The following is a 56,680-nucleotide window of genomic DNA, read 5'->3' as shown; positions in this document are numbered from 1 at the left end:
ATCGCCGCGACCGCGCTGATCTGCATGATCTTCTCCTGGAACGAGTTCTTCTTCGCCGTCAACCTGACCGCGTCGCAGGCCGCCACGGTGCCGGTGTTCATGACCGGGTTCATCACCAGCGAAGGCCTGTACTGGGCCCAACTGTCGGCGGCGGCCACCATGGTGTCCCTGCCGATCGTCATCGTCGGCTGGATCGCCCAGCGCCAGCTCGTCCGCGGCCTGTCCATGGGCGCGGTCAAATAATCCGATCGGGTGTGCGCGCGGCGCGGGTCGCGCGCACACCCCTCAGCGCAACTCGGCTCCCCGCGTCTCGGGCAGGGTGAGGACGACGACGAAGGTCACCACGGCCGCGGCGGCCACGTAGGAGAAGAAGACGGGCGCGTACCCCGCCGCGGCCAGCGTGCTGATCACCAACGGCGCGGTGCCCCCGAACAGCGCCACGGTCAGGTTGTACCAGGCGCCGATCCCCAGCCCGCGCAGTTCCGTCGGGAACAGTTCGCTCATGACGGCCGGCGCGATCGACGTCATGGCGCTGTAGAGCCCCAGCCCCACGCAGAACACCACGAGCAGTCCGGCCAGACTGGTGCCCACCAGGCTCGACAGGGGCACGATCAGCAGCGCCGTCGCCGCCGACCAGACCAGGAGCTGGGGTCTGCGGCCGAGACGGTCCGACAGGGCGCCCATCGGATACTGCAGCGCGACGAACAGCGCGGTCGCCACGGACAGGGCGAGGAACACGTCCGCGTCGTCGGCGCCGCGCACGTCGACGGCGAAGGGGCCGAGCGCGCTGAAGAAGGTGTAGTAGCACAGCGTCGACAGCATCGTGAAGCCCACGACCTGGCCGACCGCCCGGGGGTGGCGCCGCAGGGTGGTCAGCAGCGGGCGGGAGGCGCGGCGCCCCTCGCCGACGCTGCGTTCGAACAGCTCGGTCTCGCCCAGGCTGCGACGCAGCCACAGACCCACCAGCCCCAGCAGACCGCCGAGCGCGAACGGGATGCGCCACCCGTAGGCCTCCAGCGCCTCCGTGTCCAGGAGGCGGGCCAGCGCGAAGCCGATCAGGGAGGCCGCGAGCACCGCCGAACCGGTGGACAGGTAGAAGAACGAGGAGTAACGGCCCCTGCGGTCGGCCGGCGCGATCTCGCCCAGATAGGCCGAGGCGTTGGACACCTCCCCGCCGATCGACACCCCCTGGGCGATCCGGGCGAGCAGGAGCAGCACCGGCGCCACCCAGCCCACCTGCTCGTAGGTCGGCAGCACCGCCAGCACCACCGAGCCGCCGGCCATCAGCACGATGGTGAGCAGCATCGCCGGCCTGCGGCCCTTGACGTCGGCCAGGCGGCCGATGAGCAGACCGCCGAGCGGGCGGAAGAAGAACGCGAGCGCGAAGGCCGCGAAGGTGTTGATGCGGGCGAGGTCCTCGTTGTCGCCGGGGAAGAACTGGGTGGCGAAGTAGATGCTGAACGTCGCGTAGATCGTCCAGTCGTACCATTCGATCGCGTTGCCGACGCTCGCCGCCACCAGCCGTCTGACCGGTAGGCGATGTTCGGGTGCACTGGCCGCAACGGCCCCGCCGGTGGTTGGGTTCATATCGCCCATCCTCTAGCGGCCGTCCGGCGGACACCGGCGTTTTCGTGATCTTCGCCCGCCGGCCGGCGCGTTCCCCCAGCACCGGGAGGGGACGGACGGGAGACGTCCGATTCCGGACACGGCCGGCGATCCAGGCCGACGCGGGGGAGCGGCCGCCACCTCGCCGGGAGAGGGAGCGTTGACGCATCGTGGGGCGACGCCTCGACGGGTCCGGGCGCCCCTCCTCCCGACGTCCACCGCGCGGCGGGCCGGGACCCGGCCGCCCGGGGCCGGGAACGGGGCACGCCGGTCCTGCGGGACAGGCCGACGGCCCCGGTTCAGTCGCCGCGCCGCCAGGGGAGAGGGGGAAGGCGCACAGCGCGGGGAAGACGGGGCAGCCGCAGTCGTGGGCGGGAGCGCTCGGCGGCGGGCCGGGTCCGCCCGGCCAGGGCCTCTTCGGGGATGTCCACCGCGATCTCCCCGCCGAGCCGGTGCCCCCCGACCAGGTCCAGGTCGTCGCCGCTCCAGAAACGTCCCGGGTCATACCAGTTGGGCCTGCGCCCGCCGGGCAGCAACCCCATGGCCTCGTAGGTGAGCGCGACGACCTCGGCGCAGTAGGCGGTCTCCAGCCTCCGCTCGCCCGCGCCGCCCCGGCCCCGTCGCGGAGGCAGGGGCACCCGGCCGCGCAGCCACCGCCCGGCGAGGCGGGCCGTCGAGGGGAAGGGGGTGCCGTCCAACCGGGCGATCGTGCGCAGGACCGCGTCCTCGGCCTCACGGGTGGCGGACGGGTCGAGCTGGCGCAGCCACGCCCGTTGGCCGTACCTCGCCCCCCAGGTGACCACGGCGTCGCGCAGGTCGTGGAGCTGGACGCCGCGCTGGTGGGTGCCCGACCACATGTCGGGCAGGGAGCGGCCCAGCTCGGCGTGCCACATCAGTGGCGGAAGGTCCTCGATCACCACGGACATGCCCACGTGGTTGACGGGGCTGTTGGTGGTGACCTGGATGGCCCGGTCGGGGACGGTGCGTCCGCGGAAGACCCAGACGTCACCGGTGCGGGTGAGGTCGACGGCCTCGTCCAGGCTGATGTGGGTCTCGGTCACGGCGAAGCCGTCCTCTCTGGCCGCGGGCCGGGGCGTTCTCGACGGGACACCGGTAGCTTAGGCGCATGCGCTGGTGGAAGATACTGGGCCTGGCGGGCTTCGCGGGCGTCGCGGCGACCGGGGTGGTCATCGCGCGTGCGGAACGCCGCCGTCGCGCCTACACCCCCGAGGAGATCCGGACGCGGCTGCGGCAACGTCTGGCCGAGGCGACACGCGAGGAGATCGAACCGCCGCAGGACTCCGGCCGGGGCTGATCCGTCCCGGCCGCGCGGCCGGGACGGATCACTCCGCCGGGAACCGGTAGGCGTCGACCTCGGCGATCAGCTCCGCGCGCCGCTCCTCGTCCAAGAAGGCGGCCCGGAAGGAGTTGCGGGCCAGCTCGCGAACGGTCTCCGGGTCGAGGTCGAGCGCCCTGCGCACGCCGTCGAGGTTGTCCTCGACGTAGCCGCCGAAGTAGGCGGGGTCGTCGGAGTTCACGGTCACCACGAGCCCCGCGCCGATCAGCTTGGGGAGCGGGTGCTCCTCCAGCCGCTCCACCACGCGCAGCCGGACGTTGGAGAAGGGGCACACGGTCAGCGGTACGGCCTCTCGGCGCAGCCGCTCCACCAGCTCGGGGTCCTCCAGGCAGCGCACCCCGTGGTCGATCCGCTCGGCGCCCAGGACGTCCAGGGCCTGGCGCACGTAGTCGGCGGGCCCCTCCTCGCCGGCGTGGGCCACCCGGCGCAGCCCTGCGGCGCGGGCCGCGGCGAAGACCTCACGGAACTTCTCCGGGGGGTTGCCGATCTCGGCGGAGTCGAGTCCGACACCGGTGATCGCGTGCAGATGGGGGCGGGCGCTCTCCAGGGTCTCCATGGCCTCCTCGGCGGGGCGGTCGCGCAGGAAGCACAGGATGAGCCGGGAGGAGATCCCCAGGCTCCGCTCGGCGTCCTCCAAGGCGCGGGCCAGCCCGGTGACCACGGTCCCGATCGCCACGCCACGGGAGGTGTGGGCCTGGGGGTCGAAGAAGATCTCGGCGTGCCGCACGCCCTGCGCGGCGGCCCGCTCCAGGTAGGCGGCGGCGAGGTCGGCGAAGTCCTGCTCGGTGCGCAGGACCGACATCAGCGCGTAGTACAGGTCGAGGAACGACTGGAGGTCGGTGAAGGAGTAGGCGCGGCGCAGCTCCTCGACGGAGTCGAACGGCAGCTCGATCCCGTTGCGCTCGGCGAGTTCGAAGGCGAGTTCGGGTTCCAGGGTGCCCTCGATGTGCAGGTGCAGTTCCGCCTTGGGGATGGCCATCGTCGTGGGGATCTCTTTCGTGCTGCTGCGTCGCCGAAGCGTCGGGGTCGGCGCAGGCGGCCCCGTCACGACGGAGGGGCGTGGACCTGCGGCGGTGCGGGCTCCCCCATGTGTACCAGCGGAACGGGGGGAGGACGAAACGGAGACGACGTGACGGGGGTGACACGGCGGCGCCCACTCGGGATACCCTAGGCTTGCCTGAGTGTTTTAGGTATGCCTAACCAAATGTGGAAGGTGGTGGACGGCCGATGACGGACCGTCGAACGCGCGAGAAGCCCCGGGTTCACCACGGCCGGGTCCGGCACGTCGAGCGCCTGACCCCGCACATGATCCGGGTGGTTCTCGGCGGTGACGGGCTCGCGGGGTTCTCCGCCGGTGACTACACCGACCACTACGTCAAGCTGCTCTTCCCGCGGCCCGGCGTCGCCTATCCCGAGCCGTTCGACATCGAGGCGATCCGCCGTGACTTCCCGCGTGAGCAGTGGCCCCTCACCCGCACCTACACCGTGCGCTCCTGGGACGCCGCCACCCGGGAGCTCGTCATCGACTTCGTCCACCACGGTGACGAGGGGCTGGCCGGCCCCTGGGCCGCCGCCGCGCGGCCGGGCGACGTCATCCGCTTTCTCGGCCCCGGGGGCGCCTACGCGCCCGCGCCCGAGTCCGGCTGGCACCTGCTCGTCGGTGACGAGAGCGCCCTTCCCGCCATCGCGGCCTCGGTCGAGCGCCTGCCCGCCGGTGCGGTCGCCCGCGTCCTGGTCGAGGTCGCCGACGAGGCGGAGGAGCAGCGGCTCGCCGTGCCCGACGGCGACGTCCAGGTCACCTGGGTGCACCGTGGGGAGCGCCGGGTCGGGGCCGCCCTGGCCGAGGCGGTGCGCGGACTGGAGTTCCCCGAGGGCGAGGTCCAGGCGTTCGTCCACGGCGAGGCGAACTTCGTCAAGGAGCTGCGCCACTTCCTGCGACTGGAGCACCAGGTGCCCCGTGAGCGCCTGTCGATCTCCGGCTACTGGCGCCTGGGCAGCGACGAGGACGGCTGGCAGTCCTCCAAGGGCGAGTGGAACCGCCGTGTCGAAGAGGAGGAGGCCGCCCGCCTCGCCGGGGTGTCCTGAGCCGGATCCTCGCCTCGCGCCCCTTCGGTGGGGCGCGATGACCACTGGACGTCCCGGGAAGGGCGGTGGTGTCCCCGGAGTCGGGGCGGCGCCGTCCACGCCACCCTCCCGGGCGCCGGTCCGGCCCCGCCGTGAGGCGCGTGACGAGGGCGGGCAGATGGCCGGGCGGCGACCGGACGTCGCGATCCAGCGCGCCCTCGGTGACAGGCGCGCCCGCCCGCCGCGAGACGGCGCGGAGCGCGGTTGGAGCGCCACGTGTCCGACGGCCGGGGCCGTCGTCGCCGCGCTCCCGTGGGAGAACGCCGTCCGGCATGGGCGCGCGCCGCGCGCGGTGATCCGGCCGAGCGCGACCTCGGATCCCCACGTCCCCGGTTCGACCGCGCACGTCGACGGGCAAAGCCGTGTCCCCGCACCGCCTGGTGGCTGTCGACCCACGGGCAACGGCAGGTGAGGAGCAGGACACCACCCGGGCACGTGAAGGTGGCACCCCGCGCGGCGGGGTGATCGTGGCGGGGTCTGTCGGGCGCCACGTGAGACGAGGCCGGGCCGGCGTGGTGCGCGCGGCGTCTCACGCGGGGACACCGGAAACGGGGGCCGGGTGTCTCGGGCGCCGGTCGCTGCTCCGTCCCCGATGGTGGGCACCCGGGGCCGCGCGTGCCCCACGGGCGCGACAGAGCCATCCGACGTGTCGGCGCTGCGCGCCATGGCGCCGGCACGGCCTCCACCGCGTGGAGGCGCCGGGGCGCGCCGTCGGCGGCCACGGCGCTGTCCCACCGGCCGGGAGGGGCGCGGTCCGGTCCCGGGGCGCCGAACCGGCGCGGGCCGTGGCGGCGCGGACGAGCGTGTTGCGCCGTGTCCGGGCGGGGTCCGGCGGGCGGCCGCGGGGATGCGCCGGCGGCGCGGGAAGGGCGCCGTCCGTCCTCGGACCTCGCGCTCGGCGTGGGGAGAGGAGGCCCTCGGAGTCGGGGCCGGCCGGAGGTCCATCCCGTAGGCCGCAGAGGGGCGGGGCGGGCACCCCTGTCGCGTGATCTCGTGTGAGGGGTGTCGGAGATGTCACACGAGGGAACATGAGGGGCCTTCGAGTCGTCGAAACAGCTTCTGAGCAGTGAAAACGTGAAGAGGGGAGGGGGAGGTAGAGGGGTCGCGCGCGGAAAGTAAACGTTTACACGGCTCGTGTAATCGATTACTTTCCTCTCATGGCCACCATCAAAGACGTGGCCCGGGCTGCCGGGGTCTCCACCGCGACGGTGTCCCGGGTGCTCAACGACCACCCCTCCGTCACCGCGGAGTCCAGGGAGCGGGTCCTCGCCGCGGTGGAACGACTCGCCTACCACCCCAACGCCGCCGCGCGCACGCTGCGCTCGGCCGACGTCACGACATTGGGCCTGGTCATCGGGGACGTCCTCAACCCCTTCTTCACCGAGCTGGCCCGAGCCGTCGAGGACGAGGCGCGCGCCCACGGCTACTACGTGATCACCGGCAACGCCGACGAGGATCCGCGCCGCCAGGACGAGTACCTGGACATCCTGCTGGAGCAGCGCGTCGCCGGGCTGCTGCTGTGCCCGACCGACCGCGTCTCGCCTCTGGTCGAGGAGGTCGTCCGGCGCGGCCGGCCGATCGTGCTGATCGACCGCTCGATCGACGGGCTGGACCTCCCGGTCGTGCGCAGCGACAACGCCACGGCGACCCGCGAGCTGGTCGACCACCTCGTGGCCCTCGGCCACCGCCGCATCGCGATCATCTCCGGCCCGACCTCCCTGGTCACCGGCCGGGAGCGGCTCGCGGCCTTCCGGGCGGCGCTCGCCGCCCACGGGCTGGAGGTCGCCGATCGCGACGTGCGCATCGGTGACTTCCAGACGGCCAGCGGCGTCGCCGCCATGGGGGAGTTGATGGAGCGGCCCGATCCCCCCACCGCGGTGTTCGCCGCCGACAACCTGATGGCGCTGGGCGCGCTGCGCTGGGTCCGCGACCGGGGCCTGCGGCCGGGCAGCGACATCGGTCTGGCCAGCTTCGACGACCTGCCCTGGTTCGAGTTCGTCGATCCACCCATCACCGCGGTCCGGCAGCAGACCGAGGAGATGGGGCGCGCGGCGGTGCGCGAGCTCATCGCCCTGCTGAACGGCCGTCCGGCCCGCTCGCGGACACTGCCCTGCCAGCTCGTCATCCGCGGATCCTGCGGAGAGAGACAAGGAGCGCAATGAACACCCGCCGATTGGAACTGATCGGGGTGACCAAGGCCTTCCCCGGCGTGCGCGCCCTGGAAGGGGTCGACTTCGACCTGCGTGGGGGAGAGGTCCACGTCCTGCTCGGAGAGAACGGGGCGGGCAAGAGCACCCTGATCAAGGTGATGGCCGGGGTACACCGCCCCGACAGCGGCGTGGTCAAGGTGGACGGGCAGGAGGTCCGCCTCACCGGCCCCGGCCACGCCGAGCAACTGGGGATCTCCACCATCCACCAGGAGATGGCGCTGGTCCCCGGGCTCAGCGTCGCCGAGAACATCCACCTGGGCCGGCCGCCGCGCAGGTTCGGGCTCGTCGACCGGCGGCGGATGCGCCGGCAGGCCGCCGAGCTCGTCGAACGGATGGGGCTGGACCTCGACGTCGACGCGACGGTCGCCGACCTCGGCGTCGCCCAGCGCCAGATGGTGGAGATCGCCAAGGCGCTGAGCCTGGAGACGCGGTTCCTCATCATGGACGAACCGACCGCCGTGCTGAGCCGTACCGAGGCCGCCCGGCTGTTCGACATCGTCCGCGACCTCACCCGTTCGGGGGTCGGGGTCGTGTTCATCTCCCACCTGCTCGACGAGATCGCCGAGATCGGCGACCGCGTCACGGTACTGCGCGACGGCGCCAAGGTCGCCGAGGTGCCCGCCTCCACCGACGCCGACGAACTCGTGCGCCTCATGGTGGGACGCTCGATCGAGCAGCAGTACCCCCACCGGCGAGGTGAGGTCGGCGAGACCCTGTTGGAGGTACGCGGCCTGGGCCGCGCCGGGGTCTTCTCGGACGTCTCCTTCACCGCCCGCGCCGGTGAGGTCGTCGGCATCGGCGGGCTGGTCGGCGCCGGCCGCACCGAACTGGTCCGGGCGATCTTCGGCGCCGACCGCCACGACACCGGCGAGGTGGTGGTGGCCGGACAGAGCGTGCCCCCGGGGGACATCACCGCGGCCCGCCGGGCCGGGCTGGCCCTCGTACCGGAGGACCGGGCCGGTCAGGGCCTGGTCCTGGGCGCCTCCATCGAGGAGAACATGGGCCTGGCCACGTTGGGCGAACGCACCCGCGCCGGCCTGGTGGACCTGCGCTCCCAGCGTGCCGCGGCGGCGCGGCAGGCCGAGCTGCTCAAGGTCCGCGCCGCGGGGCTGGACCAGGCCGCCGGCACCCTGTCCGGAGGCAACCAGCAGAAGATCGTCATCGGCAAGTGGCTGCTCGCCCGGCCACGGGTGCTGATCCTCGACGAGCCCACCCGTGGGATCGACGTCGGGGCCAAGGTCGAGATCTACGAACTCATCAACACGCTCACCGAGCAGGGCACCGCCGTGCTCATCGTCTCCAGTGACCTGACCGAACTGCTCGGCATGAGCGACCGGGTGCTGGTCATGGCGGACGGGAGGCTGCGGGGCGAGCTCGGTCGCGCCGAGGCGACCCAGGAGAAGGTCATGGCGCTCGCTGTCACAGAGGGGAACGACGGTGTCGGATAGAAAGACGCAACGGGAGCCGGGTCGAGACCGGGCACGGCGGTCGACGCGGCTGCGCGCCCTGGCGGACAACAGCGGTGCCCTGGGCGGTCTGATCGTCCTGGTCGTGCTGCTGGCGATCCTGTCGCCCGACTTCCTCACCGCGAACAACCTGCTCAACGTCGGCGTCCAGGCGTCCGTCGTGGCGATCCTGGCGTTCGGTATGACGTTCGTGATCGTCAGCGGCGGTATCGACCTGTCGGTGGGCAGTGTCGCCGGACTGGCCGGCATCGTCACCGGGTGGACCGTCGCCAGCGGCGGGCTGCCCATGTGGCTGGCGGTGCTGATCGGTCTGGCCGCCGGAGCGCTGGCGGGTCTGGCCAGTGGCCTGCTGATCACGATCGGACGGGTGCCACCGTTCATCGCGACGCTGGCGATGCTCAGCGTGGCCCGTGGACTGGCCCTGGTGATCTCCGGCGGCAAGCCGATCACGCTCGACGGCTGGCTCGGGGAGTTCGGGGCCGGCACGCTGTTCGGTTTCCTGCCCTACCCGGTCCTGGTCATGCTGCTCATCGGCCTGGTCACCGCGTTCGTGCTGCGCCGCACCTACTCCGGGCGCGCTATGTACGCCATCGGCGGCAACGCCGAGGCCGCCCGCCTGTCCGGCATCAAGGTCGGCCGTCAGCAGCTCGTCATCTACGCGCTCTCGGGTCTGTTCGCGGCGGTCGCCGGCATCCTGCTGGCCTCCCGGCTCTCCTCGGCCCAGCCCGAGGCGGGCACCGGCTACGAACTGGACGCGATCGCCGCTGTTGTCATCGGAGGCGCGAGTCTGTCGGGCGGGGTCGGCAGCGCGATGGGCACGTTCGTCGGCGCGCTCATCCTCGGCGTGCTGCGCAACGGTCTGAACCTGTTGAACGTGTCCGCTTTCTGGCAGCAGGTCATCATCGGCGTCGTCATCGCGATCGCGGTGCTCTCGGACACGCTGCGCCGGCGCCGCCGTGGCGGCGGTCCCCGTCCCACGCGCTCGCCCGCGATGCGCCGCGGAGTGGCGGCGGTCCTCGTCGTCATCCTGATCGGGGCCGGCTGGGCCGTCTACCAGCGGCAGAGCGGTGACGGGGCGGAGCGTCCCACGGTCGCCCTGTCGCTTTCGACCCTCAACAACCCCTTCTTCGTCGACGTCCGCGCCGGAGCGTTGGAGGAGGCCGAACGGTCGGGCGTGGACCTCATCGTCAGCGACGCCGGCGATGACTCCTCACGGCAGGCCAACGCGGTCCAGGACGCGATCGCCCGGGGGGTCGACGCGATCGTCGTCAACCCGGTGGACTCCGACGCGATCGTGCCCTCGGTGGAGGCCGCGAACCGGGCCGGGATCCCGGTGATCGCGGTGGACCGGGCGCCCAACGGCGGCGACGTCGTCACCACGATCGCCTCCGACAACGTCGAGGGCGGCCGGATGGCGGCGCGTGAACTCGCCGACCTGGTCGGTTCCGGCCCGATCGCGGTGTTGGAGGGGCAGCCCGGCACCTCGGCCGCCCGCGACCGGGGGCAGGGGTTCACCGAGGAGATCGCCGAGCACTCGGGGATCGACGTGGTGGCCTCCCAGCCCGCGGATTTCGACCGCACCAAGGCGTTGGACGTCATGCAGAACATGCTCCAGGCCAACCCCGATATCGAGGGCGTGTTCGCCGCCAACGACGAGATGGCGCTCGGCGCGGCCAAGGCGCTGGGGGGCCGTGCCGGTGAGGAGGTGGTGATCGTCGGTTTCGACGGCACCCCCGAGGGGCTGGCCGCGGTCGAGGCCGGGACGCTGAACGCCACGGTCGCCCAGCAGCCGAGGATGCTGGGGGAGGCGGCGGTCGGCGCGGCGCTGGACGCCGTGGAGTCGGGGGACCTGGGTCCCGGCGATCCGACCGACATCCCGGTCAAGGTCATGGGGCAGGAGGAGGCTTCCTCCCGATCCGGGAACTGACCCCACTCCCCCTGGGGGAGAAGCGAACCCGTGGGGGCGGGCGGCCGTGGCCGCCCGCCCCCACGGGTGTCGGGGGCCGGCGCATCGGTGTCGGGCCGTTCCGGGGCCGGCCGATACCGGACATCGGTTCCGGTCGGCCGGCCCTTCCCATCCGGGTGCCCGCTGTGGTGGCCCACTGCCTGGGACGGATGGTGCGGGAGACGTCTCCCCCATCTCCCAGAAGCTCTCCAATGGTTTTCCGGAACAGGACTGTGGTGTTTTCCCCGGGTTTATATATAGTGTGAAGCCCCGGTTAATTCAGGGTGCTTCGAAGCACACCTTCAACCGTCGTCTTGCCGCTACTTCGACGCTGTTATACGTTCACCGCATGATCGACAAGATGACGGTCGGAGTGGAAGAAGAATTTCATATCGTAGACCTCTCCAGTCGCCGCCTGACGCCCCGGGCCGGAGAGGTGCTCGCTCTTCTTCCTGGTGAGGGATACAGTCCTGAACTGCAAAAATCGGCAGTGGAGAGTAAGACGCGACCGTCACGGGAATTGGCTGATCTGCGCGAGGACATCTCCGGCCTGCGTCGAACTCTGATCACCGCGGCACGAAAATTAGATCTCGGTGTCGCCGCAGCTGGAACGGTCCCTCTCGTCGATTTCCACGGAGCCCAGGACGGGACCGATCCCAGGTACGGCTTTCTCTACGACCAGTTCCAGTTCCTCGCCCGTGAGCAGCTTCTGTGCAGCACCCAGGTCCACGTCAACGTCGAGGACCGGGATCTCGCCGTGATCCTGGCCCACCGCGTGGAACGCTGGATGCCGATCCTGCTCGCCATCAGCGTCAGTTCTCCCTACTGGATGGGGCAGGACCGTGGGTACGCCAGCGGACGCGCGATGAGCTGGGCGCGCTGGCCCACCTCCGGGCCGATCGGCCGGCTCTCCGGCGCCGCCGAGTACGACCGCGTGGTCGCCGATCTGCGCGCCTCCGGCGTCGTCAAGGACGCCGGGATGATCTATTTCAACGTCCGCCCCTCCTCCCATGTGCCGACACTGGAACTGCGGGTGTGCGACTCCTGCCCCGACGTGCGCGACATCCTGCTGATCGCCGGCCTGTTCCGCGCCCTGGTGGTACACGAATGGGAGGCCGAGCTGGCCGGTCGGGCCGCGCCCGAGATCGACCCGGTCCGGGCTCGCGGAGCGCTCTGGCGGGCCGCCCGGTTCGGCGTCGAAGGCGACCTCGTCACCGCGGTGACGCCCACGCCCGCGCCCGGCCGCGAGCTGGTGGCGCGCCTGGTCGACGAACTGGGACCCGTGCTCGACCGGTTGGGGGACCGCTCCCTGGTCGAGGAGGCCGCCCGGGACTTCCTGCGCAGGGGGAGCTCGGCCGCCCGGCAGCGCCGCGCCTTCGCGCGACGCGGCGACTTCGCCGACGTCGTCGACCTCCTCGTCGCGGAGACCGCCGACAGCGCCGACCGGCACTGAGAGGCGGGAGGCGGGAACCCCCGGCGGCCCACGGACCGTTGAGCGGGCGACGGCCCGTTCGCGCGGCGGACGTCCGAGGCGACGGGCCGTGACGGTCTCCCGTGAGGGATGTCCGGGCCCCGCGGCGATGCTTCCCCGGCCGCGGGACCCGGACACCGTACCCCGCCCCGCCTCTGTGACCTGGAGAGCCGTCGCCGGTGGAGTGGGTGGGAAGCCAGCGGGTAGCGAGAGGCGGACGTTCTCGTCCGAGCCCCCGACCCGTGATGAGGTGACCCATGGACGACTGGCCGATATGGGTGAGCGCGGCGGCCCTGGCGGTCGCCATGGTGCTGCTGGTGGTCGCCGGCGGCCCGTTCACCCGTCTGGTCGACCGTCTCGCCGACCGCACCGGCATCGGCGAGACGATGGCGGGGGTCCTGCTCATCGGCGCGGTGACGGCCCTGCCCGGACTCATCACCAGTATCCTCGGCGCGGCCCGGGGTGACGCGGTCTTCGCCATGAACAACGCGCTGGGCGGGATCGTGCTGCAGACGACCTTCATCGCGCTGGCCGACGTGTTCTACCGCAGGGCCAACCTCGAACACGCCGCCGCCTCGCTGCCCAACCTGCTGGCCCCGGTCGGCCTGTCCACCATGCTGGCCGCCGTGCTGGCCGCGGGGGCGGGGCCCCAGGTCACCGTGTTCGGCGTCCACCCGGTCTCCCTCCTGCTCGTCCTCGTCTACTGGTACTGGCTGCGGCTGTCCCGCGAGGTGGGGGAGTCGCCCATGTGGCGGGTGGAGCCGACCCGCCTCACCCATACCGACGAGCCCGACCCCGAACAGATGGCGAACGGCGAGCGGCTGTCGTCGATGTGGCTGCGTTTCGCCGGGCTGGCCGCGGTCGTGTCCCTGGCCGGCTATCTCATCGGCGAGGCGGGGTTGTCGCTGACCGAGCGGACCGGCATGTCCAGCGGTTTCGTGGGGGCGGTCATCACCGGCTTCGTCACCTCCGTCCCCGAACTCGTCACCGTGCTGTACGCGGTGCGCATCCGCGCGCTGCACCTGGCCATCGGCGACATCATCGGCGGTAACGGGTTCGACGTGCTGTTCCTGTCGGCCTCCGACATCGTCTACCGGGAGGGCTCGCTCTACGCCGCGGTCAACCGCGAGGTGGTCCTGCTCGTCGGGTTGGGCATCGTCCTCAACCTGCTCGTCGCCGCGGGCCTGATCCGCCGCCAGCGCGACGGTATCGGTTTCGAGGGGATCGCGATGTTCGTCGTGTGCGGGGTGGGCCTGGCGGCGCTGGCCGCCGTGGGCTAGGGGCCGTCCTCAGGCCGCGCCTGGGCACCTCACCGCCCCGGCGGCCGCAACCTCCGTGGCGGCGCGCAGGCCGCTGGAGAGCGCGCCGCTGAGGTTGCCGTTCTCGGGGAAGGGGGCGGTCTCGGTCGAGGCCCAGTGGATCCGGCCCACGGGCCTGCGCAGCAGCGGACCGTACTCGGTGAGGAAGCCGGGAGGCGCCGGACAGCGGTAGGCCCGGCTGTAGCGGCCGCCGCCGGCCTTGGAGCAGGAGTAGGACAGCGGCTGGGCCGCGAGCGGGCCCAAGGCCAGGACGAGGTTGTCCAGCAGGAGGCCGCGGTGGCGCGCGGGCTCGTCGATGACCTCCTGGTCGGCTCCCAGGGGATCGGCCTCGCCGAAGGTGTAGGTGTGGGCCAGCAGACGGCCCTGGGAGGAGTCGCCGGGGCTGTTGTCCATGGTCCAGGCGGGGATGCCGTCGTCGAAGTGGACCTGGCCCGACAGTCCGAAGTTGCGCCAGAAGGGCCGCCAGTAGACGACCTCGGTCTGGATGATCTCGGCCTGCGGCCACTGTTGCTGCATGCGCCACCGGCTCGACGGCAGGCTCGGGGTGAACTCGATGTGCCGGGCGTCGGCCGGTGAGATCGCCATGATGAGGTGGTCGGCGGCGATGGAGCCCCACGGGCCGTGGACGCGCACCCCGGTGTGGTCCTGGTCGACGCGGCCGACGTGGTGGCCGGTCCGCACGGCCGCGCCCGCTCCGGCGCTCAGCCGGTCGGTGAGCAGCACGGGATCCAGGCGCAGCAGGTCCTTGCCGTCGCCGGGGCGCGGGCCGAGGTGGGCCAGCAGCCACAGCATGCTGATGCGGTCGGCCGGCAGCCCCGCCTCGGTGGTCAGATGCTCCTCGATCAGGTCCAGCAGCGCGCAGTCCGAGGAGTGGGCGCGCAACCACGAGCGCGCCGTCTGGGAGTCCAGCTCCTCCGCCCGCGGGGACAGCCAGGGGGCCGTCGGGTCGATGCCGGCGGCGAGCCGGGTCAGCCGGTCCAGCAACCGGCCACCGCGTATCCGGGACCACCACGACAGGTCCAGGGGGAGGTTGTCGTCGCTGAGTTCGATCCCGCCCTCCTCGTCGACGCGCAGGTCGTTGAGCGTGGGGTCGTGGGCGAGGGGGTCGACCGGCACGCCGAGTTCGTCGGCCAGCTCCAGCAGCCCCCGCTCGTGCTCTCGGACGAACGCGCTGCCCGGGAGGAGCCCTTCGGTCGCGCGCCCACCGGGACGGTCGGCGCCTTCCAGGACCACGACTCCGTGGACACCGTGGGCGTGCAGGGCCCGTGCGGCCACCAGCCCCGACACCCCGCCTCCCACGACCACGACCCGCGCGTGTTCCACCTGGACTTCCCTTCCCTGCGGCCTGTTCCTGCCATGATCATGACCGGTAACGGGCGCGCTCGCGGCCTGGTTCCGCTCAGAGGGCTACAAACTCCTGGCCGGCGAACGGGCGGGGGAACACCCGGACTGCCAGGTGCAGGGCCAGCCGGGTGTCGGGGTCGGACAGGTCGACGTGGAGGAGGTCCTCGATGCGGCGCAGCCGGTGCATGACGGTGTTGCGGTGCACCCCCAGCGCCCGGGCGGCAGCGGTCACCGAGGCGGCGGCGTCGAAGTAGGCCGCCAGGGTGGGCACGAGCGCGTCGTCGGTCTCGGCGAGCGGGCGCAGCAGCCGCGCGGCCTCGCCGCGGAAGTCGGCGGAGGAGTACCAGTCCACGAGCAGGCGGCCGGGGCCGCCACCGCTGTCGGCGGCCACCGTCCCCGTCCCGCCCCGGGTGAGCGCCCGCAGCGCCGCGGCGCGCGCCGACTCCAGCGTCGCGGCGATCCCCTCGGGGCCCGAGGAGGGCCGGCCCACACCGGCCACGACCGGCCGGCCGGCAGGTGAGGCGGAGAAGGCGGCGAGCGCGCCGGCCAGCCGGTCTCTCAGGTCGGCGCGCGGTGCCGGCCCGCTCGGCCCGGCACCGCTGAACCAGGCCGCGGCCCCTCCCCGCCACCCGATGGGACCGGTCAGGTCCAGCCCCGCGGCGCGCAACCGGTCCTCCAGCGCGGCCAGGGCCGGTGCCTCCAAGGGCCCCTCGTCGACGGGTTGGATCTGGACGCCCACGTGCCGGCCGTCGACCAGCCAACCGAGCGCGGCGGCGCGCTCGCGCCAGCGTTCGCCGATCCGCCCGCCGCCCTCCACCAGTTCGGTGAGCAGCCAGCCGTGGGTCCGGTCCTCCTCGGCCAGGCGCAACCGCCGTGCGGTGGCCCAGGCCGAGACCTCCCCCTGCGCCAGTGCCAGGGCGCGCGACGCCATGTCGCGCCACTGGGGTCCGGCGTCGTCCCGTTCGGCCACCAGCCAGGTCTGGGGGGTGCCGACCGGGACGGAGACGGGCTGGACCACCACGTTGCGTCCCTCCACCAGTTCGGCGGCCGGGGAGCGGAACCGGGCGACCACCCCCGCTGGGACCCGGGGCAGGGGGCTGGTCCCGGTGATCGTGCCGTCGAGGGCGTGTACGGCGAAGGAGGCGTCCAGCGCGCGGGCGACGACGGCGCTGATCCGTTCGAGATCACCGGAGCAGCGGGTGAGTTCCCGGGCCAGGTCGACGAGCAGGCGGGCGGTGGCCACCTGGGGGTGGTGGACGGCCACCGTGACCTCCCCGATCACCGTCGCCGCGGCGGCGCCGGTCACCGCGAGCAGCGCTATCCGGTAGCGGTCGGCCAACCTGCGGGTGACCAGCGCCGGCGCGGTCTCGCCGACGACGATCAGCGCGTGGGCGCCTCGGTGGTGACACATCCGCAGGAGCAGGTCGACGACATGGCCGTGGCGCAGGTCCGGCCGCGCCGACAGGTCGGCCATGACCGCCGCCCGCGACCAGGCCGGATCGCTGTCGGCGCGGCTGCCGGGGTCGGCGCCCAGGGGGACGACGCGGTCGAGGACGCGATCGAGCCCACCGGCGCCGCCCAGCGTTTGGACCCGCCCCGGCAGGGGGAGCGCGAGCAGGTCGCGCGCCGTCACCGGGGTGCCCGTCCCACCCGGCGCGCCGTTCACGACGGCCCCGCCACGGTGTCGAGGGAGCCCAGCTCGTGGGCACCGGGGCCCACCAGGTCGCCGGCGGCCAACCGATCCCAAATGGGCGGGCGCGGGATCCGCAGCACCGACACCGGCTGACGTGGCCGCAGGGCGTCGACGCCGAGCACGCTCCACTCCCGGGCGCTGAGCACCGCGATCACATCGGGGACCCGCGCCACCTGGCGTCCGTCGAGCGCGGCCAGCAGGAATTCGTCGCCGGCGTCCAGCCGCAGGGTCTCCTGGCGGGGGAGCGCGGACTCCAGCGTGACCACCAGATGGGGGGCGGCCCGGTCCGGGCGGAGCACCTCGGCGACGACGCCGTCGAACAGCCATTCGGCGCCGATGGACGCCGCGAACCTCGGACGGTCGTGGGGGTCGGCGCCCGCCTCGCGCAGGCTGCGGCCCAGTGCCAGCGCCCGGGAGACGCTGCCGGGGATCGCGGCCGTGCGCGCCACGTCGGCTCGGCAGGGGTACAGCGCCGTCGCGGCCCAGCCGCCCAGGGCGGGCAGGTTGGCGCCGATGAGCCCGGCGACGCGGAGGTTGTCCTCGCCCCGCACGGTGAGGGTCGTCCCATCCGGTACGGCGAGCACGGCCGGCGCGACGGCGACGCCCGAGGCGGTCAGCGAGGTCTGCTCGACGCGGGGGAAGGCGCGGCCCATGGCGTCGGCGTCCAGCAGGGGCGCGTCCAGCATCGACGCCGCCGCGACGGCCAGGAGCGCGTTGACGCCACCGATCTCCAGCGGCAGCAGCGCGAACGGGGGACGGTCGAGCAGATCCAGGAGGGTGCGCACGGCCGTGGCCAACTCGGTCGAGGGCAGGCGTTCCTCGATGAAGGCGGAGGAGCCCGCCACCCCCACGGCGACGACGGTGTGGTCGTCGGGAAGATCCCGCGTCCCCAGCAGCCGTACGGGCCCGCGGTCGCGCAGCGCGGCATGGGCGAACGCGGCGCCGGTCGAGGTGCGCCCGCCCCCGCCGGATCCCAGCAGCCGGGCGCCCAGCGCCAGGTCGGCCAGGTCGGCGACGTCGATCCGCCGCTGCGTCTCCCCCATGGCAGGGAACTGTAGCGCGGGGAAGAACCCCCAGGCCGTCACGGCACGAGGAGGAGGCAGCACAGTGCTGCGCGGACGTCGGGAAAATGTGCGAAACGCACATTGAGCCGCTTCGAAGCGGGCCCTAGCGTGGCACTGTCGCCGGGCACCGCCCTCCGGCGCGGGGGCGGGCCCCCGGTCCTGTCGCCCGGTGGGCACAGGACGTCCCGGGCCGCGGCGTGACGGCCGATCCGCCCGTCCCGTTCGCGGGAGACAGCCCACCCCGACCGAAGGAGAACACGCCCACATGCACATCGGCATCGACGTCGGGGGGACCAACACCGACGCCGTCCTCATGGAGGGGACCTCGGTGGTGGCGTCGGTCAAGCGCTCCACGACCGCCGACGTCACCTCCGGCATCGTCGACGCGCTCGCCGGCCTCGCCGCCGAGCAGCGCTTCGATCCGAAGGCCGTCCAGGCGGTCATGATCGGGACCACCCACTTCACCAACGCCGTGGTCTCGGGCGACGGACTGGCGCGCACCGGTGTCCTGCGCCTGGGCCTGCCCGCCGGTGCCGGCATCCCGCCGATGTCGGACTGGCCGGACCACCTCGCCGACGCGATCGGGCGCCACGTCCACCAGGCCCACGGCGGACACGAGTTCGACGGTCGGGCGATCAGCGACCTGCGCCCCGCCGAACTACGTCGTATCGCGGCGGAACTGGGCGAGGCCGGTGTGCGCACCGTGGCCATCACCTCGGTCTTCTCCCCGGTGACGGCCGAGGCCGAGATCGCGGCGGCCGAGATCATCGCGGCCGAGCTGCCCCACGTGAAGGTCTCGCTCTCCCACGAGCTCGGGCGCATCGGGCTGCTGGAACGGGAGAACGCCACCATCGTCAACGCGGCGTTGCTCGACGTGGCCGAGCACGCCACCGAGGCGTTCCGCCGCGCGCTGGCGGGCAGCGGCATCGACGCTCCGCTGTACCTGTCCCAAAACGACGGCACGTTGATGGACATCGACTACGCCCGCGACTACCCGGTGGCCACCTTCGCCTCCGGGCCCACCAACTCCATGCGCGGTGCCGCGCTGCTGTCGGGGCTGAGCGACTGCCTGGTGGTCGACGTCGGCGGCACCACCGCCGACATCGGCGTCCTGGTCGGCGGCTTCCCGCGCCCGGCCGGCGCCGAGGTCGAGATCGGCGGGGTGCGCACCAACTTCCGGATGCCCGACGTGGTGGCGATCGGCATCGGCGGCGGCAGTCTCGTCCACACCGGCAACGGCCCGCTGCGCGTCGGCCCGGGCAGCGTGGGGCACCGCCTGACCAGCGAGGCCAGGGTGTTCGGCGGCGGCACCCTCACCGCGACCGACCTCGCCGTGGCCGCGGGCATCGCCCGGATCGGCGACCCGGCGCTGGTGGCGGACCTGGATCCCGCGCTCGTACGTGACGGATTGGAGCACATCGCCCGGCGTATCGCCGAGACCGCCGACACCATGCGCACCTCGGCGGAACCGCTGCCGATGGTGCTGGTCGGCGGCGGAAGCGTCCTGGTCCCCGGTGCGCTGCCCGGATTCGAGACGGTCCTGCGCCCTGAACACGCCTCCGTCGCCAACGCGATCGGCGCGGCCATCGCCCAGGTGGGCGGGGAGGTGGACCGCATCTACTCCCTGGGCGGACGTGACCGCGGCGCGGTCCTGGACGAGGCCAGGCAGGAGGCGGCTCAGCGGGCCGTGGTCGCCGGGGCCCGGCCCGCCAGCGTCCGTGTCGTCGAGGTCGACGAGGTTCCCATCGCCTACCTGCCGGGCGACTCGGTGCGCGTGCGCGTCAAGGCGGTCGGGGACCTGGAACTGAACACCGTGGGACAGGAAGTCGGTGCGTCATGAGTGATTTCGACCTGATCGGCCACGACGACGTCGCCGACCTCGCCCGTGGGGCCGCGGTGCTGGGCACCGGAGGGGGCGGCGACCCCTACATCGGCCGGGTCATGGCCGAACAGGCCATCCGCAGGCACGGTCCGGTGCGCGTGGTCCAGCTCGCCGACGTGCCCGATGACGCCCTCGTCGTTCCGGTGGGCATGATGGGCGCGCCGGCGGTGATGGTGGAGAAGCTGCCGGCCGGCCACGAACCGGCCCGCGCCGTCGCCGCGCTCGCCGAGGTCCTCGGCCGCACCCCCACCCACGTGGCCTGTGTCGAGGCCGGCGGCGTCAACTCGATGATCCCGATCACCGCGGCGGCCGAGCTAGGGCTGCCGCTCATCGACGGTGACGGGATGGGACGCGCCTTCCCCGAACTCCAGATGATGCTGCCCACGCTGGAGGGGGTCGCCGCCACGCCGATGGCGCTCACCGATGAGAAGGGCAACTCCCTGGTCCTGCGCACCGTCGACAACCGGTGGGGCGAACGGCTCGCCCGACCCGCCACGGTGGAGATGGGGGCGAGCGCGGCCACGGCCATCTACCCCATGGACGGCGCCCAGGCCAAGCGCGGCCTGGTGCCCGGGACCCTGGGGGTGGCCAGGGACCTGGGCGCGCGGCTGGCGCGGGCCCGGCGCGAGCACGCGGACCCGGTGGCCGAAGCCGTCGCGGCCCTGGGCGGGTTCGAGCTGCTGCGCGGCAAGGTGGTCGACGTCTCGCGCCGGACCACCGGCGGGTTCGTGCGGGGCCGGGCCGGACTGGAGGGGACGGGTGAGTGGGCCGGGCACACACTCGCGCTCGGCTTCCAAAACGAGCACCTCGTCGCCGAACGTGACGGCGCCGTCGTCGCGAGCACGCCCGACCTGATCTGTGTCCTGGACGCCGAGACCGGCGAGCCGGTCACCACCGAGGCGATGCGCTACGGCTTCCGCGTGGCGGTGCTGGGCATCCCCTGCCATCCGCGCTGGCGCACGGACGAGGGGCTCGACCTGGTGGGACCGCGCTACTTCGGCTACGACCATGACTTCGTCCCGGTGGAGCGGCTCGTCTGAGCCGGGCCGCCCCCGGGGGCGGCCGTGCGGCGTGGTTCAGGGCAGGTGCCGGGCGTAGGCGTCGTGGTGGGCGATCCGCCCGCCGTCCACGGCGCTGGCGATGAGGTGGTAGAGGGCGCGGCTGCGCGAGCGGTCGGCGGCGCAGCCGCCCGCGTCCTCGATCGCGATGGTCAGCTCCTCGACGTCGCGGGCCAGTTCGATCAGCCTGCGCCGGTCCAGGATGTCGCGCCCTCCGCAGGCGGAGACGGCGTAGGCGAGGGCGGCCAGCACCCCGTCCAGCGACTGTCTGAGCCGGTCGGCGGTCGCCAGGGGCAGCCGGATCTGCGAGTCGGGGGCGAGCGGTCCGGGAAGGGAGCCCGCTACCTGTTCGGTCATGGTCGTCCTCCACGCGTCGAGGGACGGAGAGGCCGGCCCGTGCCGGGGAGCCCGGGCCGTTCCCATCAGCGATGATCGCTCCGGCACGCGGGGAAGGGGAAGAGGGCGGGTCCGGACACGCCGGGTTGCGGCCGGGCGCAAAAGGTCTGCGCGGCCCCGCGCGGGCGACGAGGCAGGCCGTTCGCGTCCGGTCTTCCCGGGGAGAGCGAGGCGAGCGGCGGGAGGCCGCCGCGCGGGCCGGCGCGAGCGGAGGGGTAGGACGCGGGAGCGGTCGGGGTAGCGGTCCGCCCCAACGTGGACGCGGGCGTCTGCCGGGGCAGGCGCGCGGTCCGGCGAACGGGAGGGCGGGGAGGGGCCTGGGACGGCCGGCGGGAGACCCGCGCGGCGTCGGGCGCCCGTGCCGGATACGCGCCCACCACCGTCTCGGCGGGGAACCGGCACGGGGCCGGCGGCAGGCGCCGGCAACGGGGGCTCAGCCCTGGGCGCCGTAGGCGTCGCGCGTGATCTCGTAGACCACGACGGAGTGGTGCGTCCCGGGCAGCACGGTCGTGCGTTCCCGGCGCATGCCCAGGCGCCGCATGACCCGTATCGACGCGGTGTTCTCGGTCCGGGCGATGCCGACCACCCGTTCCAGCCGGTGTTCGAGGAAGGCGGAGCGCAGGGTGGCCCGGGCGGCCTCGCCGGCCAGCCCGCGGCCCCAGAAGGGCCGTCCCAGCCGCCAGCCGATCTCCACGGCGGGCAGGACCTCGGGGAGGAAGCGCGGTACCGCAAGACCCGTGAAGCCGACCAGCTCCCCGCTCTCACGGAGCTCCAGGGCGAACAGCCCGAATCCCCGTTCCTCCCAGCCGCGTTCGATCGCCGCGACCTGGGCGCGGGTCTGGTCCAGGTCACGGACCGTTCCGTCGCCGATCCAGCGCATGACCTGGGGGTCGCTGTTGATCGCGGCGAAGGGGGCGACGTCCTCCTCCCGCCAGCGGCGTAGCAGGAGCCGGGGGGTCTCGATGGCGTCCACGCCCTGATTCTCCCCGACGCGCCCCTCTCGACGACGAGGTAGCGGAGTATATGAACTAGTGCAATAGTTTATATGTATTAGATAATCTTTCGAGCGTCCGTCGTGCGGGCGCGTCGAGAGGAGCGGACATGTACATCCCCCGGCACTTCGCGGCGCCCGACCAGGCCGCGGTTCACGACCTGCTGACGCGCGCGGGCACGCTGGACCTCGTCACCGCGGGACCGGACGGCCTCGCGGCCACCACTCTTCCCTTCGTCTTCGACCCGCGGCGTGGCGACCACGGCGCGCTGGTGGCCCACGTGGCCCGCAACAACGACCAGTGGCGTGCCGAGGGGGCCGAGGCGCTGGCCATCGTGCGCGGTCCCGAAGCCTATGTGAGCCCGTCGTGGTACGCGACCAAGCGCGAGCACGGTCGCGTGGTCCCGACCTGGAACTACGTCACGGTCCACGTGCACGGCCGGCTCCACGCCCACCACGATCCGGCCTGGATCCAAGACGCGGTCCGCCGCCTCACCGACAAGCACGAGGCGGACCGGCCCGAGCCGTGGCGGGTCGACGACGCGCCCGACACGTTCCTCGCCGGACAGGTGCGCGCGATCGTGGGCGTCGAGGTCGTCGTGTCCCGGATCGAGGCGAAGTGGAAGCTCAGCCAGAACCGTCCCTCCCGCGACGTCGCCGGAGTCATCGAGGGCCTGCGCGCCGAGGGGGCGCGCGAGAGCGAGGTCGCCGAGGCGATGGAGGCGGTATGGGACCGGGAGGAGGGGGCGCGGCCCCGCTGACGGGCCGGCGCGTCCTCATCGGCCCGCCCGGTGCCGCCCGCGCCGGCCGGGGCGTACCCGGCCGGCGAACCCGTCTTGCCCCGTGCTCGCGAGCGGACGTCCGTTTTTGCCGTCATGGCAAATCCGTTCGCGAAGTGCCGGCGGAAGCCCGCAGTCTGTCCCCGGAGATCGGACCCGTCAACGGCCCACGAGAGGAGCCAACGACGATGACCGTGTACGACGCGGACTTCTGGGAGCGCCACTACGGGACGCTCGACCCGACGTGGGGGACCGCCCCCAACCCCGCCGTCTCGGCGACGGTGCCCCGACTGCGGCTTCCAGCGGGGCGGGCCCTGGAGCTCGGCGCGGGCCATGGGGGTGACGCGCTCTGGCTCGCCGGGCGGGGGTGGTCCGTGACAGCGCTCGATGTCGCCCAGACCGCGGTGGACCGCGTCGCACACCGCGCCGCAGCGCTCGGGCTCGCGGACCGGGTGCGGGCGGCCCGGCGCGATCTGACGGTGGACCCCGTGCCCCCGGGCCCGTTCGACCTCGTGCTGGGGAGCTTCTTCTACGTCCCCGCGCGGGAGACCGTCTGGCGGCGCGCGGCCGACGCCGTCGCACCGGGAGGGGTGCTCCTCATCGTGGACCACGGCTCCGTGGCGCCCTGGGCGTGGGACCCCTCGGCACATCGCCCCCCGACGCCCGAAGAACTGGCCGAATCGCTTGAGCTCGGGCCGCAATGGCTTCCCGAGATCCTCGAATCGCCGAAGCGCGACGCGACGGGTCCCGGGGGGCGGCGCGCCGAGGTCGTCGACACGATCGTGGCGATGCGCCGACAGCACCAGGGGTGAGGGGCACCGCGCGTTTCCGGACCCGGGAGCGCGCGGCGCCCGGATCGAACGTGGCCGGCGGCGAAGACCACGCGCGGCCGGCGAGTGACCGGGCGAGGTCTCAGACGCGGGCCGTGGGCTGGTGCGGACCGAGGTAGCCCACGGTGACCTGCTCGGTGTGCGGCTCGAGCAGGTCCCGGAGCTCCTCCGCGGCGGCCGTGAGGAGATGGCCGTCGCGCGCGGCCTGGAGGGTTTCCAGGACGAAGACGACGCGTGCGGAGTCTTCGGTGACGCGGGTGCGGTGGGCGTCGCGGTGGTTCCAGTGACGGGTCAGGATTCCGCCGCCGTCCGCGTAGACGATCTCGCCGGGCTTGGGGGTTTCGACCGTGTCGGGTTCGCCGAGCGGGGTGAAGGACTCATCGCCGTTCGCGTGGCCGATGACGACGTCGCCGGTGACGTGGTCCAGGTCGAAGGCGCCGGCGGGCAGGCCGTGACGGACGGAGACGGAGTTATAGGAGTCGACGGCCGGATTGATGCGCGGCAAGGACCCCTTCTTGGCGAGGCGCCGGCCGAGCGCGTCGACGCTGGGACGGACGCGGCGGGGGTTGGTGCCGAAGGAACGGTAGGCCTGGTGCCAGGCCGCGATGCGGGGGTCGGTCTCGTCGGCGGGACGCCAGGAGCCGTCGGCGAGCCGTTGCTCCAGTTCCTCCAGGGCGGCGACGGTCCGGGGCCAGGGTTCGCGGCCGCGCAGGCCCGTGGCGGCGACCAGGGCGATGAGGGTGTCGGGGAAGGCGTCTGCGACGTCGGCGGCCAGGTGGAAGACGGTCATGGGTCGGTTTCCGTTCTCTGTGTGGACGTGGGTCGGATCAGGACAGGGCGAGGAGGCTGACGGCGACGGCGGCGGCGCCCAGGCCGACGAACTGGCCGCGCTGGACACGTTCGGCGAGCACGCCGCGGGCGAGCAGCACCGTGCCGGCCGGATAGAGGGCGGTGATCACGGCGACGACGGCGAGGTTCCCGCTGCGGGCGGCGAGCAGGAACAGCAGGTTCGCCACCGAGTCCAGCGCTCCCGCGGTCGCCGACATCGCGTAGGCGGGCCGTTCGGGGCCCAGCCTGCGGTGCAGCAACCCGGCCGCGGTCAGGGTGACGGCCGAGGAGACCGCTCGGCCGATGATCAGCGGGGCCACCCCGCTGTCGGACGGCGCCTGGTGCAGGAAGACCAGTTGGAGGGCGATGGCGGTGCCCGCACCGAAGGCCAGGAGCAGCGCGGTGGGGGAGGGGCGCGCCGAGCGCACGCCGGGTCCGGCGCTGACCAGTGCCACCGCCACCAGCGCGAGCGGCAGGCCCACCAGGTCGGCGGTGGCCAGGCGCTCGCCCTGGAACAGTCCCACGGTCACGGGCAGCACGGCGGACACCAGCGCGGTCACGGGCGACAACACGTTCATCGGACCGATCGCCAGGGTGCGGTAGAGCAGGGCGAACGCGGCGGCCGAGGCGACCCCCGACGCGGCGCCCCAGCCGAGGGGGGCGGCGTCGAACGAGGCGCCGAGCAGCGGCCACAACAGCAGCTCGACCAGCAGACTCGCCGGGGCCGCGATCATCACGGTGCGCAGCACGTGGGCCTTGCGGGCGCCGAGGCCGCCGAGGAAATCGGCGCATCCGTAGGCGAGTGAGCTGCCGAGCGCCAGCAGTAGAGCGAGCACGGCACATCCCTTGACGTTCAATAAAACGACTAGACTGTACATCAGAACGACCGAGTCATGTCAACAGAATGACCGTGTGGTGCATTCCAATGGTCCACGTGTGGGGATGGAGAGTCAGATGGCCGAGACGGCCGCGGCCCTGCGGGTGGTCGCGCGCAACGTCCGGGCGGCCCGCGTCCGAGCGGGCCTGACCCTGGAGGAGCTCAGCAGGCGCGCCCAGGTCAGCAAGGGGGCCCTGGTCGGTTTGGAGAAGGCCCAGGGCAACCCCAACCTGGCCACCCTGGTCCGGCTGGCCGACACCCTCGGAATCTCGGTGTCCGCCCTGATGCAGGGGCCGCCCGAAGGCCGTGTCCGCGTCGTGGCCGCCGACGCCGTGGCGCCACTGTGGACCGGTGAGCGGGGGAGCCAGGCGCGGCTTGTGCTGACGACCTCGGGGCCGGCCCCTGTTGAGGTCTGGCGCTGGCGGCTGGAGCCGGATGAGGAGTACTCCAGCCATCCCCACCAGGCCGGAGTCGTGGAGACCGTCAGCGTCACCTCCGGCCGGATGGTCCTGGTCGTCGACGGCGAGGAGCATCCCCTCGAGGCCGGGCAGACCGCCACCTTCGACGGTGACGTCCCCCACGCCTACCGGGGTTCGGGTAGCGGGACCTGTGACCTGATCATGACGGTCCACCTGCCACCCGGTCCGACCTCTCCCTCCTGACCCTCGGGTGCCCGGAGGGCGGTGGTCCGCCGACCGGGGGAGGTCGCGGGGTCCGGTGGCGCGATCGGTGTCCCCGTCCTCGCTGCGAACGACCCGCGTCGGGGTACCGGCTGCCGGGGGTACACCGTGCCGTTGTCCCGTGCCGCCTTCCGATTCTGGGGGCGCCGGCTCCCCGGGGAGGTCCCGTGGGGCCGTGGCGCCACGCCGGAGCGGGCGCTTTTCGGGCGCGAACCCCGCGGACTCGGGGATGATCGTCGAGGGGCGGGGGGAGGGTCGTCCAGGCGGGTCGATCGCAGGGGCTCGCGGCCCCGAGGGGGCATGTCCCTTGGCGAGGCGATTTCGTACAGTTGTACAAGGGGCTGGCGAGCGAACCCGTGGACGAGGGAGCCGTACCCGCACCACGACAAGACGGCCTGGGAAGAGGTCGCCTATGGCGTGGTTCGTATTGGTCGTCTCGGGTGTCTTGGAGGCGGTGTGGGCGATAGCCCTGTCGGCCTCCCGGGGGTTCAGGCGCTGGCGCCCCACCGTCGTGTTCCTCGTCGCCCTGGCCGTGAGCATGTTCGGCCTGGGATGGGGGCGGTCAAGCACATCCCCGTCGGAACCGGGGACGCGGTGTGGGCCGGTGTCGGCGCCGCGCTGACGGTGATCTACGCGATGGCCACCGCGGCCGAGAGCGTCTCGGTGGGCAAGATCGTCTTCGTCGCCGGGATCATCGTGGCGGTCGTGGGGCTGAAGCTGGTACCGGGCAGACCGCCGGAAGACGCGCCCGAACCCGGGTAGTCCTAGTGCGGCGTGGGGTCTCCACCACGCCGCATGGCGGTGCCGCCGTCGATGGCGGCCCCGCCCGGGCCGGGCGGCGAGGTCGGGCGCCGCCCTAGCGGTCCGCTGACCGCGTGGAATCCACGTCGGCGGCGCCGCGCGGCTCTCGGGCGGCGTCGTGGGTGGCGGTGAGGGAGCCGAGGAGGGCGAAGGCGTCCGCCGAGGGGGTGCCGGGTTCGGCGGTGTAGGTGACGATCCACAGCCGGTCGTCCCCGGTCGGCTCGAACACGTCGAAGGCGACCTCGATGAGGCCGACGTCGGGGTGCCGGAACGACTTGGTGCCGGTGCGGTGACTGTGGACGTTGTGGCGCGCCCAGTCCTGGGCGAAGACGGCGCTGCGCGCCGACAGTTCCCCGATCAGCGAGGTGAGCCCCTCGTCAAGAGGCGCGCGCCCGGCCTCCAGGCGCATCATCGCCGCGACGGTGCGCCGGGTCAGGGGCCAGTCGACGTAGTAGTCGCGGGCCCGGGGGTCCAAGAAGACGAACCTCGCTATGTTGGGCGGCTGGTCGGTGTCGAAATGCGGCGCGTACAGCGCCCTGCCCAGCCGGTTGGCGGCCACCAGGTCTTGGCGGGCGTTGTGGACGACCGCGGGGACGGCCATCGCGTCGAGCATCCGCTGCACCGAGGAACGCACCCCGCCGGCCGGGCGCGCCGAACGACGCCGGCGGGTGCCGGCCGCGGCGCGGGCGAGGCCGAACAGGTGGGCGCGTTCGACCTCGTCCAACATCAGGGCGGTGGCGATCGCCTCCAGGACACTCTCGGAGGCGCCGCCGATGTTGCCGCGTTCCAACCGGGTGTAGTAGTCGACGCTCACCCCCGCGAGCATCGCCACCTCCTCGCGGCGCAGCCCGGGCACACGGCGATCGTCCCCGTAGACGGGCAGGCCCACCTGCTCCGGCGTCACGCGAGCCCGCCTGCTGACCAGGAACTCGCGAACGGTCTTCTTGTCCATGTCCTCAGGTTATGGACGGCGGTCGGGGGCGTGGGAGGCTCTGGGACACCCCCTCGGGGCACAGCGCCTGCTGCCGTCACAGGGCCGGCAGTCAAACACCCCCGGCCGGCCGCCTGGGAGGCCCTGTCAGGACCCGGCGGCGGGCACGGGGCGCCACTGGGTGCTCACCGTCCCCGCCTGCGGCGAGTCGTCGAGGCCGCGCCGGCGGCCACGGCCGTGGGGCAGTGCCCGGGCTCCCGCCTCCCCGTGGTCCCCTCAGACCGCCTTCCGAGGGACGGCGTAGCGGAGCGGCCGGTCGCGCATCGGCTCCCCGTGGGCGACGTCGTCGCCGTCGCCCACGGGGCCGGGCGGTCCCCGGGTTTGCGGCTCTCGCGCGAGGGCAGCGGCGTCCCCCGCAAAGACCGCGAGGACGGTGAGGAGGAGGCGACATGCGCGCCTTGACAGTCATTCCGTCACAGAAGGGCTCGCTCCAGGTCACCGACGTCCCCGAGCCCGAACCGGGACCGGGCGACCTGCTCGTCGATGGGATGGCCGTGGGGGTGTGCGGTACCGACCGCGAGATCGCCGAGGGGCTGTACGGGAGCGCGCCCCCGGGCCATCGGCGTCTGGTCATCGGGCACGAGTCGCTGGGCCGCGTCCGCGCGGCCCCCGACGGGTCCGGGTTCCGGAGCGGTGACCTGGTCGTGGGGGTGGTGCGCCGGCCCGACCCCGAACCGTGCCTCGCCTGCGCCCACGGCGAGTTCGACATGTGCCGCAACGACGGCTACACCGAACGCGGGATCAAGGGGATCGACGGGTATGCGTCCCAGCGCTGGGTCGTCGACCCCGACTACGCGGTCCGCCTCGCCCCGGAACTGGCCGAGGTGGGGATGCTCATGGAACCGACCACGATCGTGGCCAAGGCCTGGGACCAGATCGAGAAGGTCGGCGCCCGCTCGGCCTTCGAGCCCAGGTCGGTCCTGGTCACCGGAGCCGGATCGATCGGCCTGCTCGCCGCGCTGCTCGGGGTGCAACGCGGCTTGGACGTGCACGTCCTCGGCCGTGCCGGCGGCGGCCCCGAGCCGGCCCTGTTGGCCCACCTCGGCGCCACCTACCACTGCGACGGCTTGGAGGAGCTCGCCCGCAGGGTCCGGCCCGACATCGTGATCGAGGCGACCGCGGCGGAGGAGATCATTGTGGGGGTCATGACCATCACCAGCCCCTACGGCATCGTCTGCCTGCTCGGGGTCTCCACGCCGGGGGCCACGATCCCGGCCGACATGGGCGCGGTCAACCGCAAGATCGTGCTGGAGAACGACGTGGTGATCGGCTCGGTCAACGCCAACCTGCGCCACTACCGCCTGGCGGCCGACGCGCTCGCCCGCGCCGACGTGGCCTGGCTGTCCCGGCTGGTCAGCCGGCGCGTCCCCCTGGAGGACTTCGCCGAGGCCTTCGCCTACCGGCCCGGCGACGTCAAAGTCGTCATCGAACTGGACGGGACGGGCTGAGCTCCCGCCCCCTCCGTCACGTTCGGGTGGGGGCGGGAGCGGCGCTCATGCTCGCTCTCCGCGGCGCAGCGGGGCTCCGACGCGGTGCAGGTGGCCCAGCGCGACGCGGTAGGAGGCGATCAGCCCCGTCTGCTCGTAGGGCACGCCGATCTCCGCGCAGTAGGCCTCCACGATCGGCTGGGCCCGGCGCAGGTTGGGCGAGGGCATGCTCGGGAACAGGTGATGCTCGATCTGGTAGTTGAGCCCGCCCAGGACGATGTCCACGACGTGGCCACCGCGCACGTTGCGCGAGGTCAGCACCTGCTTGCGGAGGAAGTCGAGTTTCGGCTCGCCGGTCAGGGTCGGCATGCCCTTGTGGTTGGGGGCGAAGGCCGATCCCAGGTAGATCCCGAACAGTCCTTGGTGCACGGCGAGGAAGACCAGGGCCTTGCCGGGCGACAGCACCAGGAAGAGCGCGGCGAGGTAGGCCGCGAAGTGGCCGAACAACAGCGTGCCCTCCAGCCACCGCCGCTTCAGCGTGCTACGGAACAGTCCGCGCACGCTGGCCACGTGCAGGTTCATCCCCTCCAGGGTGAGCAGGGGGAAGAACAGGAACGCCTGCCAAGGGCCCAGCAGCCGGGCCAGCCCCCGGCTGGAGCGGGCCTGCTCGGGGGACCACACCAGGATCTCCGGAGCGACGTCGGGGTCCAGCTCCTCGTGGTTGGGGTTGGCGTGATGGCGGGTGTGCTTGTCCATCCACCAGCCGTAGCCCATGCCGATGCACAGGTTGCCGGCGATGCGGCCGGCGAGTTCGCTGGGGCGGCGGCCACGGAACACCTGGCGGTGGGCGAGGTCGTGGGCGACCAGCGCCACCTGGCCGAACACCACGGCAAGGTAGATCGCTATGAGGACCTGCCACCAGGAGTCGCCGATCAGGGCGAAAGCCACCCAGCCGGCGACGAAGAGCGTCCCGACCAGGCCGAGCCGTACCACGTAGTAGCCGGGGCGCCGATCCATCAGTCCGGCCGCCGTGATCCTGCGGGACAGGCGGGCGAAGTCGCTACCACCGCGGGAGCGCGGCGACGCGCTCCCACCATCGATATCCGCGGTCATCTCATCTCCTCGTCACGGCCCCGAGAGGCCAGGCGCCGGGGAAGTTCGGCGGGCATGAAGACCAGCCTAGGCAACGGAGCCGCTCACCTCCAGGGTGCGCGCACCAAGGTTGGGGGTGGAATCGGTCCCACCCCGTCCGGGTGCTTCACCACGCCGGAGTGGGGGGGTCGGTCGGGCCCCTTCGGGTAGCAGGTCCCGGAGTCCGGCCGGACACCGGCGACGAGCGGAACGGAAGCGGGGGAGGACGATGCGGCGAGGCGCGCTCGTGCTGATGGCGACCGTAACGGTGTGCGCGAACGGCTGTGGGGGAGGTGAGACGCCACTACCGGTCGACGGTCCGCCCGAGGCGCTCGTCCCCACCGACGCCGACCGCGTGGTCCGCGCGACCGTCGCCCCGGCCGGCGACGAGGGGACGGGGGCCTACGGCTACGACGAGTCGGTCCCCGCGGGGGCCGAGATCACGGTCTCGTTCAAGGAGATCGCCGCGCAGCGCAGCGAGGTCGGCGTCTATGCCTCCGGGCTGGACCCGGGGCACGACTACGCGGCCGACCTGCACGTGCGGCCCTGCACCCCGGAGGCGCCGACCCCGGTGCCGGCGGAGGACGACGACCCCGACTCCCCGGGATCGGGTTCCCCCAACCCGGCCTACCGGCACAACGGCGAGAAGGTCTGGTTCTCGCTCTCCGCGGACGCCGAGGGCGATGCGCACGCGACCAACACGCTGGGCTGGCGGATCGACCCGCAGGATGTGGCCTCCCTGGTGGTCCACAGCGGTGCGGGAGGACGGGACCAGGCCGGCACGGGTGCCTTCCTGGCGTGTGTCGACATCCCCCGTTAACATCCGCGTGTCCCCTCCCGGCCCTTTCGCGCTCCGGCGCCACCGGCGGGATGCGGCGATGCGAGGCCGTGGGCGTGGCCGACCGCGTCCACGACCGGACCGCTACCGGCCGCCCATGCGCGGTCCGCTCCATGGGCGGGAACGGTGCGGACCCGTCCGGACCAGGGGCGGTGAGACCGCCCTCGTCGATGTGGACAGGACCGGGACGGGCGGCGAGGGCGCCGTCTTCTCCGCCGCCGCGTTCCACCGCGTCCATCTCGACGTCTCCTCCCCACCGCGGCGGCCCTCCCGAACCGCCCCCGCACCCGGTGCTTGTTCACCGGGTGCGGGATCGGCGGTGTATCCGCCCCGGGGGCCGGTCGAGGGCGGCGGGCCAGGGCGATCCTTCCCTCCGAGCCTCCGGGCCGACCTGCGCGGCCCCCGCTTCGAGGACGTCCGCGTGCCCGAGGCCGGCCGCGCCGGCGCCGACCCGCGAGGGCGCGGCACCGCGCGGAGACCTGCCGGTGGTCTTGGGGCTGCGACCTGCGCGGCAGCCGCCTTTGGCCGCGTGGACCCCTCTGGCGCCCAGGCGCGGGGCGCGGTCATCGCCCCACGGTCGCGCTCGCGGCCGGTCCGGGCCGGGCGGTCCGCGCGAGGCGAGACGCCGCCCGGACCGCTCCGGATGGCGGTGTGGGTCAGGCCGGCCTCATCCGCATGGGCACGCCCACCCTGTTCAGCGCGTTGATCAGGGCGACCTGCGTGACCAGGTGGCCCAGTTCGGCCTCGTCGGGGAAGTGGCGGCGCAGCGTCTCCCACAGGTCGTCGCCCACGGGTTCCAGACGGGTCACCGCGTCGGTGTAGGCGAGGGCGGCCCGCTCGCGGGCGTCGAACAGCTCCGACTCCTGCCACACGGCGAGCTGGTACAGCCGCCTCTCGGACTCCCCGTTGCCACGCGCCTCGCCCGCGTGCAGGTCGACGCAGAAGACGCATCCGTTGAGTTGTGAGGCGCGCAGCTTGACGAGTTCACGCACCGTCGCGTCCAAGGGACCGGTGCGCAGGGCGGCGTCGGCCTGGAGAAGGGCGCGGTAGGGGGCTGGCGCCGTCTCGGCGACGTTCATGCGGGTCATCGTCTGTTCTCTCCTGGATCGTCATGGCACGGTCGTCAGGAGGACGGAACGGACCGTTCGGATGTGACAGGAGGGAGGTGCGCGATCTTGTGGGGGTTGACCACCCTGCGGTAGGCGATGATCCTGCCGTCCCTGATCTCCAGCGTGTCGACCGCGCGAACACGCCCGTCCCACATGACCACGAGCGCCGGTTCGCCACCGACCTCGACGAGACCCACGTGTTCGGGGTGGTACCTGCGCAACACCCGGAGCAGCACCTCGGCGATGCGGGCGCCGCCGTGGATGAGCTTGCGGGCCGCAGGGACCTCGCCGCCACCGTCGGTGACGTACACGGCGTCGGGGTGGAGCAGGCGGACCAGAGCGGCCAGGTCGCCGGCCTCGTAGGCGTCCCGGAAAGCCGCCACCAGCCGGTCCCGTTCCGCCCGTGGAGCCTGCGGCGCCTGCCCCCGGGCCCTCGCCACCCGCCGCCGTGCCCGCGAGGCGTGCTGGCGGGCCGCCGCCGTGGAGCTTCCCAGTACCTCGGCGATCCGGGCGAACTCGATCTGGAAGACGTCGTGGAGGACGAGGGCCACCCGTTCGGCCGGGGTGAGCTCCTCCATGACCACCAGCATCGCCGTTGCGACGGATTCGTCCACGAGCACCGGCTCCGCGGCGTCGGGGCCCGTCAACAGCGGTTCCGGCAGCCACGGCCCGACGTAGTTCTCGCGCCGTACCCGCGCGGATCCGAGGATGTCGTAGGAGCGCCGCGCCGCGACCGTGATCAGCCAGGCGCGCAGGTTCGCGATGTCGCGCAGGTCGGTCCCTGCCGCCCGCAGCCACACGTCCTGTGTCACGTCCTCGGCCTCGGCGACGCTTCCGAGCAGCCGGTAGGCCACGCCGAAGACCGCGGGGCGGTGGATCTCCCACTCTGTCTTGAGGACATCGTCCGTTTCGGGCGACCCGGTCATGCGCTCGGCTCCCCTCGCCTGTCCCGTTCTCTCCGGTCAGCCTAGGGGGCGGGGGAAGCGGGCCTCCGCGAGGTCGGTGGGAGGGAGCGGAACAGGGGTTGTGCCGGGTGGGGCGTCTAGAGCACACTTATTACTGACCGAATGTTCGGTAAGGAAAGGGGGGACGATGGCCACGGCGACCGGACGCGCCACCGCGCCGCCGGACGAGGCCGGGCTCCAAGCCCACTTCGAGGCGCGTATCAGCGGCGAACAGCGCATCGAACCGCGCGACTGGATGCCCGAGGGATACCGCAAGACGCTGATCCGCCAGATAGCCCAGCACGCGCACTCCGAGATCATCGGGATGCAACCCGAGGGCGACTGGCTGACCCGCGCGCCGAGCCTGCGCCGCAAGGCGATCCTGCTGGCCAAGGTGCAAGACGAGGCCGGACACGGGCTCTACCTGTACGCGGCGGCCGAGACGCTGGGCGTGGAGCGCGCCGACCTCACCCAACGGCTGATCAACGGACGGCAGAAGTACTCCTCGATCTTCAACTACCCCACCCTGAGCTTCGCCGACGTGGGGGTGATCGGCTGGCTGGTGGACGGCGCGGCCATCTGCAACCAGGTGCCGCTGTGCCGGAGCTCCTACGGCCCCTACGCGCGTGCGATGGTGCGCATCTGCAAGGAGGAGTCGTTCCACCAGCGCCAGGGCTATGAACTGCTCATGCGGATGATGGAGGGCACCCCCGCGCAACGGGAGATGGTCCAAGACGCGGTGGACCGCTGGTGGTGGCCGGCGTTGATGATGTTCGGCCCGCCCGACGCCGAGTCCCCCAACACCCGGCAGTCGATGGCCTGGCGCATCAAGCGCGACACCAACGACGAACTGCGCCAACGGTTCGTGGACATGACCGTCCCCCAGGCCCGCCGGCTCGGCGTCACCCTGCCCGACCCCGAACTGAGGTGGAACGCCGAGCGCGGCCACCACGACTTCGGGCAGCCCGACTGGGAGGAGTTCAAGCGCGTCATCGCCGGCGACGGCCCCTGCAACGCCGAGCGGATCGCCCGGCGCCGGGCCGCCCACGACAACGGCGCATGGGTGCGCGAGGCCGCGGTCGCCCACGCCGCCAAGCGGCGCGCGCGGACCACCGAGGAGGTCCCGGCATGAGCGCGGAAGGGGAGCCGCGGGGCGACTGGCCGCTGTTCGAGGTGTTCGTGCGGGGCAAGCGCGGGCTCAACCACGTCCACGTGGGATCGCTGCACGCCGCCGACGCCGAGATGGCGTTGCGTAACGCGCGCGACCTCTACACCCGCCGCAACGAGGGGGTGAGTATCTGGGTGGTGCCCGCCGAGGCCATCAGCGCCTCCAGTCCCGACGAGAAGGACCCCTTCTTCGCCCCCAGCGCCGACAAGGTCTACCGCCACCCCACCTTCTATCCGATCCCCGAGGACGTCCCCCACATGTGAGGGACACGGCGAAGCCGCAGAACAGCGAGGAAGACCCGATGAGTGGCGACAACCCCTATGCGGCACTGAGCGAGGACCACGGCGGCACCGAGCCGGGGTGGGCGTTTGGCACCGGGTTCGTGGCGGCCCCCCTCGACGCCGACGCGCCGGTGCCCCCCGGCGTCGACGCCGACGACCTCTCCCGGTACTGCTGCATGCTCGCCGACGACGCCCTGGTGATGTCCCAGCGACTGATCCAGTGGTGCACCTCGGCACCGGAACTGGAGGAGGAGGTGGCGCTCGCCAACATCGCGCTCGACCTGCTCGGTCAGGCCCGGCCGCTCCTGGCGCGCGCCGGACGGGTGGACGGCAGCGGACGCGACGAGGACGCCCTCGCCTTCTTCCGCGACGCCCCGGAGTTTCGCAACGTCCGTCTCGTCGAGGCGCCCAACGGCGACTTCGCCCGTTCCACCGCCCGCCTGTTCGTGTTCTCCACCTGGCGCCTCGCCCTGTTCGACCGGTTGCGCTCCTCGGCCGACCCGGTGCTCGCGGCGGTCGCCGCCAAGGGCGTCAACGAGCTCGCCTACCATCGCGAGTACGCCGCGGGGTGGGTGATACGCCTGGGGGACGGCACCCCGCTGTCCCGGGAGCGCATGGCCGCCGGCCTCGCCGAGGTCTGGCCCGACCTCGGCGAACTGTTCGCCGTCCACCCGGTCGAGGCGCGCCTGGTCGACGGCGCGGTCGCGGCCGACCCGGCCGGCCTGCGCGTGGAGGTCCTCGGCGTCGTCGAACAGGTGGTGCGGGAGGCGACACTGCGGTCGCCAGGACCGGTCCCGCCGGCCGTCGTGGCCGGCCGCGACGGCCAGCACAGCGGGGAACTCGCCTCGCTGCTGGCCGAGATGCAGGCCGTCGCCCGAGCCCATCCGGGAGCGTCGTGGTGAGCGGCGAAACAGCGAACCCCGCCGTGCGGCAGGCCTGGCGGGTCGCCGCCACGGTGGCCGATCCCGAACTGCCGATGCTGACGCTGGCCGACCTCGGCATCCTGCGCGAGGTGGAGATCGACGGCGACGGGACCGTCGTCGTGACCATCACCCCCACCTACTCGGGCTGCCCGGCGCTGGAGGTCATGCGGGTCGACCTGCACCGCGCCCTGGCCCGGGCCGGCTACGGCCGCGTCGAGGTGCGCACCCGGCTGTCGCCGCCGTGGAGCAGCGACGACATCACCGAGGCCGGCCGTCGCAAGCTGGGCGAGCACGGGATCTCCCCGCCCGGTCCGGCGCCCCGCCGCCACGGCGGTCCCGTCCCGCTGACCCTCTCGGCCACCAGGAGACTGCCGCGCTGCCCGTTGTGCGGTGCCGACCGGACCGAGGAGCTGTCCCGCTTCGGCTCGACCTCGTGCAAGGCGCTGATGCGCTGCCGCGCCTGCGGCGAGCCCTTCGAACACGTCAAGGAGATCTGAACCGGTGTCCACCAGCACCTTCACGGCCCCGGACCGCCCTGTGACGGGCAGGCCGCCACGGCGCGCGGTGTTCCACCCGCTCCGCGTCGCCGGGATCGAGCGGTTGTGCGACGACGCCGTCGCGGTCACCTTCGACGTGCCCGACCGTCTCGCCTCCACCTACGCCTTCGCGCCGGGGCAGTCGCTCACCCTGCGCCGCGTCGTTCGAGGGCGCGAGGAACGGCGCACCTACTCCATCTGCGCCCCGGTCGGGGCGGCCCCCCGCATCGGGGTGCGCCTGGTCCCCGAAGGACTGTTCTCCACCTGGCTGGTGGAGGAGGTCCGGCCCGGGGACGAGATCGAGGTCGCGCCACCGAGCGGGCGTTTCGTCCCCGACCTCGGCGTCACCGCCCGCCACGTCCTCATCGGGGCGGGATCGGGCATCACCCCCCTGTTGTCCATCGCCGCCTCGCTGCTGGCCGCCACGGACTCGTCGGTCACGCTGCTCTACGGCAACCGGAGGGCCGACACGGTGATGTTCGCCGACGAGCTCGCCGACCTCAAGGACGCGCACGGTCCCCGCCTGGAGATCGTGCACGTCCTCTCGCGTGAGGCGCGCTCCTGCGACCTGCTCACCGGCCGGCTCGACGCGGCCCGTCTGGAGGCGCTGCTGGATTCGCCCATCCTGCCCGGGCGGGTCGACCACTGGTGGCTGTGCGGGCCCTACGGCATGGTCACCGACGCCCGCCGGGTCCTGGCCGGACGCGGGGTGCCCGCGGGCCGGGTCCACGCCGAGCTGTTCCACGTCGGCGACCTTCCGCCCGAGCCCGTGCGCCGCGACGATCCGGCCCTGTCGGGACCCGCGAGCCGGGTCACCGTCGTGCTCGACGGGCGTTCGACGACGCTCGACCTCCCGCGCGCGGTGCCCATCCTCGACTCGGCGCAGCGGATCCGCTCGGACCTGCCGTTCGCCTGCAAGGGGGGAGTCTGCGGCACCTGCCGGGTCCGGGTGACCCGGGGCGAGGTCCGCATGCGCCGCAACTTCGCGCTGGACGACGCCGAGGTGAGCGCCGGGTTCGCCCTGTCCTGCCAGGCGCTTCCCGCATCCGACGAGATCACCGTCGACTTCGACGCCTGACCCCGGATGGCGCGCCGGTCCGTCCGGTGGGCCCCGCCCCACCGGACGGACCGGTCCGGGTGCCGAGACGGCGCGGCACTCACGGCCGGGGGATGTTGCGCAGGTTGGCGCGGGCCATCCGGATCATCCGGCCGACCCCGCCGTTGAGGACGATCTTGCTCGTCGCCAGCGCGAAGCCGCTGAGCTGTTCCCCGGTGATGCGGGGCGGCATGGAAAGCGCGTTGGGATCGGTGACCACGTCCACCAGCGCCGGCCCGTTGTGCCGCAGCGCCTCGCGCAGCGCGCCGCGCACCTCGGCCGGGTCCTCCACCCGGATGCCGTGCGCGCCCATCGCGCGGGCGATCGCCGCGTAGTCGGTCGGCGGATAGGCGGTGCCGTGCGGGGGCAGACCCGCGACGATCATCTCCAGGTCCACCATGCCCAGCGAGGAGTTGTTGAACAGTACGACCTTCACCGGCAGGTCGTGCTGGACCAGGGACAGGAAGTCCCCCATCAACATGGAGAAACCACCGTCACCCGACATGGAGACGACCTGACGGCCACGGTCGGCGAACTGCGCGCCGACCGCCTGCGGCAGCGCGTTGGCCATGGACCCGTGGCTGAAGGAGCCGATCACCCGGCGGCGGCCGTTGGGGGTGAGGTAGCGGGCCGCCCACACGTTGCACATGCCGGTGTCCACGGTGAACACGGTGTCCTCGCCGGCCTCCTCGTCCAACACCGAGGCGACGTACTCCGGGTGGATGGGGGTGTGCCGCTCCACCCCTTGGGTGTAGGCGGCCACCACCCCCTCCAGCGCCTCCGCGTGCTTGCGCAGCATCCGGTCGAGGAAGCGGCGGTCCGTCTTCTCCCGGACCCTGGGGGTCAGGGCGCGCAGCGTCTCCCCGACGTCACCCCACACCGCGAGGTCCAGGTCGCACCGCCGGCCCAGGTGCTCGGAGCGCACGTCGATCTGGGCGATGCGCACGTCGCGGGGCAGGAACGCCTCATAGGGGAAGTCCGTTCCGGCCAGGATGAGCAGGTCGGCCTCGTGCATGGCCTCGTAGGCCGCGCCGTAGCCCAGAAGGCCGGACATTCCAACGTCGAAGGGGTTGTCGTATTGGATCCACTCCTTTCCGCGCAGCGCGTGCCCCACCGGGGCCTTGACCCGTTCGGCGAAGGCCATGACGTCGGCGTGGGCGCCGGCCGTTCCGCTGCCGCAGAACAGCGTCACCCGGTGGGACTCGTCGACCAGCCGGACCAGGGCGGCGATCTCCTCGTCGGCCGGCCGGACGCAGGGCCGCCGGGTGTCGGGGGTGGAGCGTGCGGAACGGCGGGGCGCGTCACGGCCGGCGACGTCCCCCGGCAGGGCGACCACCGAGACGCCCGACAGCCCGATCGCGTGCCGGATGGCGGTCAGCAGCACCCGCGGCATCTGCTCGGGCGAGGAGACCAGTTCCGAGTAGTGGCTGCATTCGGCGAACAACCGGTCGGGGTGGGTCTCCTGGAAGTAGGCGGTCCCGATCTCGCTGCTGGGGATCTGCGCGGCGATCGCCAGCACCGGGACCATGCTGCGGTGCGCGTCGTACAGGCCGTTGATCAGGTGCAGGTTGCCCGGTCCGCAACTACCGGCGCACGCCGTCAACCGTCCGGTGACCTGCGCCTCGGCGCCGGCCGCGAACGCGGCCGCCTCCTCGTGACGGACCTGGACCCAGTCGATGCCGGCGGTGCGCCGGATGGCGTCGGTGATCGGATTGAGGCTGTCGCCCACGACCCCGTAGACCCGCTGGACCCCGGCCCGGCCGAGGATGTCGATGAACTGGTCGGCGACGGTCTGCTTGGCCACGTTCCTGCCCCCTTGACGTCGGTTCCGGCCCGCCACGGGCGGCGGGCGCGTCGCTGATGACGGGCGGACAGGGGGGAGCGCCGCGTCGGCCCTCCTCTACCCACATCCGCGCCGTCGCTCCTGGCCAACCGCGGTCCGGCCCGGTTTAACTGGGAGGTGTGGATGCCGCGCGGCCCGGTGGATGTGGGCGCGGCGTGGTCCTAGCGGGAGGGGGAACGCGATGCCCGCCATCGGGAACGCCTGGCCGCGGGGGAGCGATCCGGGGGAGCTGCGCCGCGCGGTGGCGGCGGCCCACGAGCGCTTCCTCGCCTCGGGCCGCCCGCCCGCCCGGCTACGCGACGTCGTGCGCGACTCCTGGCAGCGATGCAGGGTCCTCGGGGTGGATCCCGAGACCGCCCGGCCGCCGTTGGAGCTCAGCGGCGACCGGCTGGAGGAGTGTCGAGGGGCCCATCCGTTCTCCTCGGTGCTGCCGCTGATCCGGCGGCTCCTCGTGGACGCCGCCGACCACGGTTCCCACATCGTCGCGGTCGGTGACGCCGCGGGCCGCCTCCTGTGGGTGGAGGGCGAGCGGGGGCTGCGCGCGCGGGCCGAACGCATGCTCTTCGTCGAAGGCGCCAACTGGGCCGAGGCCGGGGCCGGCACCAACGCGCCCGCGCTGGCGCTCGCCCTGGGACACGAGGCGCAGGTCTTCGCCAGCGAGCACTTCAGCCGCAACGTGCAGTCGTGGAGCTGCTCGGCGGCCCCCGTCCGCGACCCCGACACCGGCGCCGTGATCGGGGTCTTGGACCTGACCGGCGCGGACACCGCCGCCTCCCCGTACGCGCTGGCCCTGGTGCGTGCCGCGGCCGCCGCGGTCGAAGGGGAGCTGCGCCTGCTGCGGCTGGCCGGCGCGCTCGCCCCGGCGTCGCCGGCCGCAGGGACCGATCCCGCCCCCCTGCGGGTGCTGGGGCGGGACGGCGCGCTGTTCGGCGGGGACGGACACGCCGTGGAGCTGGGCGTCCGCCACGCCGAGATCCTGCTGCTGCTCGCCCATCACCCCGGCGGTCTGACGGCCGAGGGGCTGGGCGCGCGGTTGCACGAGCGCGACGTGGCGGCGGTCACCGTCCGCGCGGAGGTGGCGCGGCTACGTCGCCTGCTCGGCCCCGGCGTCCTCGCCTCGCGGCCCTACCGGTTGTCGGTGCCGGTGCGCACCGACATCGAGGAGGTCCGCCGTCTCCTGGCGTTGGGACGCCACCGCCAGGCGCTAGGCGTCTACCAGGGTCCGGTCCTGCCCGCCTCCACGGCGCCGGGCGTGGTCGACATCCGAGAGGAGCTCGCCTGGGAGATCCGTACCGCGCTTGGCCGCGACGCCGACGCCGAGAGCCTGCTGGAGTGGGCCCGCCGCCCGGACGGCCGTGACGATCCCAGGGTCCTCGACGCAGCGCTGCGGGCGCTGCCCGAAGGGTCCCCCCACGTTCCGCTGCTGCGTGCGTGGCTGAGACGCGGCGCCTGCTGAGAGACGATGCCGCGCGTGCGTGCAACGTGCGCGCAACGGGCAGGTGACTAGCGTCACATCAACGTGGCAGTCCCGGCGGCGCCCGCAGGTCGGCGTGCCGCCCAGGCCGACGAGGAGGCAACCGTCATGGTGATCTACGCTCCGCCCGGACAGCCCGGGAGCCCGGTGGAGTACGCGCCCCGCTACGACAACTGGATCGGCGGGGAATGGGTCGCGCCGGTGCGCGGACGCTACTTCGAGAACCCCACGCCGGTGACCGGAAAGGCCTTCACGGAGGTGGCCCGGAGCGACGCCGAGGATATCGAGCTCGCCCTGGACGCGGCCGAGGCCGCCGCCCCCGCCTGGGGGCGCACCCCTCCGGCCGAGCGCGCGGTCGTCCTCAACCGCGTCGCCGACCGCATCGAGCAGCACCTGGAACGGCTGGCCGTCGCCGAGAGCTGGGACAACGGCAAACCGGTACGCGAGTGCCTGGCCGCCGACCTGCCTCTCGCGGTGGACCACTTCCGCTACTTCGCCGGCGCGATCCGCGCCCAGGAGGGCGGGATCTCCCAGATCGACGAGGCCACCGTCGCCTACCACTTCCACGAACCGCTGGGGGTGGTGGCCCAGATCATCCCGTGGAACTTCCCGCTGCTCATGGCGACGTGGAAGCTCGCCCCGGCGCTGGCGGCGGGCAACACGGTGGTGCTCAAACCGGCCGAGCAGACGCCGGCGTCGATCATGCTGCTGATGGAGTTGATCGCCGACCTCCTCCCGCCCGGAGTGGTCAACGTCGTCAACGGTTTCGGCGCCGAGGCGGGCCGGCCCCTCGCGACGAGCCCCCGGGTGCGCAAGGTCGCCTTCACCGGCGAGACCACCACGGGCCGGCTCATCATGCAATACGCCAGCGAGAACCTGGTCCCGGTCACCTTGGAGCTCGGCGGCAAGAGCCCCAACGTGTTCTTCGCCGACGTCGCCGCGGCCCGCGACGCCTTCTACGACAAGGCGCTGGAGGGGTTCGCGATGTTCGCCCTGAACCAGGGCGAGGTGTGCACCTGCCCCTCGCGGGCGCTGCTCCAGGACGAGATCTACGACGCCTTCCTCGCCGACGGCCTTGAGCGCACGCGCCGCATCCGCCAGGGCGACCCCCTCGACACCGAGACGATGATCGGCGCGCAGGCGAGCAACGACCAGCTGGAGAAGATCCTGTCCTACATCGACCTGGGCCGTAAGGAGGGGGCCCGGGTCCTGACCGGCGGTGAGCGCGCGGAGCTGGAGGGGGAGCTGGCCGGCGGCTACTACGTCACCCCGACCGTGTTCGAGGGCGACAACTCGATGCGGATCTTCCAGGAGGAGATCTTCGGCCCGGTCCTCGCCGTCACCCGTTTCTCCGACTACGCCGACGCCGTGCGGATCGCCAACGACACCCTCTACGGCCTGGGGGCCGGGGTGTGGGCGCGCGACGGTTCCATCGCCCACCGCGCCGGCCGCGACATCCAGGCGGGCCGCGTCTGGGTGAACAACTACCACGCCTATCCGGCGCACGCCGCGTTCGGCGGATACAAGCAGTCGGGGATCGGCCGCGAGAACCACCGGATGATGCTCGCCCACTACCAGCAGACGAAGAACCTGCTGGTGAGCTACTCCGATGAGGCGCTGGGGCTGTTTTGACGCCGGAGCGGGAAGGGGGCCGCGCGCGGGTGGCGTTGACGGCGCGGGCCGCACGGTTGCTGAGGGCGCTGCGCGAGGAGCACGGGCCGTTGATGTTCCACCAGTCGGGCGGCTGCTGTGACGGCAGTTCCCCCATGTGCTATCGGGCGGGGGAGTTTCGGATCGGTTCTGCCGACGTGCTGCTGGGGGAGTTGGAGCCGGGCACCCCCGAACCGGTGCCGGTGTGGATGTCGCGGTCGCAGTACGCGCTGTGGAGGCACACGCATCTGACCATCGACGTGGTGGCGGGCCGGGGCGCCGGGTTCTCCCTGGAGGCGCCGACCGGGCAGCGCTTCATCATCCGCTCCCGGCTGCTCGACGAAGGGGAGGTTTCCGACTGAACGCGACGGGCCGGCCCTCGGGCCGGCCCCGGCCTTGCGCCCAGCGGCGGGCGTGTCCGCTGGTCGATCCGACCGCCTCCGATGTGATATCGCGCACCCGTGGCGACGGTTTTCCGTTCCTGCCGGCAAGGGCGGGGGATCGGCGCGGAAAAGGAGACGACACGACCGGTCATGGGATGTTAACTTCGCTCCTCGTGTCACCACTCACCGAAGACGAGATACGTCGTTCCTTTGTCAACTGTTCGAAGGGGGAGGCGCGCCGCATCTCCCTGCCGCGGGGATTCGCCGACCTTCCCTGGTCCGACCTCGACTTCCTCGGCTGGCGCGATCCCGGCGCGCCGGAACGGGGCTACATCGTGGCCGAGCACGCCGGACGGCTCCTGGGGGTCGTCCTGCGGGTCCCGCCGCGCGTGGCCAGGGCGACGACGAAGACCCTGGTCTGCTCGGTCTGTCTGACCGCCCACGCGGGGTCGGGGGTCTCCCTGCTCACCGCGCGCAGGGTCGGCGAGGCCGGCCGCCGCGGCGACAGCGTCGGCGCCTACATATGCGACGACCTGGCCTGCTCCCTGTACCTGAGGGGACGCAAGAAGACCGAGGCGTCCAAGCACCAGCGCGAGTCCCTCACCCTGGAGGAGCGGATCGCGCGCGCCACCACCAACCTCGGGGGCTTTTTGGACCGGGTCCTGCACGACACCGCGGCCTCCGCCTAGCCGAGGCGAGCGGCCCGTCGTCGTGCCTCAGCGCCAGCCGTAGCGCGCCCTGAGCACCGCGCCGACGTGCCAGAACCGGTCGGCCTCCAGGACCGCGCCCTCCCGCCGGATGGCGTCCTCGTCCAGCTCGAAGAGTCGGTCCAGCCGCACGTAGGAGCGCCGTCCGTCGCGGTCCCAGGTACCGGAGCCCAGCTCCAGCCAGTCGTGTTCCTCCCAGCCGTCGGGGGTCCGGCTGGACAGCATCAGCGCGTGCACGAGGGGGCCGCGCCGGCCCACCACGAGCAGCGGCCGGTCCTTGCCCTGCGTGGGATCCTCCTCGTAGGGGACCCAGGTCCACACGATCTCGCCGGCGTCGGCCCGCCCGTCCAGGTCGGGGGCGTAGGTCAGCACGGTCGCGTTGCGCCCGGTCGCCACTTCGCGGACGGCGCCGCGATGGGGGTGGCCGGCGGGGACACGCGAGGGGTCACGAGGCTCCAGCACGGGTGCATCCTAACCCGCCCCGGCCCGGGCGCACGGCGCGGCCGGGGCGGCTCAGTCGGCCAGCAGTTCCTTGACCAGCGCCGCCACCTGCTCGACCTCCACGAGGAAGCCGTCATGGCCGTGCGGGGAGGAGATGACCCGGACCGGTCCCGCCTCCCTGATCCCCGCGGCCAGCTCCGCCTGCTGGGCGAGGGGGTAGAGGTCGTCGCTGCTCACCCCCGCCACCATGGTCCGCGCCGTGACCCGGGCCAGCGCGGCGGCGGTGCCGCCCCGCCCCCGCCCCACGTCGTGGGAGTTCATCGCCCGGGTGAGCACGACATAGCTGTTGGCGTCGAAGCGTCGGACGAGCTTGTCGGCGTGGTGGTCGAGGTAGGACTCGATCGCGAACCGGCCTCCGGCGCCGGGATCCTCGCCCTCCTGGGCCCGGCGGCCGAAACGCGCGGTGAGCTCGCCGTCACCGCGGTAGGTGGCGTGCGCGATCCTGCGCGCGATCCCCAGACCGTCGCGTGGGCCACCACAACCGAGGGCGAGGTAGTCGCCGCCGTGCCAGTGGGGATCGGCCGCGATGGCGTGGAGCTGGGGGGAGGTCCACGCGATCTGGCGGGCCGAGGTCGCGGCCGGGCAGGCCAGCAGCAGCGCCCGGGCCACCCGGTGCGGGTGGCCCACCGCCCATTCCAGGGCGCGCATGCCGCCCATGGACCCCCCGATGACAGCCGCCCACCTGGCGATCCCCAGCTCATCGGCGAGCCTCGCCTCGGCCGCCACCAGGTCGCGGATGCTCAGCCGGGGAAAAGCCGAGCCCCAGGGGCGCCCATCGGGACGGGACGTCGAGGGCCCGGTACTGCCCTGGCAGCCGCCGAGCGCGTTGGGGACGACCACGAAGAAGCGGTCGGTGTCCAGCGCCCGGCCGCGCCCCACCAGGCCGTCCCACCAGCCGGGGCTGGGATGCCCGGGCCCGGCCGGGCCACTGAGGTGACTGTCCCCGGTCAGCCCGTGCAGGACCAGGACCGCGTTGGAGCGGGCGGCGTCGAGGGTCCCCCACGTCTGGTAGGCCAGCCGGACACCGGGAAGCTCCTGCCCCGACTCCAGCCGGAACGGTGCCCCAGGCGTCGACCAGCGTCGCCCACCGGCCGGATCGCCCTCCCGCCACCCACCGGTGGCGGGAGGGCACAGCCCGACGGGCAGCCCGCTCACCGCCGTGCCTTCGCGGCCCGGAAGCCCGCCTCCAGGTCCGCCCGTAGGTCGTCGATGTGCTCCAGGCCCACCGCCAGACGCACCAGTCCGGGGGTGACGCCCGAGGCGAGCTGCTCCTCGGGGCCAAGCTGGCTGTGGGTGGTGCTGGCCGGGTGGGCGATGAGGCTGCGCACGTCGCCGATGTTGACCAGGTGGCTGAACAGCTCCGTGCCGTCGACGAAGGCGCGCCCGGCCTCGACCCCGCCGTGCAGTTCGAAGGAGACCACCGCGCCCGCGCCGCGCGGCAGGTAGCCGCGGGCCCTGGCGTTGAACGGGCTGGAGGGCAGACCGGCGTAGTGGACCCGTTCGACCTCCTCGCGTCCTTCCAGCCATTCGGCCAGGGCCTGGGCGTTGGCGACGTGCCGCTCCATCCGCAGGGACAGCGTCTCGACCCCTTGCAGGATCAGGAAGGCGTTCAACGGGGCGATCGCCGCGCCGGTGTCGCGCAGCAGCTGCAACCGCAGCTTCGTCGCGTAGGCGCCGGGCCCCATCGTCTCCCAGTAGCGCAGGCCGTGGTAGCTGGGGTCGGGCTCGACGAACCCGGGGAACCGCTCGGGGAACATGCCGAAGTCGAAGGTGCCGCCGTCCACGACGACGCCGGCGATCGTGGTGCCGTGCCCGCCGAGGTACTTGGTCGCCGAGTGGACGACGACATCGGCGCCGTGCTCGATCGGCCGCAGCAGGTAGGGGGTGGGCACGGTGTTGTCGACGACCAGGGGGACGCCCGCCTCGTGCGCGACATCGGCGACGCCGCGCACGTCCAAGACGTTGCCGCCGGGGTTGGCCAGCGTCTCGGCGAAGAACAGCTTCGTCTCGGGACGGACCGCGTCCCGCCAGGCCCCCAGGTCGTCCTGGTCCGCCACGAACGTCACCCGCACCCCCAGCTTGGGCAGCGTGGAGTTGAACAGGTTGTAGGTGCCCCCGTACAGCGACGGGCTGGCGACCACGTGGTCGCCGGCGCCCGCCAGGTTGAGGATCGCCGCGGTCGTCGCGGCTGACCCCGAGGCGAACGCCACCGCGGCCACCCCGCCCTCCAGGGCGGCCAGGCGCTGTTCCAGCACGTCCTGGGTGGGATTGGTGATCCGGCTGTAGATGTTGCCCGGCTCGACGAGATTGAACAGGTCGGCCCCGTGCTGGGTGTCGCGGAAGACGAAGGAGGTCGTCTGGTAGATCGGGGTGGCGCGCGCGTGCGTCGCCGGATCGGGCTGCGCGCCCGCGTGGATCTGCTTGGTCTCAAACGACCACTCCACGGCGGCCGCGGCGGACGGCTCGGGAGTGGGGGAGGTGTCACGGGAGTCGACGGTCACGATGCTCTCCTGGGCACGGGCGTACGGCGCGGTGGGGCCGGACGCGGCGCGGATCGGGATGAGGGCGCGGCGAGGGCCGCGCCCGACGGCAACGAGAGGGCGCCCCGCCGGGTGGGGACGAGGACGCGGCCGCGGGGGACCGGGAAAACGGGAGACGGGTCAGGCCGCGGGGTGACAGAGCATGCTGCTTACGCGGGCATAGTCGACGTGCCGCCGCGAAACGAGCAGGATCATGGCCACGACACTAGCGCTCTGGCGGTGCGTAGTCCATCGGTTCCCGTGAGTGAGGCCGACCCCGCTGGTCGCCGGCGGGGCCGGCCTCATCGGCCTCGCCACCGGTCCTCCCGCCGGACGCGGGAACACAGCGCCCCGCGGCGTCCCGATCATCCGGTCCCGGACAGGAACCCCGCCGGCCCGCGCGCCCGGGGCCGGGGGCAAGGTGACGCCCCGATGACGGACAGGGGCGCCTCCGACGTCGGGAAGCGCCCCAGGCCCGCGGCCCCGCGCCCGGGAACCGGGACGCGGGGCCGCGACGGTCAGAACTCCAGGACGAGACGTCCGCGCACACCGCCGGCCTCCAGCCTCCGGTGTGCCTGCGGCGCCTGGGCGGCGGGCAGGACCTGCGCCACGCGCAGGGTGAGGACCCCCTTCTCGGCCTGCTCGCGCAACCGGTCGAGTCGTTCGCGCGCGTGCTGGTAGTCGACGACCCACACCGGGTGGAAGGAGATGCCGCGCGCCAGGGCCGCGTCGTCGCCCCGGTAGCCGCGTACGGTGGCCACCCCTCCGCCGTCGCGGACCGCCGCGGTGACGAGGCCGTCCTGCACCGCCCCATCGGCGAGGCCGTCGACCCCTTCGGGAACGGCCGCGCGGATGCGCTCGGCGACGTCGTCCCCGCGCGCCACCACGATGTCGGCGCCCAGCGCGCGGACCAGCTCCTCGTCCTCGGGCTTGGCGTCGGCGACGACCCGCAGCCCGTCGGCCTTGGCGAGCTGCACCACGTAACCGCCGAAGGCGCCGGCCGCCCCGGTGACGGCGAGGGTGGCGCCGGGCGGCAGATCGAGCAGGTCCAGGGCGCGTCGCGCGGTCAGCCCGTTCATGGGCAGGGTCGCCGCCTCGGCGTCGCTCGCGCCGTGGGGGACCCGCGCGACCGAGTCGGCGGGGACCACGATGCTCTCGCTGTAGGCCCCATGGGAGCCGTCCGGTACGACGATCGCCATCACGTGGTCGCCGACGCCGTAGTCGGCCGACACCTCCGGCCCGATCTCCTCGACCACGCCGGCCGCGTCCATGCCCGGAACGTAGGGCGGCGGGTTCTTGCGCAGGTCCTCGGCCCGCGCCCCGCTGCGGGTCAGGGTGTCGGTCGGGTTCACCGCGGCCGCGCGCACGCGGATCCGCACCTCCTTGGGGCCGGCGTGACGCTCGGGGACGTCGAACTCCCGTAGCGCCTCGGGCCCGCCGAATTCACTCACTCCGATCACTCGCATACTCGGCCGAACCCCTCGCCCCGGCGGGGAATTCCCGGTTCCGGGTGAGCGGCGCCCGGAACCGGGGGAGGCACGGTCACCCGTTGCCACGTCGCCCCGTCGCCGCGGGGGTGCGACGTCGGGATATCACCTCCAGATGCCTCAGGTAGCGCCCGGCGAGGTCGCCGGCCACGGGGTTGTGGCCGCTTGTGGCCAGCAGCCAACGCGGAGCCAGGCGCTCGTGCAGCCACAGGAACCCGATCGCGTAGCCCACGCTGAGCATCGCCTGGAACAGCAGGAACGACCACAGCGGTTCGCGCAACAGTGTCGCCTGCCCCAGGTACCAGGCCATCGCCGCCTCCTCGACGAGCCGGGCGGCGGGGAAGGCCACCGCCCAGTACAGCGCCGCCGGCGCCACCGCGCCGATCCGCAGGCGGCCGAGCGCCAGCAGCACGCAGTAGCAGCCGCCGGCCAACGCCAACGGGACGCCGAGTCCCGCGGTGATCGTCAGGATCAGGGGCAGGGGCAACCCGGCCAACGCCGCCGTCCCGGCCCCGAACGCCCCGGCCGCCACGCCGATCAGCGCACCGGGTAACGCCACCTCCGCGTAGGCGAGCGCGCCCGTCACGGTGGGGGTGGCCCTTTGTCGGGTTCCCATCAGCTCACCACCACCCCGTAGGCGAACAGGGAGTAGAACAGCGCGCCGAGGTAGAACAGCGCGGCGAAGGCGATGATCACGTTGGAGACGATCCCCGGCCGGATGGGCTTGGGCAGGGTGATGTTGTTGACCAGCAGGAGCACCACGCAGTAGGCGCCCATCGCGAACGTCGACAGGAACGCCAACGTGTCCAGGATCGCGGCGGGGCCGTCCGCGGGGCCGAACAGCAGGACGGCGATGCCGAAGGCGATCAGTCCCCACAGGAAGAAGCCGTACAGCTTGGAGATGCTGAACCGCTTGGCGCCGGGGACGAAGAAGTAGGTCATGTCGGCCTGGCCGCGGGAGAAGGAGTCGAACAGGCCCAGCGTGGCGTTGAGGCCGATGAGCGCGATGAAGCAGAAGAACACGGTGCCGAGGACCGGGGTGCCGGCCGCCGCGAAGGAGGAGGCCATCGCGTCCAGCGCGGCGTCGCGTTCACCGTTGCGGATCACCTCGACCACGCCCGGGTCCAGCCGGGCCGAGGCCTGCGCCAGTACCGTGAACGCGATCGTCACCAGCATCGTGACGCCCCAGAACAGGACGAAGGCGTCGAAGGTCACCCAGCGGCGCCACCCCTTCCACTTCGCCATCTCGGCGGGGTCGGAGGTGTCGAACATGAACCCGCGCGAGGGCATGCTCTCCTGTTCCCCGGCGTGGCGCAGTCCGCGGATCCGCGGGATGTGCGCGCCCATGCCGGCGCCCTTGTCGCGCAGGTGCAGGGTGTACCACATCTGCTGCATGCCCGAGGGGCCGGCGAAGGCGATCGAGCCGACCAGGATCGGAAACCACGTGGCCGAGGTGGCCTCGTCCGGCAGGTGGCCGAAGGCGAACATCCCGCTGACGGTGGAGGCCAGATCGGCGAAGTTGCCGACGAGCGCGGCCACCACCGACGTGCCCACCACGAGCAGGCCGATACAGATCGACAGCACGCTCTCCAGCAGGCTGTAGACGACCTTGGCCAGTGTGAAGACCACGCCCACCAGCAGCATCCCGGCCACCGCCGTGGCCTGCCAGGGGATGCCGGTCACCCGTTCGAAGGCCGAGGCCCCGGCCGACAGGTGTCCCGGCCAGATGTAGACGAGGATCGCGGTGACGAAGAAGAACCACATCAGCGGTTTGAACACGCGCGCCGCGCCGAAGAAGATGCTCTCGCCGGTGGCCATCGCGTAACGCGACATCTCCAACATGACGACCGCCTGGAGCGACACGCCGATGAGGAACAGCCAGCGGATCTCCGGGCCGAACACCAGGACCAGGCGCGGCCACATGTAGGACTCGCCCATCCCCACGCCCAGGGCGACGAGGAAGACGGTCGGGCCGAGGATGTGGATGGAGGGCGGCGCCTCGGGGAGCCGGCGGATCGGCATGGGTTCGAGGCGTCCGGCGCGCCAGAACCGCTCCCGGGGAGCGGAGGGCGTGGTGGCGGAGGTCGATTCGGACGGGTGGGGTCGGCGCTGGCCGGGGATCAAGGGGCGGGTCCCCTTCTCCGTGGAGGCTCCCGGTACGGGCGCCCCGGTGGATCCGGCCGCGTTGAGGTCTGAGGAATCCATGGGCGGAACTCCCTAGCGGATCTGCGGATGCGAGCTGCTCTGCCCCCATGCGCCCCCTGGGCGTTTTCCCGCGGACCTCCCTGTGCTCTCGGGGTCGGTCGGGGACCGGCCGTGGCTGGCACCACGCGCGGCCGCTGGCGGAGCGCCCGTGCGCGGTGTGACCGGTGGTCCGGCGATGGCGGTACCGGACCACCGGGGTGGCTGTGGTCGAGACGGACCGGTGGGATCGGTCCCGTCGGGTCAGAGTAGTCCGGCGGCGCGCGCCCAGCGATACTTCGCGCCGAGAACCTGTACCGGTTTTTCGGTCGTGTAGGGGTAGGCGACGATGCCGTTCTCGAAGAGCCGGGCGCTGGCGGCCTCGACCTCGGTGTCGCCCGACAGCGAGGCCACGATGGGCTTGTCGACGCCCTTGGCCCGCGCCTCGGACACGACCTTGACGACGACGTCGGCGAAGACCATCGGCGGGGTCACGATCGTGTGCCAGTAGCCGAGGATGAGCGCGTGCACCCGTTCGTCCTCCAGGCCGAGCCGGATCGTCTTCTCATAGGTCGAGGGCGGTTCGCCGCCGGTGATGTCGACGGGGTTGCCGGCCGCCCCGAAGGGCGGGATGAACGCCCGGAACGCGGCGTCCAGGTCCGGCGGGATCTCATACAGCGACATGCCGTTGTCGACCACGGCGTCGGACAGCAGCACCCCCGAGCCGCCCGCGCCGGTGATGACGACGACGTTCTCGCCCCGGGGTGTCGGCAGAACCGGCAGGGCGCGACCGTACTCCAGCAGTTCGTTGAGGCCGGGCGCGCGCACCACGCCGGCCTGCCGCAGGATGTCGTCGTAGACCTTGTCATCGCCGGCCAGCGCTCCGGTGTGCGATCCGGCCGCCCGCGCCCCCGCCGAGGTGCGTCCGGCCTTGAGGACCACGACCGGTTTGCGGGGCACCACCTCGCGGGCCGCCTCGACGAAGGCGCGGCCGTCCTTGAGGTCCTCCAGGTGCATCGCGATCGCGTTGGTGTTGTCGTCCTGGCCGAAGAAGGTGAGCAGGTCGTCCTCGTCGATGTCGGCCTTGTTGCCCACGCCCACGATCGCCGAGACACCGGTGCGGGTGCTGCGGCTGTAGCCGAGGATCGCCATGCCGATACCGCCCGACTGCGAGGTCAGGGCGGTGCCGCCGACCACGTCGTAGGGGGTGCAGAAGGTCGCCGACAGCTTCTGGGGGGTGTAGTAGTAGCCGTAGATGTTGGGGCCGAGCAGCCGGACGCCGTGGCGGCGGGCGACCGCGAGCACCTCGTCCTGGAGCTCCTGCTCGCCGGTCTCGGCGAACCCGGAGGGGATGAGGATCGCCCCGGCCACCCCCTTGCGCCCGACCTCCTCCAGGGCCCCGGCGACGAACTTCGCCGGGATGGCGAAGACCGCGACGTCGACCTCGCCGGGGACGTCGGTGATGCTCTTGTAGGCTTTCAGCCCATACACCTCGCCGGACCTGGGATTGATCGGGTGGATCTCCCCCTCGAAGCCGCCGTCGACGATGTTCTTGATGACGGAGTTGCCGATCTTGCCGGTCTCGTTGGAGGCGCCGATCACGGCGATCGAGCGCGGCCGGAAGATGCGGTTGGTCGCGGCCAGGATCTCCTCGCGGCTGAAGCGCTTGGGCGGCCGCGGCGGGTCGAAGTCGAGCACGAAACGCAGGTCGGCGGCGACCGCGGCGGAGGCCGTCGCGAACACCGGGTTGAGGTCGGCCTCGGCGATCTCGGGAAAGTCGGTGACCAGGTGGGACAGACGGACCAGGAGATCGGCGAGACGGTGGGTGTCGACGCCCTCGCCGCCGCGTACCCCGCGCAGCACCTCGGCGGCCTTGATGTCGCCGACCTGTTCCAGCGCCTCGGCGGGGGTGACCGGCGCGAGCCGGAACGCGACGTCCTTGAGGACCTCGACCAGCACGCCGCCGAGCCCGAACACCACGATCTTGCCGAAGGTGGGATCGGTGGTGGCGCCGATGATGACCTCCTGGCCGCCGCCGAGCTGCTGCTGGACCTGGACCCCCTCGACGCGCGCGCCGGGGGAGTGGGCCTGGGCGTTGGCGAGGATCCGGTGGTAGGCGGTGGCGACGTCTTGGGGGGTCTCCAGCCCGACGGCCACGCCCCCGGCCTCGGTCTTGTGCAGGATGTCGGGCGAGACGATCTTGGCGACCACGGGGAGGCCCAGCTCCACAGCGTGTTCGACGGCCTCCTCCGCCGAGGTGGCCAGGGCCTCGCGCGGCGCGGGGATGCCGTAGGCGTCGGCGACCGCCTTGGCCTCGGGCGCGGTCAGCGAGGTGCGGCCCTCGGCGCGGGCGCGGTCGAGCACGGCGCGTACCGCGGCGCGGTCGTATCCGCTGGTGTCGCCGCCGTGGGCGGACTCCGGTGGGGCAGCGGGCATCAGATCACTCCGTTCGACTTGAGCGTGGCGAGCTCCTCGGCGTCGAGTCCGAGCTCGCCGGAGTAGATGTCGTCGTTGTGCTCGCCGAGCAGTGGGGAGCGCTCGATGTCGGCGGGGGAGTCCGACAGCCGGATCGGCAGGCCCACGGTCTTGTAGGGGCCCCGTTGGGGGTGGTCCACGGTGACGACGATCCCGTTGGCGCTGAGGGTGGGGTCGTCGATGATCTCGCGGGTGCTCAGGATCGGACCGCAGGGGATGTTGTGCGCGTTGAGCGCGGCCAGGACCTCCCACTTGGGCAGCCGGATCGACCACTCCTCGATCATCGCGAACGCCTTGTCGAGTTTGTCCAGGCGCGCCTCGGGGGTGGCCCACTCGGGGTCGGTGGCGAGCTCGGGGCGGCCGATGAGCTGGGTGATCGGCGCCCAGCCCGGGGGCTGGATGATGACGTAGACGTAGTCGTTGGGGCCTCCGGGCGCGGTGCGCACGGCCCAGCCGGGCTGGCCGCCCCCCGAGGCGTTGCCCGAACGGGGGACCGTGTCGCCGAAGTCCTCGTTGGGGTACTCCTTCAGGGGGCCGTGGGCCAGACGCTGCTGGTCGCGCAGCTTCACCCGGCACAGGTTCAGCACGGCGTCTTGCATCGCGACCTCGACGCGCTGGCCCCGTCCGGTGCGGGTGCGTTGGAGCAGGGCCGCCAGGATCCCGGCCACCGTGTGCACCCCGGTGCCCGAATCGCCGATCTGGGCGCCCGTCGCCAACGGCGGTCCGTCCTCGAAGCCGGTCGTGCTCATCGAGCCGCCCATGGCCTGGGCGATCACCTCGTAGGCCTTGAAGTCGGCGTAGGCGCCGGGCCCGAACCCTTTGATGGAGGCGTAGATCAGCCGCGGGTTGGTGGCGTGCAGCACCTCCCAGGTGAACCCCATCCGGTCCAGCGCGCCGGGCGCGAAGTTCTCCACCAGTACGTCGGAGCGGCGTACCAGCTCCAGGAAGATCTCCTTGCCGCGTTCGGTCTTGGTGTTGAGGGTGATGCTGCGCTTGTTGGAGTTGAGCATCGTGAAGTAGAGGCTGTCCACGTCGGGCAGGTCGCGCAGCTGGCGTCGGGTGATGTCGCCGCTGGGAGCCTCCAGCTTCACCACGTCGGCTCCGAGCCAGGCCAGGAGCTGGGTCGCTGAGGGGCCGGACTGCACGTGCGTCATGTCGAGGACGCGCACGCCCTCAAGGGCCTTGGTCATGGGGGTTCTCCCGGTCGTCTCCAGCCGGTCACTTGTACATGGTCTGGTTGCGGGTCCCCGGGGCGTAGACATCGGGGTCGATCCACACGTTGATCAGCGATGGCTTGCCCGACTCCCGGGCCCGGCGCAGCGCCGGGCCGATCTCGGCGGGGTCGCGCACCTCCTCGCCGTAGCCGCCCAGCATCCTCGCGAACTCCGAGTAGCGCACGTCGCCGAGGGTGTTGCCGACGTTGCCGCGCGCCTCGCCGTACTTGGCGATCTGTCCGTAACGGATCTGGTTCATCGACGAGTTGTTGCCGATGACGCCGACGAACGGCAGGTTGAAGCGGACCAGGGTCTCGAAGTCCCAGCCCGTGAGGCTGAACGCGCCGTCACCGAACAGGGCGACCACCTCCTTGTCCGGACGGGCGTACTTGGCCGCCATCACGAACGGGACGCCGACCCCGAGGGTGCCCAGCGGGCCCGGGTCCATCCAGTGGCCGGGCGACTTGGGCTGGACGACCTGTCCGGAGAAGGTGACGATGTCGCCGCCGTCGCCGATGTAGATCGAGTCCTCGGTGAGGAACTCGTTGATCTCGTGCACCAGCCGGTAGGGGTGGATGGGCGTCGCGTCGGAGTGCAGGAGCGCGGCCCGCTTGTCCAGGGCGGCGCGTTCCTGGGCGCGCAGTTCCTCCAGCCAGGCCTTGCGTCCCTGTGCTCCGTTGTCGGAGAACGCGCTGGTGGCCTGGAGGACCGAGGACAGGATCACGTCGGCGTCGCCGACGATGCCCAAGTCGATGTCACGGTTCTTGCCGACGGTGGCGTAGGACAGGTCGATCTGCACGACCGTGGCGTCGGGGGACAGCCGCCTGCCGTAGCCCATCCGGAAGTCGAACGGGGTGCCCACGATGACGATGAGGTCGGAGTTGGTGAAGGCGTAGCGGCGCGACAACTGGAAGTGGTGCGGGTCGCCGGGCGGGAGGGTGCCGCGGCCGGCACCGTTCATGTAGGCGGGCACGTTGAGCGCGCGCACCAGGTCGATCGCCGACTGCGTGGCCCGCGTGGTCCACACCTGGTTGCCCAGCAGGATGCTCGGCTTCTCCGAGCGCACCAGCAGCTCGGCGAGCCGCTCGATCGCGGCGGGGTCGCCGGCCTGGCGGGTCGAGGCGCGGTAGCGCCCGGCGACGGGGATCCGGGCGCGCTCCACCGGGACGCGCGCGTCGAGGATGTCGCGCGGGATCTCCAGGAACGACGGCCCGGGAGCCCCGTTGAGCGCCTCGCGGAAGGCCATGGAGACCATGTCGGCGACGCGCTCAGTGTGCGGAACCGTGGCCGCGAACTTGGAGATCGGCGCGATCATGTCGACGTGCGGCAGGTCCTGGAGGGAGCCCATCTTGTGCTGGCTGAGCGCTCCCTGGCCGCCGATGACCAGCATCGGGCTCTCGGCCCGGTAGGCGTTGGCGATGCCGGTGACGGCGTCGGTGGTGCCCGGTCCGGCGGTGACGACCGCGCAGCCGGGTCGGCCGGTGATGCGGGCGTAGCCGTCGGCGGCGTGTGCCGCCACCTGTTCGTGTCGTACGTCGATGACGTCGATGCCCTCGTCGACGCACCCGTCGTAGATGTCGATGATGTGCCCGCCGCACAGCGTGAAGATGACGTCGATGCCCTCGGCCTTGAGGGCTCGGGCCACCAGGTGCCCGCCGGAGATCGTCGTCGCCTCGCTGGTGTGCTCCTCGTTGCGCTGGTCCGCCATCTGGCTGCTCATCTCCTCACCGCGCGGCCCCGTGGGGCGCTGGTCGTGCCGGCTGGATGGGGATAGGGGTCGGCCCAGAGGCCGAGATTTTTGAATACTGCATACCGTATGGCTTCCATTGCTACATCAACCCGCAATCCGTGTCCAGACCGTTCCGGCGCGAACGCGAAGCGGAGTCGCGGGGGATTGCATACTGCATACGATCGGCGTATGACTGAGGGGACGGCAAGCGCGAGGCGCGGAGGAGGCGCGGTGGACCTCTACGAACACCAGGCAAAGCAGCTCTTCGGGGAACACGACGTGCCGACCGCCCAGCGTCAGCTCGCCTCGACACCCGACCAGGCCGAACGCAGCGCGGCCCGCATCGGTGGCAGGGTCGTGGTGAAGGCGCAGGTCAAGACGGGTGGTCGCGGCAAGGCCGGCGGCGTCAAGGTGGCCGACGGCCCCGAGGAGGCCCGCGCCGCGGCCGAGCAGATCCTGGGCATGGACATCAAGGGCCACACGGTCCACCACGTCCTGGTCGAGGAGGCCGCCGACATCGCCGAGGAGTACTACTTCTCGATCCTGCTCGATCGGGCCAACCGCACCTTCCTGTCCATCTGCTCCAAGGAGGGCGGCATGGAGATCGAGGAGGTCGCCGCCACACGTCCGCAGGCGATCGTCCGCACCCCGATCGACCCCCTGCGCGGCCTGGACCGCGCCACCGCGCGGGAGATCTGCCACCGGGCCGAACTGCCCTTCGACACCCACCCCAGGCTGGCCGCGGTCATGACCCGGCTGTGGCGGGTGGCCTGCGAGGAGGACGCCACGCTGGTCGAGGTCAACCCGCTCGTGCGCACCGAGGACGGCCGCGTGGTCGCCCTGGACGGCAAGGTGACGCTGGACGGCAACGCGGCCTTCCGCCACCCCGAGCGCGCGGCCTTCCACGACGACGCGGGCGCCGACGAACGGGAGTCCCGCGCCAGGGCGAAGGGTCTGAACTACGTCAAGCTCGACGGTGAGGTCGGCATCATCGGTAACGGTGCCGGTCTGGTCATGTCGACGTTGGACGTGGTGGCCTACGCGGGTGAGGCGCACGGTGGGGTCAAGCCCGCCAACTTCCTGGACATCGGTGGCGGTGCCTCGGCCGAGGTGATGGCCAACGGTCTGGAGATCATCCTGGGCGACCCCGCGGTCAAGAGCGTGTTCGTCAACGTCTTCGGTGGGATCACCGCCTGTGACGCGGTGGCCAACGGCATCGTGCAGGCGTTGGAGCTGCTGGAGGAGCGTGGCGACGACGTCTCCAAGCCGCTGGTGGTGCGTCTGGACGGGAACAACGCCGAGCTGGGCCGGCGGATCCTGGACGAGCGTGCCCACCCGGCGGTGCGTCGGGTC

At 72.6% G+C, this 56,680-nt stretch carries 50 protein-coding genes and 1 pseudogene (1 of these 51 cut by a window edge); 27 read left to right on the top strand and 24 right to left on the bottom strand.

The window, feature by feature from the left end; translation table 11 throughout:
* On the top strand, positions 1-243 hold the end of the coding sequence (locus tag B5D66_RS00245) for a carbohydrate ABC transporter permease (protein ID WP_078759507.1). The gene continues 657 nt to the left of window position 1, outside the view; only the last 243 of its 900 coding nucleotides appear in the window; its start codon lies beyond the left edge, outside the window; the stop codon is at positions 241-243.
* A gap of 42 nt (positions 244-285) precedes the next feature.
* Here the strand turns inward: B5D66_RS00245 and B5D66_RS00240 are convergent, their stop codons facing one another.
* Together B5D66_RS00240 and B5D66_RS00235 are read right to left on the bottom strand one after the other, a co-directional pair.
* The gene (locus B5D66_RS00240; RefSeq protein WP_078759506.1) at positions 286-1,587 is read right to left on the bottom strand and encodes an MFS transporter; all 1,302 of its coding nucleotides are present in this window, start codon (positions 1,585-1,587) and stop codon (positions 286-288) included.
* 434 nt (positions 1,588-2,021) lie between these two features.
* Positions 2,022-2,651, bottom strand: a pseudogene (locus tag B5D66_RS00235) (hypothetical protein); the annotation flags it as partial.
* Between the two features lie 80 nt (positions 2,652-2,731).
* Here B5D66_RS00235 and B5D66_RS00230 point away from each other — a divergent pair.
* Complete coding sequence (locus tag B5D66_RS00230; RefSeq protein WP_078759505.1) at positions 2,732-2,920, top strand: hypothetical protein; 189 nt, start codon at positions 2,732-2,734, stop codon at positions 2,918-2,920.
* A gap of 28 nt (positions 2,921-2,948) precedes the next feature.
* Here B5D66_RS00230 and B5D66_RS00225 read toward each other — a convergent pair whose 3' ends face one another.
* Positions 2,949-3,941: an adenosine deaminase gene (locus tag B5D66_RS00225; protein WP_078759504.1), complete on the bottom strand. Its 993-nt coding sequence runs from the start codon at positions 3,939-3,941 to the stop codon at positions 2,949-2,951.
* Positions 3,942-4,189: 248 nt separating this feature from the next.
* On the opposite strand from B5D66_RS00225, the gene B5D66_RS00220 reads away from it, so the two are divergent.
* From B5D66_RS00220 to B5D66_RS00195, 6 genes are all read left to right on the top strand, one after another.
* Complete coding sequence (locus tag B5D66_RS00220; protein ID WP_078759503.1) at positions 4,190-5,047, top strand: siderophore-interacting protein; 858 nt, start codon at positions 4,190-4,192, stop codon at positions 5,045-5,047.
* A 1,196-nt stretch (positions 5,048-6,243) separates the two neighbouring features.
* Complete coding sequence (locus B5D66_RS00215; protein WP_078759502.1) at positions 6,244-7,248, top strand: LacI family DNA-binding transcriptional regulator; 1,005 nt, start codon at positions 6,244-6,246, stop codon at positions 7,246-7,248.
* Entirely contained in the window at positions 7,245-8,744 is a 1,500-nt protein-coding gene (locus B5D66_RS00210) for a sugar ABC transporter ATP-binding protein (protein ID WP_078759501.1), read from the top strand. The genes B5D66_RS00215 and B5D66_RS00210 overlap by 4 nt, the downstream gene beginning before the upstream one ends.
* Complete coding sequence (locus B5D66_RS00205) at positions 8,734-10,689, top strand: ABC transporter permease/substrate-binding protein (protein WP_078759500.1); 1,956 nt, start codon at positions 8,734-8,736, stop codon at positions 10,687-10,689. The genes B5D66_RS00210 and B5D66_RS00205 overlap by 11 nt, the downstream gene beginning before the upstream one ends.
* Before the next feature lie 367 nt (positions 10,690-11,056).
* Positions 11,057-12,160 (top strand): carboxylate-amine ligase, encoded by a 1,104-nt coding sequence (locus B5D66_RS00200; RefSeq protein WP_078759499.1) that lies wholly within the window; start codon positions 11,057-11,059, stop codon positions 12,158-12,160.
* 275 nt (positions 12,161-12,435) lie between these two features.
* The gene (locus B5D66_RS00195) at positions 12,436-13,458 is read left to right on the top strand and encodes a sodium:calcium antiporter (protein ID WP_078759498.1); all 1,023 of its coding nucleotides are present in this window, start codon (positions 12,436-12,438) and stop codon (positions 13,456-13,458) included.
* Positions 13,459-13,467: 9 nt separating this feature from the next.
* On the opposite strand, the gene B5D66_RS00190 is transcribed toward B5D66_RS00195, so the two are convergent.
* From B5D66_RS00190 to B5D66_RS00180, 3 genes are all read right to left on the bottom strand, one after another.
* The gene (locus B5D66_RS00190; RefSeq protein WP_078759497.1) at positions 13,468-14,820 is read right to left on the bottom strand and encodes a flavin monoamine oxidase family protein; all 1,353 of its coding nucleotides are present in this window, start codon (positions 14,818-14,820) and stop codon (positions 13,468-13,470) included.
* A gap of 76 nt (positions 14,821-14,896) precedes the next feature.
* Positions 14,897-16,507, bottom strand: a complete 1,611-nt coding sequence (locus tag B5D66_RS00185; RefSeq protein WP_078759496.1) for a PucR family transcriptional regulator — start codon at positions 16,505-16,507, stop codon at positions 14,897-14,899.
* On the bottom strand, positions 16,504-17,577 hold the full coding sequence (locus B5D66_RS00180; RefSeq protein ID WP_159457179.1) for a DUF917 domain-containing protein: 1,074 nt from the start codon (positions 17,575-17,577) through the stop codon (positions 16,504-16,506). The genes B5D66_RS00185 and B5D66_RS00180 overlap by 4 nt, the downstream gene beginning before the upstream one ends.
* Positions 17,578-17,863: 286 nt before the next feature.
* On the opposite strand from B5D66_RS00180, the gene B5D66_RS00175 reads away from it, so the two are divergent.
* Both B5D66_RS00175 and B5D66_RS00170 read left to right on the top strand, forming a co-directional pair.
* Positions 17,864-19,438, top strand: coding sequence for a hydantoinase/oxoprolinase N-terminal domain-containing protein (locus B5D66_RS00175; RefSeq protein WP_078759494.1), 1,575 nt, complete (start codon positions 17,864-17,866; stop codon positions 19,436-19,438).
* Positions 19,435-20,520 (top strand): DUF917 domain-containing protein, encoded by a 1,086-nt coding sequence (locus B5D66_RS00170; RefSeq protein ID WP_078759493.1) that lies wholly within the window; start codon positions 19,435-19,437, stop codon positions 20,518-20,520. The genes B5D66_RS00175 and B5D66_RS00170 overlap by 4 nt, the downstream gene beginning before the upstream one ends.
* 36 nt (positions 20,521-20,556) lie before the next feature.
* Here B5D66_RS00170 and B5D66_RS00165 read toward each other — a convergent pair whose 3' ends face one another.
* Positions 20,557-20,895: a hypothetical protein gene (locus tag B5D66_RS00165; protein ID WP_078759492.1), complete on the bottom strand. Its 339-nt coding sequence runs from the start codon at positions 20,893-20,895 to the stop codon at positions 20,557-20,559.
* Between the two features lie 472 nt (positions 20,896-21,367).
* A complete protein-coding gene (locus tag B5D66_RS00160) occupies positions 21,368-21,907 on the bottom strand; it encodes a GNAT family N-acetyltransferase (RefSeq protein WP_078759491.1) in 540 nt (179 codons plus the stop codon).
* 128 nt (positions 21,908-22,035) lie between these two features.
* Between B5D66_RS00160 and B5D66_RS00155 the strand changes: the two genes are divergently transcribed.
* Both B5D66_RS00155 and B5D66_RS00150 read left to right on the top strand, forming a co-directional pair.
* Entirely contained in the window at positions 22,036-22,686 is a 651-nt protein-coding gene (locus B5D66_RS00155) for an FMN-binding negative transcriptional regulator (protein WP_078759490.1), read from the top strand.
* A 206-nt stretch (positions 22,687-22,892) separates the two neighbouring features.
* Entirely contained in the window at positions 22,893-23,516 is a 624-nt protein-coding gene (locus tag B5D66_RS00150; RefSeq protein ID WP_078759489.1) for an SAM-dependent methyltransferase, read from the top strand.
* A gap of 100 nt (positions 23,517-23,616) precedes the next feature.
* Here B5D66_RS00150 and B5D66_RS00145 read toward each other — a convergent pair whose 3' ends face one another.
* Positions 23,617-24,324: a B3/B4 domain-containing protein gene (locus B5D66_RS00145; protein WP_078759488.1), complete on the bottom strand. Its 708-nt coding sequence runs from the start codon at positions 24,322-24,324 to the stop codon at positions 23,617-23,619.
* A 37-nt stretch (positions 24,325-24,361) separates the two neighbouring features.
* Positions 24,362-25,198, bottom strand: coding sequence for an EamA family transporter (locus B5D66_RS00140; RefSeq protein ID WP_078759487.1), 837 nt, complete (start codon positions 25,196-25,198; stop codon positions 24,362-24,364).
* Positions 25,199-25,316: 118 nt separating this feature from the next.
* On the opposite strand from B5D66_RS00140, the gene B5D66_RS00135 reads away from it, so the two are divergent.
* The 3 genes from B5D66_RS00135 to B5D66_RS26500 all read left to right on the top strand — a co-directional run bounded on the left by B5D66_RS00135 (position 25,317) and on the right by B5D66_RS26500 (position 26,681).
* On the top strand, positions 25,317-25,901 hold the full coding sequence (locus B5D66_RS00135; protein WP_078759486.1) for a helix-turn-helix domain-containing protein: 585 nt from the start codon (positions 25,317-25,319) through the stop codon (positions 25,899-25,901).
* A 247-nt stretch (positions 25,902-26,148) separates the two neighbouring features.
* The gene (locus B5D66_RS26505) at positions 26,149-26,541 is read left to right on the top strand and encodes a DMT family transporter (protein ID WP_394330015.1); all 393 of its coding nucleotides are present in this window, start codon (positions 26,149-26,151) and stop codon (positions 26,539-26,541) included.
* Positions 26,472-26,681, top strand: coding sequence for a DMT family transporter (locus B5D66_RS26500; RefSeq protein ID WP_394330014.1), 210 nt, complete (start codon positions 26,472-26,474; stop codon positions 26,679-26,681). The genes B5D66_RS26505 and B5D66_RS26500 overlap by 70 nt, the downstream gene beginning before the upstream one ends.
* A 94-nt stretch (positions 26,682-26,775) precedes the next feature.
* Here the strand turns inward: B5D66_RS26500 and B5D66_RS00125 are convergent, their stop codons facing one another.
* On the bottom strand, positions 26,776-27,672 hold the full coding sequence (locus B5D66_RS00125) for a helix-turn-helix transcriptional regulator (RefSeq protein WP_078759485.1): 897 nt from the start codon (positions 27,670-27,672) through the stop codon (positions 26,776-26,778).
* Positions 27,673-28,100: 428 nt separating this feature from the next.
* On the opposite strand from B5D66_RS00125, the gene B5D66_RS00120 reads away from it, so the two are divergent.
* Positions 28,101-29,159 carry a glucose 1-dehydrogenase gene (locus B5D66_RS00120; protein ID WP_078759484.1) on the top strand — a complete coding sequence of 353 codons (1,059 nt, stop codon included), beginning with the start codon at positions 28,101-28,103 and terminating at the stop codon, positions 29,157-29,159.
* Between the two features lie 45 nt (positions 29,160-29,204).
* Here B5D66_RS00120 and B5D66_RS00115 read toward each other — a convergent pair whose 3' ends face one another.
* The gene (locus tag B5D66_RS00115; RefSeq protein ID WP_078759483.1) at positions 29,205-30,251 is read right to left on the bottom strand and encodes a fatty acid desaturase family protein; all 1,047 of its coding nucleotides are present in this window, start codon (positions 30,249-30,251) and stop codon (positions 29,205-29,207) included.
* A gap of 271 nt (positions 30,252-30,522) precedes the next feature.
* On the opposite strand from B5D66_RS00115, the gene B5D66_RS00110 reads away from it, so the two are divergent.
* Positions 30,523-31,089, top strand: coding sequence for a hypothetical protein (locus B5D66_RS00110; RefSeq protein ID WP_144290636.1), 567 nt, complete (start codon positions 30,523-30,525; stop codon positions 31,087-31,089).
* 674 nt (positions 31,090-31,763) lie between these two features.
* On the opposite strand, the gene B5D66_RS00105 is transcribed toward B5D66_RS00110, so the two are convergent.
* Together B5D66_RS00105 and sigJ are read right to left on the bottom strand one after the other, a co-directional pair.
* Positions 31,764-32,195 (bottom strand): carboxymuconolactone decarboxylase family protein, encoded by a 432-nt coding sequence (locus tag B5D66_RS00105; protein WP_078759481.1) that lies wholly within the window; start codon positions 32,193-32,195, stop codon positions 31,764-31,766.
* A gap of 35 nt (positions 32,196-32,230) precedes the next feature.
* Positions 32,231-33,142 carry an RNA polymerase sigma factor SigJ gene (gene sigJ / locus B5D66_RS00100; protein ID WP_078759480.1) on the bottom strand — a complete coding sequence of 304 codons (912 nt, stop codon included), beginning with the start codon at positions 33,140-33,142 and terminating at the stop codon, positions 32,231-32,233.
* A gap of 166 nt (positions 33,143-33,308) precedes the next feature.
* Between sigJ and paaA the strand changes: the two genes are divergently transcribed.
* The 5 genes from paaA to paaE are packed head-to-tail and all read left to right on the top strand — an operon-like array spanning position 33,309 to position 37,146.
* Complete coding sequence (gene paaA / locus B5D66_RS00095) at positions 33,309-34,292, top strand: 1,2-phenylacetyl-CoA epoxidase subunit PaaA (protein WP_078759479.1); 984 nt, start codon at positions 33,309-33,311, stop codon at positions 34,290-34,292.
* Complete coding sequence (paaB, locus tag B5D66_RS00090) at positions 34,289-34,591, top strand: 1,2-phenylacetyl-CoA epoxidase subunit PaaB (RefSeq protein ID WP_078759478.1); 303 nt, start codon at positions 34,289-34,291, stop codon at positions 34,589-34,591. The genes paaA and paaB overlap by 4 nt, the downstream gene beginning before the upstream one ends.
* Positions 34,592-34,629: 38 nt before the next feature.
* Entirely contained in the window at positions 34,630-35,511 is an 882-nt protein-coding gene (paaC, locus tag B5D66_RS24870; protein WP_144290635.1) for a 1,2-phenylacetyl-CoA epoxidase subunit PaaC, read from the top strand.
* Positions 35,508-36,029 carry a 1,2-phenylacetyl-CoA epoxidase subunit PaaD gene (gene paaD / locus B5D66_RS24865; protein ID WP_235000589.1) on the top strand — a complete coding sequence of 174 codons (522 nt, stop codon included), beginning with the start codon at positions 35,508-35,510 and terminating at the stop codon, positions 36,027-36,029. Before paaC ends, paaD begins: the two co-directional genes overlap by 4 nt.
* Positions 36,030-36,033: 4 nt before the next feature.
* Complete coding sequence (gene paaE, locus B5D66_RS00080) at positions 36,034-37,146, top strand: 1,2-phenylacetyl-CoA epoxidase subunit PaaE (RefSeq protein ID WP_394330013.1); 1,113 nt, start codon at positions 36,034-36,036, stop codon at positions 37,144-37,146.
* Positions 37,147-37,225: 79 nt separating this feature from the next.
* Here paaE and B5D66_RS00075 read toward each other — a convergent pair whose 3' ends face one another.
* On the bottom strand, positions 37,226-38,968 hold the full coding sequence (locus tag B5D66_RS00075) for a pyruvate dehydrogenase (RefSeq protein ID WP_078759477.1): 1,743 nt from the start codon (positions 38,966-38,968) through the stop codon (positions 37,226-37,228).
* 220 nt (positions 38,969-39,188) lie between these two features.
* Here B5D66_RS00075 and B5D66_RS00070 point away from each other — a divergent pair, with 220 nt between their 5' ends.
* From B5D66_RS00070 to B5D66_RS00055, 4 genes are all read left to right on the top strand, one after another.
* Positions 39,189-40,463, top strand: a complete 1,275-nt coding sequence (locus B5D66_RS00070) for a helix-turn-helix domain-containing protein (RefSeq protein ID WP_078759476.1) — start codon at positions 39,189-39,191, stop codon at positions 40,461-40,463.
* A gap of 126 nt (positions 40,464-40,589) precedes the next feature.
* Positions 40,590-42,113, top strand: coding sequence for an acetaldehyde dehydrogenase ExaC (gene exaC / locus B5D66_RS00065; RefSeq protein ID WP_078759475.1), 1,524 nt, complete (start codon positions 40,590-40,592; stop codon positions 42,111-42,113).
* Between the two features lie 29 nt (positions 42,114-42,142).
* A complete protein-coding gene (locus tag B5D66_RS00060) occupies positions 42,143-42,493 on the top strand; it encodes a DUF779 domain-containing protein (protein WP_200813464.1) in 351 nt (116 codons plus the stop codon).
* A gap of 194 nt (positions 42,494-42,687) precedes the next feature.
* Complete coding sequence (locus B5D66_RS00055; protein ID WP_078759474.1) at positions 42,688-43,203, top strand: FBP domain-containing protein; 516 nt, start codon at positions 42,688-42,690, stop codon at positions 43,201-43,203.
* Between the two features lie 27 nt (positions 43,204-43,230).
* On the opposite strand, the gene B5D66_RS00050 is transcribed toward B5D66_RS00055, so the two are convergent.
* The 9 genes from B5D66_RS00050 to B5D66_RS00010 form a co-directional block, all read right to left on the bottom strand.
* Positions 43,231-43,683 carry a type II toxin-antitoxin system PemK/MazF family toxin gene (locus B5D66_RS00050; protein ID WP_235000588.1) on the bottom strand — a complete coding sequence of 151 codons (453 nt, stop codon included), beginning with the start codon at positions 43,681-43,683 and terminating at the stop codon, positions 43,231-43,233.
* Between the two features lie 51 nt (positions 43,684-43,734).
* Entirely contained in the window at positions 43,735-44,868 is a 1,134-nt protein-coding gene (metX, locus tag B5D66_RS00045; RefSeq protein WP_144290667.1) for a homoserine O-acetyltransferase MetX, read from the bottom strand.
* 5 nt (positions 44,869-44,873) lie between these two features.
* Entirely contained in the window at positions 44,874-46,166 is a 1,293-nt protein-coding gene (locus B5D66_RS24860; protein WP_144290666.1) for a bifunctional o-acetylhomoserine/o-acetylserine sulfhydrylase, read from the bottom strand.
* Between the two features lie 593 nt (positions 46,167-46,759).
* Entirely contained in the window at positions 46,760-47,692 is a 933-nt protein-coding gene (locus tag B5D66_RS00040) for an NADP-dependent oxidoreductase (protein ID WP_235000587.1), read from the bottom strand.
* Positions 47,693-47,783: 91 nt separating this feature from the next.
* Positions 47,784-48,344 carry a hypothetical protein gene (locus B5D66_RS24855; protein ID WP_144290633.1) on the bottom strand — a complete coding sequence of 187 codons (561 nt, stop codon included), beginning with the start codon at positions 48,342-48,344 and terminating at the stop codon, positions 47,784-47,786.
* On the bottom strand, positions 48,344-49,933 hold the full coding sequence (locus B5D66_RS00025) for an Nramp family divalent metal transporter (RefSeq protein WP_078759469.1): 1,590 nt from the start codon (positions 49,931-49,933) through the stop codon (positions 48,344-48,346). Before B5D66_RS00025 ends, B5D66_RS24855 begins: the two co-directional genes overlap by 1 nt.
* Positions 49,934-50,173: 240 nt before the next feature.
* Positions 50,174-52,345 carry an acetate--CoA ligase family protein gene (locus B5D66_RS00020; RefSeq protein ID WP_078759468.1) on the bottom strand — a complete coding sequence of 724 codons (2,172 nt, stop codon included), beginning with the start codon at positions 52,343-52,345 and terminating at the stop codon, positions 50,174-50,176.
* Positions 52,345-53,574, bottom strand: coding sequence for a formyl-CoA transferase (frc, locus tag B5D66_RS00015; RefSeq protein ID WP_078759467.1), 1,230 nt, complete (start codon positions 53,572-53,574; stop codon positions 52,345-52,347). Before frc ends, B5D66_RS00020 begins: the two co-directional genes overlap by 1 nt.
* A gap of 28 nt (positions 53,575-53,602) precedes the next feature.
* Positions 53,603-55,318 (bottom strand): thiamine pyrophosphate-binding protein, encoded by a 1,716-nt coding sequence (locus B5D66_RS00010; RefSeq protein WP_394330012.1) that lies wholly within the window; start codon positions 55,316-55,318, stop codon positions 53,603-53,605.
* Between the two features lie 240 nt (positions 55,319-55,558).
* Here B5D66_RS00010 and sucC point away from each other — a divergent pair.
* On the top strand, positions 55,559-56,680 hold a 1,122-nt coding region (sucC, locus tag B5D66_RS00005; protein WP_078759466.1), incomplete at its 3' end, for an ADP-forming succinate--CoA ligase subunit beta.

Source organism: Marinactinospora thermotolerans DSM 45154 (assembly GCF_900167435.1).
In the GTDB taxonomy this organism is placed as follows: domain Bacteria; phylum Actinomycetota; class Actinomycetes; order Streptosporangiales; family Streptosporangiaceae; genus Marinactinospora; species Marinactinospora thermotolerans.
The sequence above is the reverse complement of the archived record's forward strand: the minus strand, read 5'-3'. Positions and strand labels throughout refer to the sequence as shown.

What these genes read in the sequence shown, in the direction of transcription:
- B5D66_RS00240 (WP_078759506.1), bottom strand. Translation starts at nt 1,587, where the DNA reads ATGAACCCAACCACCGGCGGGGCCGTTGCGGCCAGTGCACCCGAACAT.
- B5D66_RS00230 (WP_078759505.1), top strand. Translation starts at nt 2,732, where the DNA reads ATGCGCTGGTGGAAGATACTGGGCCTGGCGGGCTTCGCGGGCGTCGCG.
- B5D66_RS00225 (WP_078759504.1), bottom strand. Translation starts at nt 3,941, where the DNA reads ATGGCCATCCCCAAGGCGGAACTGCACCTGCACATCGAGGGCACCCTG.
- B5D66_RS00220 (WP_078759503.1), top strand. Translation starts at nt 4,190, where the DNA reads ATGACGGACCGTCGAACGCGCGAGAAGCCCCGGGTTCACCACGGCCGG.
- B5D66_RS00215 (WP_078759502.1), top strand. Translation starts at nt 6,244, where the DNA reads ATGGCCACCATCAAAGACGTGGCCCGGGCTGCCGGGGTCTCCACCGCG.
- B5D66_RS00210 (WP_078759501.1), top strand. Translation starts at nt 7,245, where the DNA reads ATGAACACCCGCCGATTGGAACTGATCGGGGTGACCAAGGCCTTCCCC.
- B5D66_RS00200 (WP_078759499.1), top strand. Translation starts at nt 11,057, where the DNA reads ATGATCGACAAGATGACGGTCGGAGTGGAAGAAGAATTTCATATCGTA.
- B5D66_RS00195 (WP_078759498.1), top strand. Translation starts at nt 12,436, where the DNA reads ATGGACGACTGGCCGATATGGGTGAGCGCGGCGGCCCTGGCGGTCGCC.
- B5D66_RS00180 (WP_159457179.1), bottom strand. Translation starts at nt 17,577, where the DNA reads ATGGGGGAGACGCAGCGGCGGATCGACGTCGCCGACCTGGCCGACCTG.
- B5D66_RS00175 (WP_078759494.1), top strand. Translation starts at nt 17,864, where the DNA reads ATGCACATCGGCATCGACGTCGGGGGGACCAACACCGACGCCGTCCTC.
- B5D66_RS00170 (WP_078759493.1), top strand. Translation starts at nt 19,435, where the DNA reads ATGAGTGATTTCGACCTGATCGGCCACGACGACGTCGCCGACCTCGCC.
- B5D66_RS00165 (WP_078759492.1), bottom strand. Translation starts at nt 20,895, where the DNA reads ATGACCGAACAGGTAGCGGGCTCCCTTCCCGGACCGCTCGCCCCCGAC.
- B5D66_RS00155 (WP_078759490.1), top strand. Translation starts at nt 22,036, where the DNA reads ATGTACATCCCCCGGCACTTCGCGGCGCCCGACCAGGCCGCGGTTCAC.
- B5D66_RS00150 (WP_078759489.1), top strand. Translation starts at nt 22,893, where the DNA reads ATGACCGTGTACGACGCGGACTTCTGGGAGCGCCACTACGGGACGCTC.
- B5D66_RS00145 (WP_078759488.1), bottom strand. Translation starts at nt 24,324, where the DNA reads ATGACCGTCTTCCACCTGGCCGCCGACGTCGCAGACGCCTTCCCCGAC.
- B5D66_RS00135 (WP_078759486.1), top strand. Translation starts at nt 25,317, where the DNA reads ATGGCCGAGACGGCCGCGGCCCTGCGGGTGGTCGCGCGCAACGTCCGG.
- B5D66_RS26505 (WP_394330015.1), top strand. Translation starts at nt 26,149, where the DNA reads ATGATCGTCGAGGGGCGGGGGGAGGGTCGTCCAGGCGGGTCGATCGCA.
- B5D66_RS26500 (WP_394330014.1), top strand. Translation starts at nt 26,472, where the DNA reads ATGGGGGCGGTCAAGCACATCCCCGTCGGAACCGGGGACGCGGTGTGG.
- B5D66_RS00125 (WP_078759485.1), bottom strand. Translation starts at nt 27,672, where the DNA reads ATGGACAAGAAGACCGTTCGCGAGTTCCTGGTCAGCAGGCGGGCTCGC.
- B5D66_RS00120 (WP_078759484.1), top strand. Translation starts at nt 28,101, where the DNA reads ATGCGCGCCTTGACAGTCATTCCGTCACAGAAGGGCTCGCTCCAGGTC.
- B5D66_RS00115 (WP_078759483.1), bottom strand. Translation starts at nt 30,251, where the DNA reads ATGACCGCGGATATCGATGGTGGGAGCGCGTCGCCGCGCTCCCGCGGT.
- B5D66_RS00110 (WP_144290636.1), top strand. Translation starts at nt 30,523, where the DNA reads ATGGCGACCGTAACGGTGTGCGCGAACGGCTGTGGGGGAGGTGAGACG.
- B5D66_RS00105 (WP_078759481.1), bottom strand. Translation starts at nt 32,195, where the DNA reads ATGACCCGCATGAACGTCGCCGAGACGGCGCCAGCCCCCTACCGCGCC.
- sigJ (WP_078759480.1), bottom strand. Translation starts at nt 33,142, where the DNA reads ATGACCGGGTCGCCCGAAACGGACGATGTCCTCAAGACAGAGTGGGAG.
- paaA (WP_078759479.1), top strand. Translation starts at nt 33,309, where the DNA reads ATGGCCACGGCGACCGGACGCGCCACCGCGCCGCCGGACGAGGCCGGG.
- paaB (WP_078759478.1), top strand. Translation starts at nt 34,289, where the DNA reads ATGAGCGCGGAAGGGGAGCCGCGGGGCGACTGGCCGCTGTTCGAGGTG.
- paaC (WP_144290635.1), top strand. Translation starts at nt 34,630, where the DNA reads ATGAGTGGCGACAACCCCTATGCGGCACTGAGCGAGGACCACGGCGGC.
- B5D66_RS00070 (WP_078759476.1), top strand. Translation starts at nt 39,189, where the DNA reads ATGCCCGCCATCGGGAACGCCTGGCCGCGGGGGAGCGATCCGGGGGAG.
- exaC (WP_078759475.1), top strand. Translation starts at nt 40,590, where the DNA reads ATGGTGATCTACGCTCCGCCCGGACAGCCCGGGAGCCCGGTGGAGTAC.
- B5D66_RS24855 (WP_144290633.1), bottom strand. Translation starts at nt 48,344, where the DNA reads ATGGGAACCCGACAAAGGGCCACCCCCACCGTGACGGGCGCGCTCGCC.
- B5D66_RS00025 (WP_078759469.1), bottom strand. Translation starts at nt 49,933, where the DNA reads ATGGATTCCTCAGACCTCAACGCGGCCGGATCCACCGGGGCGCCCGTA.
- B5D66_RS00020 (WP_078759468.1), bottom strand. Translation starts at nt 52,345, where the DNA reads ATGCCCGCTGCCCCACCGGAGTCCGCCCACGGCGGCGACACCAGCGGA.
- frc (WP_078759467.1), bottom strand. Translation starts at nt 53,574, where the DNA reads ATGACCAAGGCCCTTGAGGGCGTGCGCGTCCTCGACATGACGCACGTG.
- B5D66_RS00010 (WP_394330012.1), bottom strand. Translation starts at nt 55,318, where the DNA reads ATGAGCAGCCAGATGGCGGACCAGCGCAACGAGGAGCACACCAGCGAG.